The organism is Micromonospora sp. NPDC048887 (genome assembly GCF_040649715.1).
Classification (GTDB): domain Bacteria; phylum Actinomycetota; class Actinomycetes; order Mycobacteriales; family Micromonosporaceae; genus Micromonospora.
In genome coordinates, this window is sequence record NZ_JBEZGA010000001.1 from 509,304 (window position 1) to 564,502 (window position 55,199).

Consider the following 55,199-nt stretch of genomic DNA (forward strand, 5'->3'; position numbering starts at 1 on the left):
GAACGGCGTGCCGTGCACCGGTCGCCCGGCCCCCACCACGACCGCGCCGCCCACGACCGCGCCGCCCACCAGCCCGCCACCGACCAGCGCGCCGCCCACCAGCCCGCCGCCGGCCGGCGTGCTGGAGCAGACGCGCACGGTGGGGCGGGTGCGGACGGTCGGCACCGGCGTCCAGTACACCTGGCCGGGCATCTATTTCGAGGGCCGGTTCCGTGGCACCGGCGTCGGGATCGTCCTCGACGACGCCCAGAACGACTACGCCGTGCAGGTCGACGGGGCGACCGTCGCCACGCTCGTGACCCCCGGACAGACCACCTACTGGGTCCGCAACCTCGCCGACGCCGACCACACCGTCCGGCTCGTCAAGCGCACCGAGAGCCCGTGGGCCGCAGGCGAGTTCGGTGGTCTCGTAGCCGCTCCCGGTGGCGCGATCCTGGCCCGGCCCGCCGCCCGCAGCCGCCAGATCGAGTTCATCGGCGATTCGTGGACGGCCGGCTACGGCAACATGTCGACGACCCGCGACTGCACCGGCAACGGTGGCGTCACACGCAACTCCAACGCCGACGTCACGTTCGGCGCCCTGACCGCGCAGAGCCTGAACGCCGACTACCAGCTCATCGCCTGGTCCGGCCTGGGCATGGTCCGCAACTACAACGGCCAGGGCACGGACACCTTCCGCACCTACTACGAGACGGACCTGCAGGCACTGTGGAACAGCACGGTGTGGCAGAACCCGGGCACCTGGAAACCGCAACTGGTAGTCGTCGGCCTCGGCATCAACGACTTCTCCACCGCGCTCAACGCCGGCGAACGGTGGACCACCGCCGAGCAACTCGCCGCCGACTTCCGGAACGCGTATCTGGGCTTCCTCGACAAGCTGCGGACCCGGTACGGCCCGGACACGTTCATCGTGCTCACCTACCCGGATCTCCCCGGCACCCTCCTCGCCGCCTCGGTCCAGCAGGTCGTCCGGACCCGCACGGAGGCGGGTGACACCCGCGTCCGCTCGCTCTACTACGACGACAACACCCTGGGCCTGGACAAGCTCGGCTGCGACTGGCACCCGTCCCGGCGGGACGACCAGCTGCTCGCCGGGGCGCTCACCCGGTTCCTCGGTACCCTGCCGCTGACCTGGTGAGGCCGAACCGGCGGACGGCCGGCCTCCGCGGGGTCCGTCGGAGGCCGGTCGGAGCCGTATGCTGCCGGTGATGGATGTCTTCGGCACGGTGGCCGACCTGTACGAGCGTGTGCGCCCCGGGTATCCGCCGCAGATCGCCGAGTCGATCCTCGCCTACCACGGCGGCACACCGGCGTCGGTGGCCGAAGTCGGCGCGGGCACCGGGAAGGGCACCGAGGTGCTGGCCCGCCTCGGTGCGCCGCTGACCTGCGTGGAGCCCGATCCGCGGATGGCGGCCCGGCTCGCCGAACGATTCCCGGACGCCCGCATCGAGGCGACGACCTTCGAGCGGTGGTCGCCGCCCGCCGGCGGCGTGGACGTGCTCGCCTGCGCGATGGCCTGGCACTGGCTGGACCCGGCCACCCGCAACGCACATGCCCGGCGCGCGTTGGCGCCGGGCGGCACCCTCGCCGTCTTCGGGCACCGCTTCGACTACGCCGACGCCGCCCAGCAGGCCGCCGTCCGGGCCGCGCTGCGATCCGTCGACCCTACCGTCCGGGAGCGGCCCGTCGACTGGTTCCACCGGGACGTCCTCGACAGCGGACGGTTCGACGACGTACGCCGGGAGGTGTTCCGCCGGGAGCTGCCGCTGGACAAGGAGCATTACCTGGCGCTGATGCGCACGTTCGGGCCGTACCTGTCGCGTACCCCGGAGCAACAGCGACGCGGTATCGCCGCGCTGGACCGGCTGGTGGACGAGTTCGGCGGCACCGTCGTGCTCGACCTGCGGACCACGCTGGTGCTCGGCCGGGCCGATGCTCGGTGACCGGTGGGGCGTGTCCGACGAGGAGACTCTGCGCCGCTACCCGTGCGACGACATCGTGCCCGCACCCACGTTGCGGGCGTGGCGCGGGGTGAGCGTGGACGCGTCACCGGCGGCCGTGTGGCAGTGGGTCGGCCAGATCCGCCTCGCGCCCTACTCGTACGACTGGATCGACAACCTCGGCCGCCGCTCACCGCGACGGTTGGTGGGCCTTCCCGAGCCGGTGGTGGGCGAGCCGTTCACCACGGCGGGTGGGCGGCGGCGCGGCCGGGTCCTCGCTGTCGAACCGGGGCGGCACTTCACCGGCGAGATCATGGGCGCGGTGCTGTCGTACGTCCTGGTGCCGGAAACCGAGGGCGGCACCCGCCTGCTGCTCAAGGTCGTGATGCGGACGAACCCGGTGATCGCCCTCGGCGGATGCCTCGGTGACCTGGTGATGGCCCGCCGGCAGTTGCTGAACCTCAAGCGGCTCGCCGAGTCCCGGTGACGGGCCGGCGCGGTGAGGGACCGCATTCGCGGACGGACCGGGACGGGTTCGCCACCTAGACTGCGGCGATGGCCTTCGGTCGATGGGTTCTCCTGGCCCTGATGGCGCTCCTCGGTCCGCTGCTGTGGTGGAGCGGCGTGGCGCTCACCACGTCCGCCGCCTACGCCGCTCTCCCGTCCGGCGATGCGCGCCTGCCGGATCTCGTGGCCGCGTACCGCAGCAGCGCGATCGTAGTCATGATTGTCTTCGTCCTGTTGAACCTGGCGCTGGTGCTGATCGTCGTGCCCTCCGAACGGGAGGTGCGGCAGGGCCAGGGCGGCACGATCGTCCGCGCGGTGGTGGGAACGGTGCTCGTCACCGCCCTGGTGTGGTTCGAGTACCGGTTCAGTCCGGCGGGCCACGACTGGAGCGGTGACCCCGACGCCCGGAGCGCGGTCCGGGATCACCTGCACCCCTGGCATCCGGCGGCCGGGGGCCTCTGGGTCGCGGTGCACTCTGCGGTGGCGGCCTCGATCGCCGTACGGGCCGGGCAGTACCGGCACCGCCGGCGGATTGTGGATGCCCTCAGGAGGAGGCTGCAGGCGCAGCGGGTGAACGCGGAACCGCACCCTTGACGGCGGCACGCTCGATCACGCCGGTCGTCGCTCGACCGGCGCGCTGCTCAGTACGCCGTCCGGCCGGACCTCCTGACGCAGGCGTGCCAGGTCGACGAACCGGTCACCCTCGGGCGGGACGGCGTCGAGCAGGCGCAGGACCACTGTGCAGTACTTGGCCATGGTGTTGCGGCCCGGCATGAAGATGGACAGCTCGTCGTGGGCTTCCAGCGTCCGCACGATCAGGTCGGCGGGCAGGGGCGGCAGCGTCTCCGGGGTGCCCTCCACCGCGACCTTGACCGTCCAGAACGGCCCGGCACCGTCGAGCACGCGCCGGTCCTGGCCCGGCGTCTCCAGCGCCAGCGTCCGCCACGGCTCGCCCGGGCAGGTGACGCCGGCCTGCCGCACGGTGGTGACCAGTCCGGCCGCCGCCGACGCGATGACCTCCTCGGCCCGGTCCCACTCCTGCGTGTCCCGGCCCAGCGGCGTGCCGGGCACGAGCCGCGCCACCACAGTCACCGCCGGTACGTGCCGCGACCGCGGTTCGGGCTGCGCCTCGAAGACCGCGCGGGCGGCGGCTATCGCGTCGGCCTGCGCCTGACGTTGCCGGGTGACCTCGTCGCTGTGCCGGTCGAGCAGCGCGAGGGCCTGATCCGGTTCGTCGAGGGCCCGCCGGACGAGCTTGACGCTCATCCCGGTGTCCCGCAGCAGGGTGATCAGCATCGCGCGTTCCACCTGGTCGAAGGCGTACGAGCGGTGGCCGGTCCGGCCGTCGACCTCGGCGGGCACGAGCAGTCCTTCGGCGTGGTAGAAGCGCAGCGCCTGCGGCGACAGGTGGCACATCTGGCTGAACTCGCTGATCGACAACATGACCAAAGACTGCCCCCTGCGGTAACCGCAAGGGCAAGTGACATCGCCTAACGCCTGTCGTCGTCGCACCCGGCCTGGGGCAGCCCGGCAGCCGCCGCGATGGCCTCGACCGCCTGTTCCAGCCCGGTGCTCTCCGGGAGGACGAGCTCGCCGGGCCAGCCCAGGACGTCGTGCGCGGCGTACCAGCCGCTCATCTGCTCGGCGGTGAAGTCACCGGCCTGTGGGCGGGTCAGGTGCCGGCGCAGCGTCTCGGCCAGCGACACGTCGAGGTAGCAGAACAGCGATCGCCCCCGGTGGCCGTCCCGCAGCGAGGTCAGCACGTCGCGGTAGCGGCCGGTGTACAGGATGCCCTCCAGGACCACGTGGTAGCCGTGGTCGAGGGCGAACCGGGTGGTCTGCTCGATCAGCGCGGGCGCGACGCCGCCGGGCTTGTCCCGTTCGAGCAGGACGACGCGGCGCAGATAGTCCTGTTCGACGAGGGCGCAGCCCCGGCCGTGCCGGCGTCGTAGCTCGCGGGCGATGCTGCTCTTGCCCGAACCCGAGTTGCCCCTGATACAGACGAGGATCGTGTCCGGGCTGCCGGCGGGTGCAGCGCGCACTGTCCCTCCCTGGCCGCGAGTATCCCGAAGGCGCCACCCGGCCGCACCTCGGTGGAACGCCATGGGTGCTTCGCACCGGTCATCGCCGACGCTGTGCGCCCTCCTGGACGCGGGTCGAGCTCACCATGGGTATCAGCGAACAGGCGGCGCAGAAGGGGTTCTCATCAAACCGGTCTCATCGGGAGTCGTCCCAATCCCCGGTCCGCATGAAACGCCTCAGGCGTAGCGTGGGCTCGGTGAGGTCCCAGCGCTTTCCGGCGACCCACTCGTCGTCGTAGTAGGAGCGACGGTACGGCTCGGCACCATCGGCGGCCACGATGACCACCGCCCCCGACTCGCCCGCCTGACTCATACGGTTCGCCAGGTGACAGGCGCCCCAGAGGCAGGCGCCGGTGGACGGCCCGGCCGCCACGCCGCCGGCCGTGGCGAGGACTCGCATGGCGGCCACGCTTGACGCGTCCGGCACCGGAATGACCAGGTCGACGACGTCGGGATTGAAGGCCGGCTCCAACCTCGGCCGCCCGATCCCCTCGATGCGCGACGGCATTCCGGTCGCGTAGTCCCGGCACTCGGTGGCCCAGCCGGGAAAATACGCCGAGTTCTCCGCGTCGACGACCGCCAGCCGGGTGGCGTGCCCGTGCCGGCGCAGGTAGCGGCCGATCGCGCGAGAGGTGGCCCCGGTGCCGGCGCCGGTGACGATCCACGCGGGCTCCGGTCGGCCCTGGGCCGCGAAGTCGCGCAGGATCTCGTCGGGCAGGCCGGGCATGCCGTCGTCGAGGTCCGCGTCGATGGCCGGACCGAGCGTGGCCAGGCAGTCCAGGTAGTACCCGTTCCACTTTCCGGCCAGCCGCTCGGCGTTCTCGTACACGGCCAACGGCGGGTCGACCCGGTAGGTGGCCCCACCCTGCTCGGAGATTCGGTCGATGCGGTCCGGCGACGACTTAGCGGGCACCACCGCGGTGAACGGCAGCCCCAGCACCCGGGCGAAGTACGCCTCCGCGACGGCCATGTTCCCGCTGGTCGCCTCCACCAGCCGCGTCTCCCGACGGATGACGCCGCGGGAGAGCGAGTGAAGAAACAGGCTGCGCGCGAAGCGGTATTTCACACTTCCGGTGGGGCGAGCCGACTCATCTTTCACGAAAATCGCCACAGACGATTCGCCGGGGAAGGGTAGACGAATCAGGGGCGTCGCTTTCTCGACGTTCCGATCGGCTTCCAGAACAGCCGTGGCTCGGCGACCCCAATCATCTCCCGAGAACTCCGGATGAAGTCCCGTCAATGCCATCCGAATCCCATCAGCCCTCGTAGGACAAGACTTCCGACAACTGCGTGAGGCGATCCCGGACCGAACTCACCAGGACGCCGCCGCTCGCCTCGTCCCGCCGCAGTTTGCCGCGCTTGACAAGATCATGGACGCCCTGCCGGGTGATGCCGAGCATCGCGCTCGCCACCGTCAGCGAGACCGCCTCGGCTGACGGATGGCCGAACCGGCGCGCCACGAGCGCCCCGAACGGCGTGCGCCACCACTCGAACGGCGGCGCGAAGACGTCGCCGGACTGGTAGATCTCGGCGGTCAGGCGCCGGACGGTCTCGGCGGCGAGCCGTTCGTCCGGGCCGAGCACCTGCGCCGCCCACACCTCGGCGGCGATCTCCAACTGCCGGCGAAGCGCCGAGGAACCGGGTGGATCGTCGCCGTCCGTCCCCAGCAGCCGGTCGAGCGGATCGAGCAGGCGTGCCCCGACGTCGCACACGAGCTGACGGACGATGGCCACATGAACCGCGGTCGACACCTCGCCCCAAGCGGGCCTGTCGTCCACGAGGCCATTGCTACCTGCCGGTTCGCCGTTCATCAGTGCACCTCCACGCTCGGCAGCAAGCCTAGCAGGCACTTGACACCGGCCGTAAAGTCTCTGGAAAGCTCCGCGCGATGATGATGCGATCGGCCGGGCGTCCGGCGCGGCGGCGGAGCAGGTCCGGGACGCGTTCGCGACCGGGCTCTCGTTCAGCCAGATCATCGGCGCACTGACCGTGCTCGGCGGTGGCGCGGCCGCCTCCACCCCGCCCTGGATGACCCGTTCCGCGGCGAGGAGGCCCGGCAGTTGCCGCGGCGGGCCCGACCTCCACCACGACGCACACGAAGCACGACGCATACGAAGAAGGCCCCGACCAGGTGTGAACCACCAGGTCGAAGCCTTGATCGTTGGTGCGCCGCCAGGGACTCGAACCCCGAACCCGCGGATTAAGAGTCCGCTGCTCTGCCAGTTGAGCTAGCGGCGCTCGCTGACAACGGGAAGAAGATTAGCACGCCCGCCGAGGCGGGTTCCAATCCGATACCGGGGTCCACCCTTCGGACGAGCTTAACCGGCGAAAGCGGCCAAAACGGCCATCCGATCCGGCTCGGGGGCGGGCACGGGAGCGTCGATACGGCACGATGTCCGCCAGGCATGCGAGGACAGGGGTGGGCATGGGCAGGTTCGCGCGGGCCGGGGCGACGGTGGGCGCCCTGGTCCTGACGGCGTCGCTGGCGCTGACCGGGTGCGGCGGCGACGACGAGGGGAAGGCGCCGGAGTTCGTGCCCGGCCAGCAGCAGGTCGGCGGCGTCTCGTCCGCCGCGCCCGCGGACCCGAGCGCCTCGCCGAGCGACAGTGCCGCCGCGCCGCCGCTGACGGTGAGCCCGGCCGACGGCGCGAACGCACGGCCGGTCAGCACCGAGATCAGCGCCCGCATCCCCGGCGGCGGCACCGTGTCGAAGGTGGTGCTCGCCACGGCCGACGGGACCGCCGTCGCCGGGCGGATGCGGCGCGACGGGTCGAGCTGGGTGCCGTCGGCCGCGCTCAAGTACGGCACCAAGTACACGGCCACCGTCACCGGCGCCGGCAAGGACGGCCAGACCTACCAGGGCACCAGCACGTTCACCACGATGGCCAAGCCCAAGTCGATGATCGGCTCCGGCCTCTACATGTTCAGCGGCAAGACCTACGGGGTGGCGATGCCGGTGGTCGCCGAGTTCTCCCCCGGCATCCCGAAGAAGGACCGGGCCGCGGTGCAGAAGCGCATGTTCGTGCAGACCGACCCGCCACAGCCCGGCGCCTGGCACTGGGTCGACAACGGCACCCAGGCGTACTACCGCGCCCCGGAGTACTGGAAGACCGGCACCACGATCACGGTCCGGCTGGCGCTCGCCGGGATCCCGCTGAGCAACGGCCGGTACGGCAACATCGACCGCGGCGCCACCGCCAAGATCGGACGCGCGTTCGAGATGACCGTGGACAACGCGACCAAGCAGATGACGGTCTCCGAGAACGGCACGGTGATCCGTACGCTGCCGGTGAGCCTGGGCAAGAAGAGCACCCCCTCCTCCAGCGGCACGATGGTGGTGATGGAGAAGAAGGAGTCCACCGTCTTCGACACCCGCAGCGAGCCGGACCCGGCCAACCGCTACGTCACGGAGATCGACTTCGCCCAGCGGATCACCTGGGGCGGCGAGTACATCCACGCGGCACCCTGGTCCGAGGGCGTGCAGGGGCGCCGCAACGTCTCGCACGGCTGCGTGAACGTGTCGATGGCGAACGGCCGGTGGCTGTTCGGCAAGACGATGGTGGGCGACCCGATCACGGTGAAGGGCACCGAGCGCCGCCTGGCCCCTGGTAACGGCTGGACCGCGTGGAGCATGAGCTGGTCGCAGTTCGTCGCGGGCAGCGCGCTGCCCGTTCCGCAGGGCGGGCAGCCGGCGCCGTTCTGACCGGCGTAACGTGGTCGGACACGCCACCTCCGACGAAGCGTCGGACGCTCATGGAATCGTTACACCCGCGTGGGGTGTTCCGGTTCACGTCCGGCAACGCGTACCCGCTCCCGCGCGTCTGACCAGAGACGACGGGGAACGGCATCACCTTGTGAGGGAGTCATGCGAGCTGGCCAGGACGAACCGATCCGGGGCGTGAGCGCCCGACGCGTCGGGCGCCGCCGTGCGCTGGCGGCCGGGCTGCTCGCCGCCGCGATGGCCCTGACCGCCTGCACCAGCGGTGGCGGCGACAAGCCGTCGAGCTGGCAGGGCGGCGGCGACAGCGACGGCGGCGAGAAGGCCCCGAAGGCGGCGGCCACCATCAGCGAGCCCGCCGCCGACGCCAAGGACGTGCCCGCGTCCACCGGCGTCACCTTCACCACGACCGAGGCGCAGGAGACCACTGTCGAGCTGAAGGACGCGGCCGGCAAGGTCGTCGACGGCACGCTCGCTTCGGACGGCAAGAGCTGGTTGCCGTCCTCGGCCCTGGAGTACGGGCAGACGTACACGGCGACCGTGACGGCGACCGGCGACGACGGCAAGCCCGCCACCGCCACCAGCACGTTCACCACGATGGCGAAGCCGGCCAAGCAGATCCGGGTCACCAGCTTCCTCGGCGACAACCAGGTCGTGGGCGTGGCCATGCCGCTGATCGTGAAGTTCGGCCGGGCCATCCCGGAGGACTACCGCGACGACATCCAGCGCCGGATGACAGTCACCGCGAAGCCGGCCCAGGAGGGCATCTGGCACTGGGTGAGCCCGACCGAGGTGCGTTACCGGCCCAAGACGTTCTGGAAGCCCAACAGCACCGTCAGCTACAAGGTGCAGGCGGGCGGCCTGCCGCTGGGCGGCGGCTGGTACGGCCGGTCCGACCTCAGCGTCGACCTGAAGATCGGCCCGTCGTTCGTGATGACTGTCGACAACCGCACCAAGCGGATGACAGTCACGCGTGACGGCAAGGTGGTCAAGACCATCCTGGTGAGCCTGGGCAAGAAGAGCACCCCCTCCTCCAGCGGCACCATGGTGGTGATGGAGAAGCTCCGGCACACGGTCTTCGACACCATGGAGGAGCTGGGCCCGGAGGAGGGCTACCGCACCGAGATCGACTACGCCCAGCGGCTCACCTGGGGCGGCGAGTTCATCCACGCCGCGCCCTGGTCCGAGGGCGTGCAGGGCCGATCGAACGTGTCGCACGGCTGCGTGAACGTCTCGATGAAGGACGGCAACTGGCTGTTCGCCAACACCCGCCTCGGCGACCCGATCACCGTCAAGGGCACCGAGCGCAAGCTCCAGAACGGCAACGGCTGGACCGACTGGAACATGAGCTGGGACGAGTACGTAAAGGGCAGCGCCCTGCCGTACGAGCCGCCGTCGGACGACACCACGCCGGACGCCGGCACTCCGAGCGTCGAGCCGACCCCCTGACCCCGCACACGACGAAGCCCCCTCCCGGAGGAGGGGGCTTCGTGTTTGGGGTGACTGATGGGAATTGAACCCACGACAACCGGGACCACAACCCGGTGCTCTGCCAACTGAGCTACAGCCACCATGCTCGCCGCTCCGGTCGCCCGGGGCGGTGCGCGGACTAATCATAGCCACACTCCGGCCAGCCCCGTCCACCGGGTTCGGCGCGGGCGTCAGAGCTGGGCGGCGATCGCCTTCGCGGCCTCGACGTCCGGGCCCGGGAGCGGCACGAACACGGTCCGCCGGTAGTACTCCAGCTCGCGGATGCTCTCCCGGATGTCGGCGAGGGCCCGGTGGGCCAGGCCCTTCTGCGGCTGCCCGAAGTACACCCGCGGGTACCAGCGCCGGCACAGCTCCTTGATCGAGGACACGTCGATCATCCGGTAGTGCAGGTGCGCGTCGAGCCGGGTCATGTCGCGGGCCAGGAAACCCCGGTCGGTGGCGATCGAGTTGCCGCACAGCGGCGCGGTGCGGGGGTCCTTCACGTAGCTGGTCACGTAGTCGAGCACCATGTCCTCGGCCTCGGCCAGCGTCACCGTGGAGCGGCGTACCTCCTCGGTGAGCCCGGACTTGGCGTGCATGGTGCGCACGATCTCCGGCATGCCGTCGAGCGCCTCGTCGTCGGCGTGGATCACCACGTCGACGCCGTCACCGAGCACGTTGAGGTCGGGATCGGTGACGAGCGCGGCGACCTCGATCAGGGCGTCGCGCCGCAGGTCGAGCCCGGTCATCTCACAGTCGATCCAGACGAGAAGATCAGCCACCGGGACAGACTACGCGCCGCCGACCCGCCCGCGCCTCGGCCCGGCGGCCGAGGTGGACCGCTAGGGTTTCCTGCGTGCCAGCCGAACCCGTCGCCTCACCCGCCGTCGCCCGTGACGGCGCGGGCGCGCGTACGGCCCGCCGGGTGCTGACGGTGCTGGCGCTCGTCGCGATCCTGCCGGCGCTCTACCTGCCCAACCTGCGGCACAACTTCTACGACCAGAAGATCTACATGTCGGCGATGGACTGGTGGACGTCCGGGCATCCGCTCTACGACTACGTCCAGCCGGACCGGGTGCAGGGCGCGCTCTACTTCACCTACCCGCCGTTCGCGGCGCTGCTGCTGGCCCCGTTCGGGTACCTGCGGCTCGGTGTGGCTGTCGCCGCGTTCGCGGTGCTGACCGTGGCCGCCGTGGTGGTGACCACCCGCTGGCTGGTGCTGCCGGTGCTGCGGCGCCACGACCTCCCGCGCGGGTTCGGCCTGACGGTCGCCGTGCTGCTGGTGCTGGCGGTGGAGAGCACCCGGGAGACGCTCACGCTCGGGCAGATCAACATGCTGCTCGTGGTGCTGATCCTCGGTGACCTGCTGTTCGCCGTACCGCAGGGTCGGCGCTGGGCCGGTGTGGGCGTGGGGCTGGCCGCGGCGCTCAAGCTCTTCCCGGGCATCTTCGTGCTCTACCTGCTCGCCGCCCGCAAGTGGCGGGCGGCGGCGGTGGCCACGGTGACCGCCGCGGTGGCCACGCTGCTGGCCGCGGCGCTCGCGCCGGGCGACTCGTGGCGGTTCTGGACCCACGAACTGTGGACCACCGACCGGGTCGGCCGCACCGACTACACCGGCAACCAGTCGCTGTTCGGACTGCTCAGCCGCCTGTCCCCGACGGCCGAGGCGGGCCGGCTGCCGTGGCTGATGCTCGCGCTGGCGGTGGCCGCGTTCGGCCTGTGGCGGGCGGCGCGCGCGGCCCGGGCGGGGGACGCGCTCGTGGGTCTCACCCTGACCGGCCTGGTGGGCGGGCTGGTCAGCCCGATCACCTGGATCCACCACCTGTACTGGTTCATCCCCGCCGTGGTGGTGCTCGTCGACGCGGCGTTGGACGCCGATCCGGCGACGCCCGCTGGGGCCCGCCGTCGCGGCGGCCTCTTCGCGCTGACGGCCGTCGTGGGCCTGCCGATCGTGTACGGCCTGGTGTCGTTCCAGGACTGGGGCACCGCCATCGTGCACACCGACGACCCTGTCGATTTCGTCGTCCGCAACCTGTACGTGCTGCTCAGCCTGCTGTTGCTGGCGGTGCTCCCGATCCGTCATCACCGGGACGCGTCGCCGACGACCCGGACTGAACGGACACATCTCGCAACAAATGGCGATAAGCGCTAATCTGGTCGCAACTACCTCAGTTTTCTCCCAGGTAGCACCGATCCCCCGGTGAGAACGGCCCTCCGCGTCGGCAGCGCGGAGGGCCGTTCGGGTTCTCCGCGTCAGTCCTCGTGGTCCTCGCACCGGCCGGGCGGTGCGGCGATCGCCGCGCGGCCCCGCCCGCCGCACCCGGAGCCCACTGCCACCAGGTGCCGCTCGGGGCGCGACGCCGGGCCCGGCTGCCGGCCCAGCCCGCTCAGCGAGGTGACGCCGAGGCGACCGGCCAGCACCGGCACCTGGTCCGGTTCGACCACGAAGACCACCTCACGGGGCCGCAACGGGCGCAGCAGCAGCACGACGGCGAGGACCACGAGCAGCGTCCCGCCGGCCGGCAGCGCCCACGCCAGCCCGGGGAACCATCCGGCCCGCAGCTCGGCACGCATCCGCAGGTCGAGGCCGGCCGCACCGTCCACGCGCAGCACGACCAGACTCAACGACCGGTCGGCCAGTTCCGCCGGGCTCCACTCCAGGGAGCCGACGCCCTGGCGTACCCAGAAGGGCTCTGTCATCGGCGCGACGTCGCCGGCACCGGCGGTGGCCGGGTCGAGGTCGACAGGTAGCGGGCCCCGGGTGACGGCGACGCGGCGCACGGTGCTGTGCGGGACGTCGGCCAGCCACTGTCGCACCTGGTCGGCCGGGGCCAGGCCGAGGAAGACCGGGCCGCCGTCGTCCCGCGCGGTCAGGCGCAGCCGGACCTGACCGGTGCGGGCGAGCGGCGCGTCGGCGCGCAGCAACGCGTCCACGTCGGTCACCAGCACCGCCCGGGCGGGCGTGCGGACCGGCTCGAACCGGGCGTCGAACCCGCCGTCCGGGCCGGCGTGCCGGGCGGCGAACCAGAGGCCGCCGCCCGCCAGCAGCGCCGGAACCCCAAGCGCCAGCAACACCATGCCGGCGATCGTGCGTACGAAACGCATTCGCGTCGTCCCTCTCGGTAGCCGAATACCCGGCCGACCTTACCGACGCGCGTCGGCCGACCGCCGGATATCGGCAGCACCGGCCCGGGACGGCAACCGGCCCGGCGGATCGGTCCGCCGGGCCGGTGCGTCGCTCACGTTCGCTACGACGTCGCGGCGGGCTCCCGCCGGGTACGCGCGAACGCCAGACCGCCCAGGGCCAGGCCGCCCAGTCCGGCGACCAGGCCCGCCACACCGAGGGCGGTGGCCACGCCGGAGTCCTCGTCGTCATCGTCGTCGTCAGCGGCGGCAGCGGCGGCAGCGGGCGCGCTCGCGCCCGGCGAGGCGGGCGCCGCCCCGGCCAGCTTCAGCACCGGCGCCGGGTTCTCCGGCTCCTCCGCGCCCGGCGTGGGCTCCTCGATCCACCGGGAGACGTTGCCGTCGGAGTACGTCTGGAGCACCTTGAACACCATCGTGTCGGCCTGCGGGAGCGGGCCCATCGACACCGGGAACTCCTGGAACTCGCCCGGCTTCACGCCGCCGCCGGGCGCGGCGGTGAAGGTCAGCTTGGAGACCGCCTCGGTGAGCTGGCTGCCGTGCACCTCGATCGGCGGGTCGACCTTGCGCTTCTCCACCGCCACCGTCCAGCCCGGCACCGGCATGGTGGAGACCGAGCCGACCGGGGCGTTCTCCGGCAGGTTCACCTCGACCTTGACTGTCGACGCCGTGTCGCTCTCGTTCGGCACCCGGAACGCGAACCGGCCGTAGCCGCCCTGTGTGCCCTCGGCCGGGTTGATCGTGACGTGCGCCGAGGCTTGCCCGGCCAGGCCGAGTACGGCCGTGGCGACGGCGGCGAGGGTCAACGCGGCGACTGTCGCGGGACGCCGGAGACGGATCATGGGGGGACCTTCCGTTACTTGATCGGCACGGTGGCGGTCACCGTGGCCTGGTCGATGTCGGTGGTACGGACGGTGATGCGCAACTGCCAGTCGCCTCGGGCCGGCAGGTTGACCTCGCCGGTGGCGTGGTTGTCGCTCAACGGCAGCAGCGGGACGGCGATCGGCTCGATCCCGGCCGACGGCAGCGCGGCGGTCACCTTCCACTCCTGCACCGGCTGCGGGCGGCTGTCCTTGGTGTAGGCGTACAGGTGCAGCGTGTTGTTCCCGGTCTCGGCCGGGTCGAACTGGACCTCCAGCGAGTAGATCGGGCTGCTCAGCGTGGCGGAGAAGTAGCCCTGCTCGGCCCCGGCGACATTCGCGGTCGCGGTGCGCGCCGGGGTGGTCTGCACGAGCGTCGCGGACACGCCAAGCACCACCGCCGTGATCACCAGCTCGGCCACCACGGCCCGCCGCATCGCGCCCGGCCGGCCGGCGGCCACCCGCCGCCGCACCAGCGCCCGGGAGTACGCGGCCACGCCGATCACCAACGCGAACAGCGCGATCTTGGCGAGCAGCAGCCGGCCGTACGTGGTGTCGAACAGCGCCCCCAGGCTGGCCACCTCGATGAGCCCCTGCACGGTGCCGGCCAGCAGCAGCGCGGCCACCGCGAGCGCGGCCCACCGGGACCAGATCGGCAGGATGGCGTCCAGCTCGCGCTCGTCGGCCCTGCGCAGCAGGAACACCGCGAGCATGACCAGACCGCCCAGCCAGACCGCCATGCCGCCCAGGTGCACCGCGTCCACCATCACGGAGACCGCCGGCGCGGGCGAGGCCGCGGCGTGCCCGGCCAGCGGCCAGGTGAACAGCGCCGCGCCGCCGAGGACGGCCAGGATGATCCCGTCGGTACGGCCGATCGGACCGGCGAACAGCGGCCGGAGCAGGAACGCGGCGGCGGCGAGCAGGCCCAGCCGGACCAGGTGCGTGGTGCCGTAGGCGCTGCCCAGCACGTCACCCAGGCCGGAGCCGGTCACGTCGAACAGGCCGCCGCCGTTGACGTACGGCACCTGGAGCCACACCTCGGCCACCGTCGCCACCGCCAGCAGGCCCAGCCCGGTCCAGGCCAGCCGCGCCGGCCCCCGGCGGGAGAGCCGGCCCGGCCAGAGCGCGGCCAGCACCAGCGCCGGACCGACGAGCAGCAGCAACCCGACGTAGCCGGCGTACTTCGCCACCTTCACCGCGGTCTCGGTCACCGGGTTCGCCCGGTTGTCCGAGCCGCTGTCGGTGGGCGGCTCGGACGGCGCCCCGACCGAGTAGGTGAACGCGCCGGAGACCGGGTGGCTGTCGGCCGAGATGACCCGGTAGCTCACCAGGTAGGTGCCGCGCCCCCCGGAGGGGTCCACCGGGATGGTGACCTCGGCGCCCCGGAAGGTCGGTTCGCCGCGGTCGGCGCGCGAGCCGTCGGGGGCGATCACCCGTACCTTCCCCGGCACCTTGCGGACGCCCTCACTGAACGTGATCACCACTTGCGCGGGCGCCTCGGGAACCACGGCGGAGGCGGCCGGGCTGCTGCTCACCAGGACCGCGTGTGCGGCGGCCGGGGTGGCCGGGACGAGGAGCAGGGCGACCAGCAGGAGCAGCAGCCCGGCGACGGCACCGGAGCGGGCGGCGACGACCCGGGACGGGCGGCGTACGGCAGCAGTCATGCCGCCATGGTTCCCGAACCGGGCCGGGTCCGGCGAGCCGGTCTCCGGTGGGCGTGGCCGGGCGCGCGGCCGCCTCGACGGCACGCGCCACGCCGGGCCTGCTCGGATGTCATGGGTGGGTAGTCGGACGGCGGCGGGAAAAAGTTCCCGGCGTGTGCGGGACCACGGAATGGGTCGAAGGACCCTGTCCCGTCCGGGTACGCCGCGTAACCTCGGGTGACGTGATCCCCGGCCCGCGCGACACCGCCGCCGACCGCCCCGACGCCGCTCGGGACGCGGCCACCGGCTGGGCGCTGGCCGCCCGCGACGGGGACCGCGACGCGCAGGCCGCCTTCGTCCGGGCCACCCAGGCCGAGGTGTGGCGCTTCGCCGCCGCGCTCGTCGACCCGGACAGCGCGGACGACCTGACGCAGGAGACGTACCTGCGGGCGTTCCGGGCGCTCTCCGGCTTCGAGGGCCGCTCCAGCGTGCGTACCTGGCTGCTCGGGATCGCCCGGCGGGCCTGCGCCGACCACCTGCGCACTGTGGTGCGCCGCCGCCGGCTCGACGCGCGGCTCGCCGCCCAGGCCGCCACCGACCGCCCCTACCCGGACCCGGCCGGCCAGCTCGGCGCCACCGACCTGGTCCGCCGGCTGCCCGCCGAGCGGCGCTCCGCGTTCGTGCTCACCCAGTTGCTCGGCCTGTCGTACGCCGAGGCCGCCGACGTGGAGGGGGTGCCGGTGGGCACCATCCGCTCCCGGGTGGCCCGGGCCCGCGACGAGCTGGTCGACGCCGTCGGCGACACGCTGGCCGGATAGCGGGAACCTTTCGTGACGCTCGGACGACGAATGACTGTGACCCCCTCCCCCTCCCCCCGGGCCGGCGGCTGGCACGCCCTGCGCCCCTGGCTCGGCGTCGCGGCCCGCCTCGGACTCGCCGCCGTGTGGCTGATCGCCGGCGGCACCAAGGTCGGCGACCTGGCTGCCTCCGGCCGGGCCGTGAACGCGTACCAGGTGATGCCGTACGACGTGGCCACCGTGATCGGCGCGGCGCTGCCGTTCGTCGAGCTGGCCCTGGGCGTACTGCTGCTCGTCGGGCTGGCCACCCGGGTCGGCGCGGGCGTCTCCGCGGCGCTGCTGGTGGTCTTCGTCGCCGGCATCGCCTCGGCCTGGGCCCGTGGCCTGGCCATCGACTGCGGGTGTTTCGGCAGCGGCGGCCAGCTCGCCGCCGGCCAGACCCCCAGCTACCTCCCGGAGATCCTCCGGGACATCGGGTTCCTGGCGCTCGCCGGGTTCCTGCTGATCTGGCCCCGCACCCCGTTCTCGGTGGACGGGTGGCTGGCGGGCGACGACACGGTGGAGGACGACGATGAGCAGTCGTAAGGGGCGCAGGGACGCGGCCCGGGTGGTACGCGAGCAGATCGCCCGGGAGAAGCGGCGCAAGCGGACGCTCTGGACCTCGATCGCCGCGGTGCTGGTGCTCGTCATCGCCGGTGGCATCGGCTGGGCCGCCTACTCCAGCCAGAAGTCCGACGAGTTCACCGCCCCGCCCGGGGCCAACGACGCCGGCACCGGCATCGTGCAGGGCACCGGACCGGTCACCATCGACCTGTACGAGGACTACCTCTGCCCGGCCTGCAAGCAGTTCCAGCAGATCAACGGCGAGACGCTCAACCAGCTCGTCACCGACGGCAAGGCGAAGCTGGTGTTCCACCCGGTCGCGTTCCTCAACCGCTTCTCCACCACCGAATACTCGACCCGCTCCTCGGCTGCCTCCGGCTGCGCCGCCAAGGGCGGCAAGTTCCGCGAGTTCACCGAGCAGCTCTTCGCCAAGCAGCCGCCGGAGGGCGGCGCCGGGCTCAGCAACGACGAACTCGTCGACATCGGCGCGGGCGTCGGGCTGAACCGGGACGAGTTCGCGTCCTGCGTCTCCGACGGCACGTACCGGTCGTGGACCGAGCACGTCACCGACGAGGCGAGCAAGTCCGGCGTGACCAGCACCCCGACCATCAAGGTCAACGGCAGCGAGCTCCAGGACCGCAGCCCCGAGGGGATCAAGGCAGCGGTGGAGGCGGCCGGCAAGTGATCGCACCCCTGCGCCGGGCCGCGCTGGTGCTCGCCGTCGCGGCCACCGCACTGCTCACACTCGCCGGCCCGGCCGCCGCACACGGCGCGGACGCGCCCGACGGCACCGACTACCGCGCCACGATCAGCGGCGTCGACCCGGACCGCCCCGGCCTCACCGCACGCATGGTGGAGGCCGGCGCGCGGCTGGAGCTGACGAACGACACCGCCGCCGACGTGACGGTGCTCGGCTACTCCGGTGAACCGTACCTGCGCATCGGCCCGGGCGGCGTGTACGAGAACACCCGCTCCCCCGCCACGTATCTGAACCGGACGCTGGCCGGCGAGACCCGGCTGCCGGCCGAGGCGAACCCGGCCGCCGCGCCGGACTGGCGCCGGATCGACGACGGACCGACAGCCCGCTGGCACGACCAGCGCACGCTGTGGCGCGACGACGCCCCGCCGGCCGCCGTCGCCGCCGACCCGGACCGGGAACACCGGGTACGCGACTGGACGGTGCCGTTGCGCGCCGGTGACACCACCGGAGCCGTACGCGGCACGCTGGACTGGGTGCCGCCACCCGACCCGTACCCCTGGTGGGTGGCCGCCACGCTGGGCTTCCTGCTGATCGGCGCGGCGGGGCTGGCTCCGGGCGGCACCGCCGCCGGAGTGCGGGCGCTGCGCGCGGTCGGCGCGCTGCTCGCCCTGGGCGGCGCCGCCACTGTGGCGCTCACCGTCGCCCGCGCGCTGGACACCGGCGCTCCCGGCGTCGGTGGGACGCTCGCCGAGCTGGTCACCGGGCAGATCTGGACGCTGCTCACCGGGCTCGGCGCGCTCGCCGCGGGCGGGTACGCGCTGGCCCGCCGCCCGGCCGCCGACTTCGTGCTGGCGCTCGCCGGCGCCTGCCTCACGCTGTTCGCCGGGGCGACGAACCTGGCCGCGCTGTCCCGCGCGATCCCACCGGCCGCCGGCCCGGCGGTGCTGGTCCGGGTGCTGGTGGTGGTCGGCCTGGCCACAGGCGCCGGCGCGGTGGCGGCAGGCCTGCTGCGCCTGCGCACCGCCGCAAGAGCAGCCCGCCCCACCCCGCACCCAGCCCCCGTGCCCTGACCCGAGCCGCCCCTCCCCCGGGTCTGGCCCCGCGATCTTGCAGTTGCTGCCCCTCGGGTGCGGCTTTCGCACTTTCTGCCCGGGCAGAAAGTGCAAGATCGCCGCAGACGGGGTGGGGCGGGGGGAGGGACGGCTCGGGTCAGGAGGGGCGGGGGGCGAAGCCGTAGGGGAGCTCCAGGCGGTGGGCGGCCAGCAGCGCCTCGTCGGACAGGAGTTCTGCGGTGGGGGCGTCGGCGACGATCCGGCCGCCGTCCAGGATCACCGAGCGGGGGCACAGCTCGGCCGCGTACGGCAGGTCGTGCGTGACCATGAGCAGCGTCACCGGCAGGGCGCGCAGGATCTCGGCAAGCTCCCGCCGGGCGGCCGGGTCGAGGTTCGACGACGGCTCGTCCAGCACCAGGATCTCCGGGCGCATGGCGAGCACCGTCGCCACCGCCACCCGGCGCCGCTGCCCGAACGACAGGTGGTGCGGCGCGCGGTCCCGGTGCTCGCTCATCCCCACCGCGGCGAGCGCCTCGTCGACCCGGGCGGTCAGCTCGGTGCCGCGCAGGCCCAGGTTGGCCGGGCCGAACGCGACGTCCTCGGCGACAGTGGGCAGGAAGAGCTGGTCGTCCGGGTCCTGGAAGACGATGCCGACACGGCGGCGCACCTCGGCCAGCGTGTCCCGGTCGCGGGTGACGGTCAGGCCGCCGACGCTCACCGTGCCCTCGGTGGGGGTGAGGATGCCGTTGAGGTGCAGCACGAGCGTCGTCTTGCCGGCACCGTTGGGCCCGAGCAGCGCCACCCGCTCGCCGCGCGACACGGTCAGGTCCACGCCGTGCAGGGCGACGTGACCGTCCGGGTACGCGTACCGGACGCCGTCGACGTTCAGGGAGGGTGGCTGCCGCACGTACCCGATCATTGCAGGACGAGCGCGACGGCGGCGATGGTGGCCGCGATCGCCGGCACCGTCGCGGCGGCCGCCCACTGGCCGGCGGTGGCCGCGCCGGCCCCCTGCCACACCGCCGGCATCCGGCCGGTGTAGCCGCGGGAGAGCATCGCCAGATAGACCCGCTCGCCGCGCTCGAACGCGCGCAGGAACAGCGTGCCGACCCCGGCCGCGAAGCCGCGCAACTGCCACAGGAAGCGTGGGTCGTCCCCGCGCGACACCCGGGCCACCCGCATGCGCCGGGCCTCGCCGACGAGCACCTCCAGATAGCGCAGCATGAACGTGGCGATCTGGGTGAGGATCTGCGGGCACCGCAGCCGGTCCAGGCCGAGCAGCAGGTCACGCGTCGTCGTGGTCGCCGCCAGCAGGAGCGACGCGAGTACGCCGAGCGTGCCCTTGGCGAGGATGTTGAACGCGCCGTGCAGCCCGTCGACGGACAGGGCGAGCCCGGCCACCTCGACCCGCTCCCCGGCGCCGAGGAACGGCAGCGCGAACGCGAACAGCACGAACGGCAGCTCGATGAGCGCCCGGCTGAGCAGCCAGCGCGGGCCGACCCGGGCCAGCGCGGCCACCACGGCGACCAGGAGCGCGTACCCGCCGAAGGCCCAGTATGCCTCCCGGGGCGTGGCCACCACCGCGATGGTGAACAGCACCATCGCGGCGATCTTCACCTCCGGCGGGAGGCGGTGCACCGGCGAGCCGGACTCGCGGTAAAGCACGTGCGCGTGCCCGGCACCCATGCTCAGCGGGTGCCGCTGGACGGGGTCGCGGCCCCGTCCGCCGCGTCGGCGCTCGCCGTGTTCGGGGAGGTAGTCGCGGCGGGCGCGGCGGGCGCGGCGGGCGTGGCGGGGCCGCGGCGGCGGGCCAGCCAGAACAGGCCGCCGCCGAACGCGAAGGTGAGCAGCACGCCGAGCACGCCGGACAGGCCGGTGGAGACGAAGTCATTGCCGATCCCGCGTACGCCGTAGTCGGCCAGCGGGCTGTCCGCCAGCTCGTGGTCCTTCGCCTGCTGGGCCGGGCAGCTGCCGCCGGTGATCTCGTCGTCGGCGTTCACCGTGCAGCCCTTGAGCAGCGACGAGTCGAGCCCGTCCGGGTGCGACGAGGCGTAGTTGCTCACCACGCCGGCAAGCACCAGTGCCACCAGCAGGCCGCCGAGCAGGAACGGCCAGTGACGCTTGTTCATCGGGCACCTCCGGCGACCGGGACGGCGGGAGCCGGCGTGGCCGGCTTGAGGGCGCGCAGCGCGTACACCAGATCGGGCCGGACCTTCGCGACGGTGACCACCGTGGTCGCGGTGATCAGGCCCTCGCCGATGCCGATGAGCAGGTGGGCGAAGGCCATGGTGCCGGCCAGGCCGGCGAGGTTGCCGCCGAGGTCGGTGGTGCCGCCCAGCCAGTACTGGAAGACGAATCCCTGGGACGCGACCACGACGCTGACGAGCGCGGAGACGAACGCGGTGACCGCCAGCCCGGCCGGGGTACGCGGCAGCACCCGCAGCAGCAGCGCGACCAGCAGGTACGCGGCGGCGGTGCCGAGCAGCGCCATGTTGGTGATGTTGAGGCCGAGCATCGCCACCCCGCCGTCACCGAAGACCAGCGCCTGCACGATCAGCACCACGGCGACGCAGAGCGCGCCGACCCAGGGCCCGACGAGCAGCGCGGCGAGCGCGCCGCCGAGCAGGTGTCCGCTGACCCCGGCGGTGAAGATCGGGAAGTTGAGCATCTGCACGGCGAAGATGAACGCCGCCACCAGACCGGCCATCGGGGCCAGCCGGTCGTCGAGGTCGGCTCGGCCCCGCAGCACGCAGAAGGCGAGCGCGGCGAGGGCGAGAGCCGCGAAGATCGCGGCGACCGGACCGTTGATGATCCCGTTGGAGATGTGCATCGCCAGGGTGTCCACGCGCTCAGCGTATTTCCAGGAAGGCGCTGTTGCCAATATCTTGCAACAACCTCATGATGGCCGTCACCGCGCCCGCGCGTCGCCGTCGGCCGGCCGTACCGGCCCGGCGGTATCGTCACCGCCATGACCGACCGCCTCAAGCCCGGCGACCCCGCCCCCGACTTCACCCTGCCCACCGACGACGGCGGCACGCTGTCCCTGGCCGGCCTGCGCGGCCGCAAGGTCATTCTGTACGCCTACCCGGCCGCCATGACGCCCGGCTGCACGAAGCAGGCGTGTGACTTCCGGGACTCCCTCGCCTCGCTCCAGGCCGCCGGATACGAGGTGGTGGGCGTCTCGCCGGACAAGCCGGCCAAGCTCGCCAAGTTCCGCGACCGGGACGCCATCACGTTCCCGCTGGTCTCCGACGAGGACAAGGCGGTGCTGACCGCGTACGGCGCGTTCGGCGAGAAGCAGATGTACGGCCGCACGGTCACCGGCGTGATCCGTTCGACGTTCGTGGTGGACGAGGACGGCAAGATCGAGCACGCGTTCTACAACGTGCGGGCCACCGGCCACGTCGCCAAGCTGCGCCGGGATCTCGGCCTCGACTGAGCCGTACGCGCGGGCGGGCCGGCCTCGGTGGCTCCGGATGTGGTCTACGATCCGGAGGCTGTGACACCGACCGGCTTCCGCCCGGCTTCCGATCGCGGGCGCCCGCCGCGTCGGCCGCAACGGCCGTGGAGGACTACGGTGTTCACCATGGAGGGGCCGTAGCCCAACGGCAGAGGCATGCGGTTTAGGTCCGCACCAGTGCGGGTTCGAATCCCGCCGGCCCTACCATTCGTCCACCGGCGACTGTCACGAAGGTCACGAACGCGGGTCCCGGCCGCACTGCCGCGCGCAGGATTACGGGCGTGGACCTGCGCTTCGTACTCGACCCCGACCTGACCCCTGAGCTGCGCGAACAGATCGTCGCGCTCTGGGTGGACGTGACGAACGCCGGCGGCGCCGTCGGCTTCGTCGCCCCGGTGACGGCCGACGACGTGCGCCCGCTCGCCACCTCGACGCTCGACGAGATCGCGGACGGGCCGGACCGGCTGCTCGCCGGCTACGAGGGCGGCCGACTGGTGGCGGTCCTGATCATCGCCGACAACCGGTTCCACCTCAAGACGCACTGGCGGGTGCTCAAGCGCGTCATGGTGCACCCCGGCACGCAGGGGCGCGGCCACGGCGCGGCGCTGATGCGCGAGGCCGAGCGGATCGCCCGAGGGCTCGGCCTGGCGGCGCTGCACGTGACGGTCCGCGACGGCCTCGGCCTGGACGGCTTCTACAAGCGCCTCGGCTACCGCGAGGTCGGCCGCCTCCCCGCCGCGCTGCGCCTGTCCCCCACCGACGCCCGCGACGAGATCCTCATGTGGCTCCCCCTCCCCTGACCCCGCCGCCCCCCCACCCACCCCACCTCGTCGATCTTGCACTTTCCGCCCCCGCAAAAGCCACATCCAGGGCAGAACAAGGGCCGCAAGTGCAAGATCAACGCGAGGCGAGGGTGGGGCGGGGTCAGGAGCAGGGGGCGGGGGCTGCCTGCACGAGGGGGGCCGTGCCGGCTGGGGCGGGGCTGGAGGACGAAGGCGTCGTCGTCAGGGAAGGGGTGGGGGTCCGGCTGGGGGTGGGTGTGGGGCTCGGCTTCTTCGGGGCGGGGGTACGGGCTGCGGGTTTCGCGCCGTACATGCGGGCCGTGCCGCGCTGCACCTGACCGGGGAGCATCCGGATGCCGGCGGCTGTCGCGCGGTGGCCGTACACGTCGGTGACCCGGATCTCGTACGGGCCGGGTCCGGCCCCCGATTCGATCAGCCAGTAGTTGTAGTCCTGCCGCTGCGCCGTACGCCACGAGCCGTTCTGCCGCACCTCGACCGAGCGCAGTGGATTGCCGTGGTCGCCGACCAGGACGGCGAACCACCACTGCGAGGAGCCCTCCTTCATCCGGAAGGTGAGCGGCCCGGGCAGCGACGGGTTCACCACCGCGCGGTAGGTGACCTTCACCACGCCCCGCACCGGATCGGCGATCCGGGCGAACGCCTCGGCGGAGAGGTCGAGGTGACCCGGCGCGCACTCGGGGCACTGGTCCATCACCAGCACCCGGACCGTGCCACGCGGGCCGGTGACGTCGAGGAACCCGCCGCAGGAGGCGCCGGAGGCGTACTCGCCCGGGCCGAGCGCGACGTACATCCGGTCGGTGGGCGCCGCGGGCCGGGAGCAGTTGCCGCCGGCGCCCTCGGAGTCGTAGAAGGTGGCCTTGCCGCTGTGCGTCGCGCCGCCGACGGGCGGAGCGGCGGCCACCGGCAGGGCGGCGCCGGGCGGGAGAGCGGCCACTGGTGCCATTGCGGCGCGCGGAGGCGGTGCGGCGCAGGCGGGGGCGGCGCCACCGCGTACCGCGAGGGTCACCGCGACCGCGGCGGCGACGGCGACGAGACCGGCGGCGGCGAGCCGGTGGCGGCCGGTGGCGGTGCGGCGCCGGCCGTCCGGGGCCGCGGATCCGGGCGCGTCGCCGGTGGTCGGCGGGTGGGGTGGGGTGCCGTCGGTCACGCCGGTCGATGCTGCCGGACCGGCGAGCCGCCGGACAAGCGAGCTAAGCGAAAGCTAATCCGGGCGCGGCGCGCAGGCGGGGGCGACACGCTCCCGCGCGGGTCCACACGGTACGACGCGACTCAGTAGCATCGCGGCATGTCCGATCGCCACCAGCTCACCGACCCCGACGCGCGTTCGCAGGGCTCCGACGTGGAGCCGGGCGCGCCGGCGGAGGAGAAGGCGCCCCGGCGCCGCCGGGGCCGGCGGATCGCCCTGATCGTGCTGCTCGTCGCGGTGCTGCTCACCGGCGGCACCGCAGTGGCCGGTGGCCTCTACTACCGCTCGGTCGACAAGTCCATCGAGCGGGTCGACGCCTTCGAGGGCGTACCGGAGGAGTCGCGGCCACAGGTCGAGGCCAAGGGCGCGATGAACATCATGATTCTGGGCAGCGACTCCCGCGACCCGGAGAGCACCGGCGGCTCGCGCAGCGACACGATCATCCTGGCCCACCTGCCGAAGGACCGGGCGAGCGCCCAGCTCATCTCGATCCCCCGGGACACCTGGACGGCGATCCCGAAGTCGAAGGAGGGCCGCGGCGGCCGCGACGCGAAGATCAACGCCGCGTACGCCTGGGGCGGCGTGCCACTGATGGTGCAGACGGTGGAGAAGTTCAGCGGCGTACGTGTGGACAACGTGACGATGGTCGACTTCGCCGGATTCAAGGAGATCATCGACGCGCTCGGCGGTGTCGAGATCGACGTGGAGAAAGGCTTCACCACGAAGTACTCGCTGATCGGCACGCGGACGTTCAAGCAGGGCCGGCAGACCATGGACGGCGCCGCCGCGCTGGACTACGCGCGGGAGCGGCACGCCTTCCCCGACGGCGACTTCGCGCGCATCCGCCACCAGCAGCAGGTGATCAAGGCGATCCTGGACAAGGCCGCGTCGGGTGGCGTGCTGACCAACCCGGCCAAGCTCAACTCGTTCGTCCGCGCCACGTCCGACTCCGTGGCCGTCGACAAGTCACTGTCGCTTGTGGATCTCGCGATGGAGATGCGCGGCCTGCGCGGCGGCAACCTGACGTTCTTCACCTGCCCGGTGAAGGGGACGGGCCGGGTCGGCAGCGAGAGTGTCGTGTTCCCCGATCCGGCGCGCTCGAAGACGCTGTTCGACGCCGTCCGCCGCGACTCGGTCCCCGAGATCCTCGCCGTCAGCGGAAAGTAGGACGTCGATCTGCCATGCCGGTGCTGGCGGCGGGGCGGGGCCGCTCGTATCCTGCGATCGCCGTCGGTCTCTGTATCCGGGCCGGGGGCGTCACGGGGAAGGATCGACAATGCCACGCCTGCCGGCGTACGAGCATCCGCCCGCACCGCCGTCCAGCACGGCCATGAACGCGCCGATGGACAGCGGCATGGACACCACGACGGTGCTGCCGTACGCGGGGTCGCGGGCGTCGACGCGTACCCGATGGTTGCGGGCCTGGATGGTGACCGCGCCCATCGACGTCGCGGCGCTGCTCACCCCGTTGCTGCTGACTCAGGACTACTGGCGTGGCACGTTGTTCAACGCCGCGCTGACCCTGGGCCTGTTCGCCGCGGGCGGGCTCTACCGGCCGCGGCGGCACATCAGCATCCTCGACGAACTACCGAGCCTCGGCGGCCGGCTGCTGGCCTCCGGCGCGGTGGGGGCGATCATCGCGGCGCTGCGGCACGACTCGGTGCCACACGTCAGCGGGTTCATGCGCGGCGTCGCGCTCTCCGCCGGCCTGGTGATCGTCGGCCGGGCGCTGAACAGCCGGCTCATCCTGCTGGCCCGCAGGCGCCGGTGGGTGGAGCACAACGCGATAGTCATCGGCGGCGGGCCGATCGGCGGCGAGCTGGCCCGGCTGTTGCGCCGCTACCCGCAGTACGGGCTGCGGTTCGTCGGCGCTGTCGACGCCCGGTCACGGGCGCGGATCGGCTCGCTTCCGCTCATCGGCACCATCGACGAGCTGGAGAAGCTCGTCGACATGCTGGAGTGCGAGGTCCTGGTGATCGCGGACCCGGACTGTCCCGAGGCCGACCTGATGGAGGCGCTGCTGCGCCCGGCCAGTTCCCGCTGTGACCTGTGGGCGGTGCCGCGCCTGTGGGGGTCGCGGTCGCAGGGCGGCTACCCGGACCACATCGGCGCCATCCCGATCATCAAGATCGGCGACACCACGCTCACCGGTCCCCGGTGGCGGCTCAAGCGCGCCTCCGACGTGGTGTTCGCGGTGACCGCCCTGGTGGCGCTGAGCCCGCTGCTGCTGCTCTGCGCCGTCGCCACGTTCCTCGACGGCGGCCGGGGCGTGTTCTTCCGCCAGGAGCGCATCGGGCGGTACGGCAAGCCGTTCCACGTGGTCAAGTTCCGGTCCATGCGCCCGTCCGACGAGCACGAGTCGCAGACCACCTGGTCCATCGCGCACGACGAGCGGGTCGGGCCGATCGGGCGGTTCATGCGGCGCACCTCGCTGGACGAGCTGCCGCAGCTGTGGAACATCCTGCGCGGTGAGATGAGCGTGGTGGGGCCCCGGCCGGAACGGCCGTACTTCGTGGAGAAGTTCACAGTGGAGTACCCGAGGTACGCGATGCGGCACCGCGTCCCGGTGGGGCTCACCGGGCTGGCGCAGGTCAGCGGCCTGCGCGGGGACACGCCGATCTCGGACCGGGCGCGGTTCGACAACTACTACATCGAGAACTGGTCGCTCTGGCTCGACATCAAGATCGTGCTGCGTACCGTGACCGAGGTCTTCCGGGGCGGCGGCCGCTAGCCGCAGTCGCCGGCCAGCGCCCGCGCCAGATCCGCGCGCCAGTCCTCCGGCGGCGGCAGCTTCGCGGCGGCCCACCGGCCGTGCGCCAGCACGCTGTAGTGGGGGCGCGGCGCCGGGCGCGGGAAGCGGTCGGTAGTGGTCGGCCGGATCCGCTCCGGGTCGAGGCCGCGCAGGGCGAAGACGGCGCGGGCCAGGCCGTACCAGGTGGTCTCACCCGCGGCGGTGCCGTGGTACGTCCCGGGTGCCGCGTCGCCGGCGAGCGCCGCGTCGGCGAGCGCCACGAGGCGCTCCGCGAGCCGGTACGACCAGGTGGGCTGGCCGCGCTGGTCGTCCACCACGTCGAGCCGGTCGCGTTCAGCTGCCAGCCGCAGCATCGTGGTGACGAAGTTGCGCCCGTGGGGGGCGTAGAGCCAGGCGGCACGGACGACGTACCCGGTCTCGGGCAGCAGCCGGGCCACCGCCTGTTCCCCGGCGAGCTTGCTGCGCCCGTACGCGTTGACCGGGCCGGTCGGCGCGTCCTCCGGGTAGGGCTCGGTGGCGTCCCCGGCGAACACGTAGTCGGTGGAGACGTGCACCAGGCGCGTGCCGGACCCGGCACACGCGCGGGCCAGGTGGGCGACCGCGTCGCCGTTCACGGCTGTGGCGTCCCGCTCGCGTGTCTCGGCGCCGTCCACATCGGTCCACGCGGCGGCGTTGAGCACCACGTCGTGCCCGCTCACCGCGTCCCGGACGGCATGGGCGTCGGTGACGTCGAGGTCGGCGCGGGCGGCGGCGGTGACCGACAGGTCCGGCCGGGTCCGCAGCACGGCGAGCAGGTCCCGCCCGAGCATCCCGCCCGAGCCGGTGACCAGCACCCGGGTCACCGGTGGCCGGTCGCGTCGCCGCCGGTGACGCCCGGCAGCATCCACACGTGCTCCGACCCGATGAAGCCGGCGCCGCCGGTGACGAGGATCCTCACGGGACGTGGAGTCTACGCCGCACCGACGGCGCGGCGTGGCACGTCGACGGGCCACGGGGGCGGCTGCGGCGCGGGTAGTCTCCCGCGGGTGCGTGGAATCCTTCTCGCCGGCGGCACCGGTTCCCGGCTCTGGCCGATCACCCGGGCCGTCTCGAAGCAACTGATGCCGGTGTTCGACAAGCCGATGGTCTACTACCCGCTCTCCACTCTGGTGATGGCCGGGGTACGGGAGATCCTGGTGGTGACCACGCCGGAGGACCGCGCCCAGTTCGAGCGGCTGCTGGACGACGGCAGCCAGTGGGGGCTGAGCCTGGCGTACGCCGAGCAGCCCCGGCCGGAGGGCATCGCGCAGGCGTTCCTGCTCGGCGCGGACTTCATCGGCGCCGAGTCGGTGGCGCTGATCCTCGGCGACAACATCTTCCACGGCGCCGGGCTCGGCCGGCAGCTCGCCGATCACGGCGATCCGGCCGGCGGCCGGGTCTTCGCGTATCCGGTCGCCAATCCGCAGGACTACGGCGTGGTCGAGTTCGACGAAGCCGGCCGGGTGCTGTCGATCGAGGAGAAGCCGGCCCGCCCCCGCTCCCGGTACGCGGTGCCGGGCCTCTACTTCTACGACAACCGGGTGGTCGACATCGCCCGCAAGCTGACCCCGAGCGCCAGGGGCGAGCTGGAGATCACCGCGATCAACGAGACGTACCGGGCGTGGGGCGAGCTGACGGTGACGGTGCTCGACCGGGGCACCGCGTGGCTGGACACCGGCACCTTCACGTCGATGATGCAGGCCGCCGAGTTCGTCCGGGTGATCGAGGAACGCCAGGGCATGAAGATCGGCTGTGTCGAGGAGGTCGCCTGGCGGTCCGGGCTGATCGACGACGGGCGGTTGCGGATGCTGGCCCACCCGCTGACCCGCAGCGGTTACGGTGACTACCTGCTGGGCCTGCTGGCCGAGCGGTCCGGTTCGGGGAGCGCGTCGTGAAGATCCGTCCGTTGAGCATCGAGGGCGCCTGGGAGGTGACCCCGCAGCAGCACGGCGACCCGCGCGGCCTGTTCCTGGAGTGGTACCGCTTCGACCGGCTCGCCGAGGCGGTCGGCCACCCGCTGCGGCTGGCGCAGGGCAACGTCTCCGTCTCCGCCCGGAACGTGGTGCGCGGCATCCACTTCGCCGACGTACCACCCGGCCAGGCCAAGTACGTCACCTGCGTACGCGGGGCGGTGCTGGACGTGGTGGTGGACGTGCGGGTCGGCTCGCCGACGTACGGCCGGTGGGAGGCAGTACGCCTCGACGACACCGACCGGCGGGCCGTCTACCTGGCCGAAGGGCTGGGGCACGGGTTCTGCGCGCTCACCGACGACGCGACGATCAGCTATCTCTGTTCGGCCACCTACAACCCGGCGGCCGAGCACACGGTGCACCCGCTGGACCCGGTCCTCGGCATCGACTGGCCGGCGACGACGCCGCTGCTGTCCGAGCGGGACGCGGCGGCCCCCCGCCTGGCCGAGGCACGCGCGGCGGGCCGGCTGCCCGGCTACGACGCCTGCCGCTCCTTCACGGCAGCGCTGGACACCCGGCCGTTCGCCTGATCCGGCGCCGCCGCGCCGGCCGGGCGGCGGCGCACGACTGTCGTCCAGAACGTCCGCACGTCCGCGCCCACCGGGGTGCCGGCCCGGCGGTAGCCGAGCACGAGTGCGACACCGACCCCGGCAGCCAGGCCGCCGAGCGCGCCACCGGCGGCGTGCCACTGCCACCGCACCGGCTCGGGACGCCCCGGCGGGGTGGCGGCCCGGACCACGGCGACGTGGGCCTTGAGCCCGAGCCCGGCGGGCGGCAGGTCGCGCTCGGCGATCCGTTGCAGCTCGGCGGCGAGCGCCGCGGCTATCGCCGCGGCGGTGCCGGCTGACCGGTCGGTTACTGCCACGTCGATCGCCAGTGAGTCGACAGTGGAGGACGCGACGACGCGGCCGGCCAGGTCGTCGGTGGTGTACGGCAGCCCGAGCGAGTCGATCACCGGGCGCGTCAGCCGGGGCGTGTTCATCATGGTGGCGTACGTCTTCACCCGCCGCTGCATCAGCCGGCCCGCCTCGTCGGCCGGTGGGCGGGGCTGCGGCGTGGCGGACTTCTCGGCGGCGAACGTGACGACCATCTGGGTCTCGGCCCGGTAGGCCGGCGGCCGGCGTTCGGCGAGGACCCCGGTGAGCGCGCCGCACAGCAGCGTCAGCGCCAGCACGATCGGCCACCGCCTGCCGATCGTGTCGCGGAAGTGGGCCAGGTCCACGACGCGACACCCTACCGGCGAGCTGCCGCAGTGGGCGCACCCGTCCGCCGGTCATTGCGCTGCGCAGCCCCGGTCGGGTAGAACAGGCCCGCACACATCCGCGCATCTTGGGGGAAGACGAGTGGATTACGCGTGGCCGGCTCGCGGCCGACACCGGCGCCTGGGCGCCGGGTGTTAGGCCGGGTCCGGCGGATCGTCTCCCCCGAGCGTCTCTATCTGGTCGCCCTGGGCCTGACCGGCCTCGCCGCGCTGGTGTCGGTCACGCTGCCGGCGGCGGAACGCGGCGAACTCGCGGCGAACATGGTCAGCGCCACTGTGGGCGCGGCACTCGGCGGCCTGTCCGTCGACACGTTCCTGCTGTCCCGGCCGGCCGGGTGGATCATGTCGCGGGGCCGGGTGTGGATCGCCGGCATCCTCGCCGTCTCGCTCGGTCTCACCGCGCTGGCCGCGGCGCTGCTGACCACGCTGGCCGGGCTGGGCAGCCATCCGGTGGGCATCGGGGCGGGCTGCGCGCTCACCGTGTTCAACACTGCGGCCTCGCTCGGCCTGCGCCTCAAGCGGTTCTGGTTCGTCTACACCATGCGGGCGCTCGGCGGCGCGGTGCTGGTGGCCGGGTACGGGCTGCTCTGGCTGGGTCACCGGCTCGACGGTGGCCTGTGGAGCGTGCTGTGGCTGGGCGTGCAGGTCGCCACCGCGACAGTGCTCGGGGTGGCGGTGCTGGGCTGGGCGCGGCGGTTCGGGCCGGGGCCGGCGGCGACGGCGGGACGCACCGAGTACCGCGCCGACCTGCTCGCGGTGGGTCGGCTGCACGTCGGGGTGTGCGCGCAGATGCTGACGTACCGGCTGAGCCAGGTCCTGGTGGCCCGCTTCGCCGGCGCGGGCGCGCTCGGCGTGTTCGCGCTGGCGGTGGCGGCGCTGGAGTTCGCGCAGTCCGGCGCCGTGGTACGGGCACAGCGGATCCTGGCCGAACGCGACCCGGACGCGATCCGCGACCACGGCCGCGACGTGGTGAAGTCGGCGCTGCCGATCGCCGCGCTCGCGGTGATCGGCCTGGCGGTGCTCGGCGTGCTGGCGACCGACTACCGCGACGCCTGGATCTTCGGGCTGCTCCTGCTGCCCGGCACGCTGGCGTTGTCGGCCGGCAAGACGTGGAGCGCGGCGCTGCTCAAGCGCGCGGGCGAGCAGGCCACCACAGCAGTGGCCCTGGTCACCATGTCGGTGTCGGTGGTGCTGTACGTTCTGCTCATCCCGTGGGCCGGCGCGCTCGGCGCCGCGGTCGCGTCGTCTGTCGCCTACGGCGTCTACGCGTTGCGCACCCGGCAGCGACTCCAGCGGTCCACGCACCTCCTCGTCAATCGGATGGCCTAGCGGTGGACGTCTCAATCGTCGTGTTGACCTGGGAAGACTTCGAGCGCACCGACGGCTGCGTCCGCTCGCTCCCCGAGGGTGTGGAAACCGTCGTGGTGGACAACGGCAGCGCCTCCGAGATCAGCGACAGGCTGCGGGCGATGTGCGCCGAGACGGGCGCCCGGTACGTGCGCTCGGAGACGAACCTCGGCTACGCCAAGGGCATGAACCTCGGTGTGCGGCACAGCACCCGGTCCCGGGTGGTGCTGTCGAACAACGACATTCTCGTCCGGCCGGGCGCGATCGAGCGGCTGGCGGCCGAACTGGACGAATCCACTGTGGGTGCCGCGTTCCCCAAGGTGCTCGACGCGGCCGGCCGGGACCAGACCGCCGCCGGCCGCTTCCTGACGGTGGGCACCGGCGTCGCGCACGCCACCGGGCTCAGCCTGCTGTTCCCGAGGCTGCGGATCGTCGCGCCGCCGGAGCGGGGCGACTGGCTCTCCGGGCCGTTCGTGGCGATCCGGCGGGAGACGCTGGACCGGATCGGCGGCGTGGACGAGTCGTCGTTCTTCTACTCGGAGGACCTGCGGCTGTGCTGGGCGGTGCGCCGGCTCGGGCTGCGCCTGGCGTACCTGCCGGACGCCGTGGTCACGCACGAGGACGACGCGAGCGCGAAGCGCCGGTGGGCGGCCGAGGAGATCTCGCGCCGGCAGACCCGCGAGTTCATCCGGGCCAGCCGTGAGCTGGCCGGGTGGCGGGGCACAGTGGCCTGTTCCGCGTACACCCTGGGGGTGCTCGCCCGGGCGGCGGTGGGCGGCGGGACAGCGCGGCGGGCTATCGCCCGCGGCGCCCTGGAAGGCATGGGCGTCCGATGAGGGTGCTGTTCGTCTGCACCACCGGCGGGTCGGGGCGGCGGCAGCTCGGCGGGGCCGAGCGCTTCCTGATCGAGATGCTGCCGGCGCTCGCGGCCCGCGGCGTCGACGTGGTCGCCGCCACCCCTGACGACGAGGTCGCGGCGGCGTTGCGGGACGCGGGCGCGCCGTGGCGTCCGCTGGGCGCGGCCAAGCGGGTGGACCTCGGGTACGCGCGCGGCATCCGCACGCTCGTCGAAGAGCTGCGGCCGGACGTGGTCAGCGCGCACCTGCTCTCCGCCGCGATGCACGCCCGCGCCGGACTGGGCGTTCGGGGCCGCCGCACGCCGCTGGTGGTGACGCTGCACAACAGCCTCTGGCAGTACCGCGACACGGCCGAGACGTGGCGCGCCAAGGCCGCGGTGCAGGCAAACATCAGCACCGACCTGATGTTCCGGCGGCTGCGGCCGCACGCGACGGTGGCGGTCTCCGACTTCGAGGCCCACGAGCTCCGGGTACGCGGGCGGATCCGCGACGTGCGGGTGATCCCGAACCCGCTGCCCGCCATCTGGCCGCAGGTGGCCGACACCGGCCGCCTCGCACCGGACGGCCCGGTGCGGGTCGGCTTCCTCGGCCGGCTGGAACGGGAGAAGGGCGCCGACCTGCTGGCGGACGTGGCAGCGGCGCTGCCCGACGTGGAGTTCCTGGTCGCCGGCGCCGGCGCCGTCGAGGTCGCGGAGCGGCCGAACCTGCACCTGGTCGGGCGGGTCGACGCCGCGCCGTTCCTGCAACGGCTGCACTGCCTGCTGGTGCCGTCCCGGGTGGAGGCGTTCGGGCGCAGCGCGCTGGAGGCGATGTCGCTGGGGGTGCCGGTGGTGCACTCCGGCGCGGGCGGCCTGACCGAGGTGACAGCCGCCGGTGACGGCGTGCTCGCGTACCGGGCGGAGCTGACGCCGCAGGCGCTGGCCGCCGCCGTCCGGACGGCCACCGACCCGGCCGCGTGGGACGGGCGGCGGCGCGAGCTGGCCCGGCGGTACGCGGACCGGCACTCGTTCGACGGGTGCGTGGACGCCTGGCACGACCTGTACCGGACGGTCGCCAGTGACAGCCGCTGAGCGACGCCTCTGGTCGGTCGGGATCCCGTTCGCGCTCGGTGCGGCGCTGCTGCTGGCGACGCACGACGCCGGGATCGCCGTCGCGCTCGCGCTGGCCGTCGGCACGCTGCTCGCCGCGCGCCTGCGGATGTGGGCGCTCGCCGCCTGCGCCGCCGTCTGGACGGCCGCGCTGCTCGCCGTGCGGGTGCTACCCGGCCCGTACGACTCCTGGGCGGGTCGTGGGGTGCTGCCGGTGCTCGCCGGATACGTGACGGTCTTCCTGCTGGCCTGGGCGGTCGGGCGGCGGCTGATCGACAGGAGGGACGAGGACGGCGACCGCACCCGACCGGCGCTGTCCTGGCCGTCCGAGCGCCGCCTGCTGACGTACTTGTTCGTGCTGCTCGGTATCGCTGTGGTGACCTCGGCGATCCGGTTCCGGGGCACCGTGCCGCCGCTGCTCGCCGACAACCCGGACGCTGCCCGGCAGGTGCTGCGCGAGCAGGCGAACCTGGTCGTCGGGCTGCTGTCCGAGGCGTGGACGCTCGGCATGGCGGTGTCGCTGCTGCGCGCGTTGTCCGCGCGCGGCCGGGTGCTGCCGCTCTACTACGCGCTGGCCGCGCTCTTCACCGTCGGGGCGGCGCTGGGCGCGAGCAAGAACTCGGTGCTCGTGGGCGTCGCGCCCGCGCTGATCGCGGCGCTGTCGGTCCGGCGTACCCGGGGACGGGCCGCGTCGTTCCTGGCCGCGCGCACGCCTGTGGTGCTGCTGATCGGCGCGGTGGCGCTCGGCGCGGCGGTGTTCCTCGGCGGGCAGCGCACCATGGCCGGCACCGGCGCGTTCGAGACCGAGTTCCGGGCCCGCTACGGCAGCAACGCGCTGACCAGCAGCGCCGGATCGCTTGACCTGTCGCTGAGTTCGTCCACCGAGACGTTCGGGCGGGTCTGGTCGCAACGGGAGCACCTGGAACCCCGGTACGGCACGTACTCGCTGACGTTCCTCGGCTCCCGGGTCGAGCCGATCGTCGGCAAGGCGGACCTGTACGGGCTGACGTCCCAGCTCAGCCAGCCGTACCTGATGAACACGGCGACGTTCGTGGCCATCCCGCTGCTCGACTACGGCCCGCTGGGCGCGGTGTTCTTCCTGGCCGCGCTGGGGCTGGCGGTGGGCGCGACCGAGCGGTGGTTCGAGTTCTCCCGGGCGCCGGCCGGGCAGCTGGCGCGGGCGTTCGTCGTCTACTTCGCACTGTTCGGCGTCTACGAGCTGTATCCGCTGATCTATCCGACCTGGCTGAGCCTGGTGCCCGGCCTCTGTGTGCTGCACCGGCTGGGCAGGAGCGCGGCATGACGTTCGACGGGCTCACCGTGGTCACCGTCCTCTACCGGTCCGCCGGCATGCTCGCCGAGACGCTGCCGACCTGGGTACGCAGCGCCGGTGACATGCCGGTCCGGTTCGTCTTCGCGGACAACTGGCCCTCCGACGGGTGCGCCGAGGTGATCGCCGGGCACCTGCCCGCCGACCGGTACGCCTACCTGCCCGACGCCACGAACCCGGGCTTCGCGGCCGGCTGCAACCGGGCGGTGGCGACGGTGACCACGAGCCACCTGCTGCTGCTGAACCCGGACGTGTGGCTGCCGGACGACGCGCTGGCCCGGATCTGCGCCGCCGTCGCCGCCGAGCCGGACGCCCCGCTCGCTGTCGGCCTGGCCATGCACGGCGGCGAGTACGTGGGCATCGACCTCAACCCGGTGTCGCTGTTCATCGACAGGCGGGCCACTGCCGGCCGTACGCCGCTCGGACCGTCCGGGGGCGCGGCGGTCTTCCCGGCCGCGCTGTACCGGCGCTTCGGCGGCTTCGACGAGCACCTGTTCGCCTGGGGCGAGGACGCCGACCTGGCGTTCCGGCTCTACGCCTCCGGGCTGCGCACCCGGGGGCTGGACGTGGTGCTGCCGCACGCCGGCGGGCACAGCGTGGACGGCGACGACCGGTTGCAGGGGTTCCGGGCGTTCCTGCTGGCCCGCAACCGGCTGCTGGTCGCCGCCCGCACGTTCACCTGGCCGCTGCTGCTCGTGGCGGTGCCGGTGCTCGCGCTGGCGCACCTCGCGCTCGCCGCCCGGCGGGCCCGGCAGGGCCTGCTGCGCCCGTTCCTGCGCGGCATCGGACGCGGGCTGGCCGAAGGACCGGCGGCCCGCCGCCGCTGGACCGGTCCCCGCTTCGGGTTCGCGTCCCTGCTCGGCTACCTGACCGCTCGGAGGGCGTGATGACGGCACAGCCGTGGACCGTGGTGACAGTCACCTACCACTCGGCGGACACGCTGCGCCGCTGCTGGCGCGGCCCGAAACCGTACGAGTGGCTGGTGGTCGACAACGCCTCCACAGACGACTCGGCGGCGGTCGCCGAGAAGCTGGGCGCGAGGGTGATCCGGCTGCCGGAGAACGTCGGCTTCTCCCGCGCCAACAACGTCGCGCTGCACCAGGCGACCGGCCGGTACGTGCTGTTCGCCAACCCGGACCTTGAGGTGCGCCCGGACGGGCTGGGCGCGCTGGCCCGGCACCTGGACACACACGGTGGGCTGGTCGCGCCGCAACTGCTGGCCACCGACGGCACACCACAGGCGAACGGGCGCGGCTTCCCGTACGCGACGGCGAAGCTCGGCAACCGCAAGGTGTGGCCGCTGTCCCGGCTGCACACCTCGTACCGGCTGGTGGCCGCGCCCGGCGAGACACGCCACGTCGCCTGGGTGATGGGCGCGGCGGTCGCCGGCCGGACCGCCGACGTCACCGCGCTGGGCGGGTGGAACGAGCGGTTCTTCCTCTACTACGAGGACCACGAGCTGGGGCTGCGCGCCTGGCGGCACGGGTTGCCGGTGGCGGTGCTCGGTGACGTGCGGTGGACCCACCACTGGGCCCGCGCGACCAACTCGGTGCGCTGGTCCCGGGCGCACACGCTGGAGCTGCGCAGCGCCCGGACGTTCTTCGGCATGTTCCCGGAGTTCCTGGTCGGCCTGCCACGGCCGGCCCGCCGGCACCGTCTGGCCGCCGGATCGGTGGGTACTGCGGTGCCGCCGGTCCCGTCCGTTCCGGGCCATGCCGGGGAGTGATCGAGGCCGGTCGCGGGGCCGCTGACGTGAATGAGGCTTTGATACCGTCTCGCCGTGTCCGTGACACGCCCGGCCTTCTCCCCCTCGACGGCGCCCGCGTCGGCGACGCCGGTGGCGTCGCGGCCGGGCACGCCCGCCGAGGTCGTCGCCGTCGCGTGGGACCGGCTGAGCCGGTCCCCGTACTGGGCCGTCGCGGGCCTGCTTGTCACGCTCGGCGCGGTGCTGCGGATCCGGCAGTGGGCGTACGCGCGCAGCTTCTGGAGCGACGAGCTCTACATCGCGCACAACATCCGGGAGCGCGGCTACCTGGACCTGTTACGGCCGTTGGCGTTCAGCCAGTCGGCGCCGCCCGGCTGGCTGTGGCTGGAACGGTTCGCGTTCGCGCAGTTCGGCGACGGTGAGCGGGCGCTGCGGCTGGTGCCGCTGCTGTTCGGGCTGGCGCTGCTGCCGCTCGTGGCGTGGCTCGGCCGGCGACTCCTGCCGCCGCTCGCCGCGCTGGCGGCGCTGCTGCTGGTCGCCGTCGCGCCGTTCCTGATCGGCTACTCCAACGAGCTGAAGCAGTACAGCGCCGAGGCGTTCGCCGTCACGCTCGTGGTCGGGCTGGCGCTGCTGCTCGTCCGGAACGGTCCGACCTGGGCCGGGTCGGCGGTGTTCTGGTCGGTCGCGGCGGTCGCGGCGTTCGTCAGCACGTTGTCCATTCCGGTCACCGGCGCGCTCGGCGTGCTGATCGGCGGGTACGCGTTGTCCCGCCGGGACCGGCAGTGGACGAGCAGGTGGCGTGACCTGGGCCGGTTCCTCGCCCCGGCGCCGGCCTGGGCCGTGGTGGCGCTCGTGGTGTACGTGCTGTTCCTCGCGCCGGGGCTCGCCGATCAGCAGCTCGCCGCGTACTGGCGGGGAAAGTCGATCTACCCGGCCCACTCGCTGACCGACCTGCCCGCCACTGTGGAATGGCTCGCGGCGACGTACCGGAGTCTCGCCACCGTGCCGTTCGTGGCCTGGTCGGCATGGGTCGTCGTACCGCTGCTGGTGCTGGGCACGGCGGCCGGGCTGCGCCGGCTGTCGACCGTCGCGGTGCTGGTGCTGCTCACACCGCTGGCAGCAGGGCTGGCCGGCGCGGCGGTGTCGGTCTACCCGTTCAACGGCCGGCTGGCGCTGTACGCGGTGCCGGCCTGCCTGTTGCTCGCCGCGCTCGCCGTGGCGCCGCCACCACAGCGCGCCGGCCTGCCCGCCCGGGTCAGGTGGGCGGTGGGGGTGGTGCTGCTGCTCGCGCTCGCCGTGCCGCAACTGGCCACCGCCGTCGTGGCGACTGTGCATCCGGCGCGGGCCTTCGCCCAGGGCGGCGGCGCCAACGCGGTCGACTACCGGGGCGCGCTGCGCCACCTGGACGACAAACGCCGCCCGGGTGACCTGGTGCTGGCCACCACCGTCTCGTGGAACGCCCAGGCGTGGTACGGCCCACCGGCCGACGCGTACGTGGTCGCGGCCGGGCCGGGCGGCTGCCCGGGGCGGACCGTGTCGACGCTGCTGCCCGGCCGGTCCCGGGTCTGGCTGTTCCAGGCCACCGACTGGGCCGACGCCGCGAACCGGGACGTCATCGTCCGGCTCGGCGGCAGTGGCGTGGCGGTCACCGAGCGGCAGTTCGGCGGTGCGCGTGTGGTCCGCTTCGACCTCGCAGCGGGCGTCACCAAGGGCGGCGACGTCTGCCTGGTGCCACCGCCCAACGGGGCGGCTGTCCGCTAGCTGTGGCGCTGCCAGAGGTCGCGCAGCGCGTCCCAGTTGCCGCCGAGCCCGGCCCCGCACGGCGTCTCCATGTAGATCGCGCTGGTGTCGTTGTCCCGGCCCCACCAGATGCCGCAGACCGGGCGGCCGTCCTGGCCGTTGCCGGCGTACTCGACGTAGCTGCCCTGCGCCCCGCTGACACCGCCGGTGGCCGGCCCGGCCTCCCGCATGCCCGGCGCGAGCGCACGGCCGATGATGCCCATCTGCTGGCGGAAGGCGCGAGCCGCCTCCTTCTTCTCGGCCGACTCGTACTCGGCGAAGTGCAGCGACACGCCCAGGTAGCGGCAGAAGACATGCTGCTTCTCGCCCGCGGCGAGCCCGGGGCCGCTCTTCTCGGTGTTGATCGCGCAGCCGCCCACCCCGTCGAGCCACGGCTCGGCGATCGGCATGAGCGTGGCGTCGAACTTCGCCTTGTTCAGCGACTGCTGGGTGGCCTCGTAGAGCGCCGGCGAGGTGCTGGCCACCGGAGTGGACGGTTCGCCTCCGTCGGCGAGCGAGCGCCCGGCCAGCAGCCCGGCGCCACCGGCCAGCACCGCCGCCATGACCACGCCGCCGATCCACAGGCCGGTACGGCTCTTGGGCGGACGGGCGACCGGTGCGATCCGGGGCCCTCCGGTGGCCACGAGCGGGTCCGAGGCGCCGGCCTGGGCCGGGATCGCCCGCACCGGCATGCCCGGCGACACCGGCATACCTGGTGACACCGGAGCGCCTGCGGAGACGGGCGCACCGGCGGACACGGGTGCGCCGGAGACCGGCTGCTGCGGCGCCATCGCCCACGGCTGCGGGCTCCACGGCAACTGCGGCGGCGACGAGACCTGCCGCGGCGGCGCGGACACCGGCGGGGGCGGCGGGAGGATCTCGGCGGTGGCGGTGCGCTGGTAGTCCATGCCCAGGCTGCGGAACAGCCGCTCGGCCGCGCCGTCCTCTTCGGAGGGGTACGCCACCCAGGGCTGGCCGGCGGCGAAGTCGGAGTTGACGTACCGGTGGCCGCCGGGCGTCTGGGCCAGCACGTTCGCCGCGTTGGTGAACGCCTCGCGCCAACGCTGGTCCCCGGCTGCGGCGCCGTCCAGCACCGCGACGGTCAGCGCGCGGTCCTGCCCGTCGAGTGCGGCCCAGGCCCTGCCGACCTGGCACTCCCCCAGCACCTCGGTGAACCTGTACGGACCTTCCGGCTGCATGCCCCACTCCTCTGCTCACCCGCCGTGCGGATAGTACAGAGAGCACGCTCATCAGATCTCTTTGCGGTCGCGCCGCCCTTGCGTACTGAAAGTTTTCATGCATAGAGTCGCAGTGTGAATGAAAGCGGTGCGGCCACCCCCGACCGCCTGCTCGACCTGTTCCACGGCGTGCGGCTCACCCCGACCCAGCGCCGCATCGCCCACTGCCTGGTGCGGCACGCGGGCGCGGCGGCGTACCTGTCCGCCGCCGAAGTGGCCGAGCTGGCCGGCGTCAGCCAGCCGTCGGTGACCCGGTTCGCCATGGCGCTCGGGCACGACGGCTACCCGGCACTGCGCCGCCGCCTGCGGGAACTCACGGTCACCGAGCCGGCCGCACCGACCGCCGGGAACGCGCTGCAACGGGCGGTGCACGCCGAGCGGGACAACCTGGACCGGCTCGCCGCGCAGCTCGCCGACGCCGACCGGGTCGCCGAGGTGGGGAGGTTGCTGGCGGTCAGCCGTCCGCTGCCGGTGCTCGGGCTGCGCGCCGCCGCGCCGCTGGCCGCATACTTCGCGTATTTCGCCGCGAAGGTGCACCCGGACGTGCGGGTGCTCGACGACGGCGGCAGCATGCTCGTCGACCGCCTGGACCAGGCCGTCGCGGCCGGCGCGACGGCGCTGCTCGCGTTCGTGCTGCCCCGCTACCCCCGGGAGACCCTGGACGCGCTGCGCGAGGCCCGCGACGCCGGCCTGACCGTCGTGGCGATCACCGACTCGCCGGTGAGCCCGGCCACCGAGTACGCCCAGGTGGTGCTGCCCGCCGCCGTCGGCGCCGACCTGGTCTTCGACCTGCACACCGCCCCGATGACGCTGGCCATGGTGGTGCTCCAGGCGATCTGCGACGCCGCACCGGCCGAGACCCAGAACCGGCTCGAGGCGTTCGAGTCGTCCGCCGCCCGCCGCCAGTTGTTCCTCGGCTGAGAGGAGTACGAGATGCACCAGCCCGTCCGCGCCGCTCGCGGCACCGCACGCACCGCGAAGGGGTGGCCGCAGGAGGCCGCCCTGCGGATGCTGATGAACAATCTCGACCCGGAGGTGGCCGAGCGTCCCGAGGACCTGGTGGTCTACGGGGGCACCGGAAAGGCCGCCCGGGACTGGCCGTCCTATCACGCGCTGGTGCGCACGCTGACCGACCTGCGCGACGACGAGACGATGCTCGTGCAGTCCGGCCGCCCGGTCGGGGTCATGCGCACCCACGAGTGGGCGCCGCGCGTGCTGCTCGCCAACTCCAACCTGGTCGGCGACTGGGCCACCTGGCCGGAGTTCCGCCGCCTGGAGTCGCTGGGCCTGACCATGTACGGGCAGATGACCGCCGGCTCCTGGATCTACATCGGCACCCAGGGCATCCTTCAGGGCACGTACGAGACGTTCGCCGCGGTGGCCGAGAAGCGGTTCGGCGGCACGCTCGCCGGCACGCTGACGCTCACCGCCGGATGCGGCGGGATGGGCGGGGCGCAGCCGCTCGCGGTCACCATGAACGGCGGTGTCTGCCTGGTCGTGGACGTGGACCGGTCCCGGCTGGAGCGGCGGGCGCACGACCGCTACCTCGACGAGATCGCCGGCTCGCTGGACGACGCGGTCGAGCGGGCGCTCGCCGCGAAGCGGGACCGGCGCGCCCTGAGCGTCGGGGTGGTCGGCAACGCCGCCACCGTCTTCCCCGAGCTGCTGCGCCGGGGCGTGGCCATCGACATCGTGACCGACCAGACCAGCGCGCACGACCCGCTGTCGTACGTGCCGGAGGGCGTGGACCTCGGCGACGCCCGGGACTACGCGGCGGCCAAGCCGGCCGAGTTCACCGACCGGGCCCGGGCGTCGATGGCGAAGCACGTCGAGGCGATGGTCGGCTTCCTGGACGCGGGCGCGGAGGTCTTCGACTACGGCAACTCGATCCGGGGCGAGGCCAAGCTCGGCGGATACGAGCGGGCGTTCGACTTCCCCGGGTTCGTGCCCGCGTACATCAGGCCGTTGTTCTGCGAGGGCAAGGGCCCGTTCCGCTGGGCCGCGCTCTCCGGCGACCCGCGCGACATCGCGGCCACCGACCGGGCGATCCTCGACCTGTTCCCGGAGAACGAGTCGCTGGCCCGGTGGATCCGGATGGCCGGCGAGCGGGTCGCGTTCCAGGGCCTGCCGGCGCGGATCTGCTGGCTCGGCTACGGCGAGCGGGACCGCGCCGGGGTGCGGTTCAACGAGATGGTCGCGTCCGGCGAGCTGAGCGCGCCGGTGGTGATCGGCCGGGACCACCTGGACTGCGGCAGCGTGGCCAGCCCCTACCGGGAGACCGAGGCGATGGCCGACGGCTCCGACGCGATCGCCGACTGGCCGCTGCTGAACGCGCTCGTCAACACCGCCAGCGGCGCGTCCTGGGTGTCCATCCACCACGGCGGCGGCGTCGGCATCGGCCGGTCCATCCACGCCGGCCAGGTCTGCGTGGCCGACGGCAGTGAGCTGGCCGGGCAGAAGATCGAGCGCGTGCTCACAAACGACCCGGCGATGGGCGTGATCCGGCACGTCGACGCCGGCTACGACGACGCCCGCGCGGTAGCCGAGCGCACCGGCGTGCGCGTCCCCATGGCCGAGTAAGGAAGGGCCCCTTGTTAACGCATTCTGCATGTGAAGGGTCCCTTCCTAACAGATTCCGGAAGCTGTGGGACGAGGTCGCGCCGATCGGGCGCGACGAGGGCAGCAGCGGCTACCTGCGCTACGCGCTCACCGAACCGGAGTTGCGGCTGCGGGAGTGGTTCCACAACCAGGCCGACGCCCGCGGGATGCCGGTTCAGCAGGACGGCAACGGCAACCTGTTCGCCTGGTGGGGCGACCCGGAGACCGGGGGCGCGGTGCTCACCGGCAGCCACTTCGACTCGGTGCCGCACGGCGGCGCGTACGACGGTCCGCTCGGCATCGTCAGCGCGCTCCTCGCCGTGGACGAGCTGCGGGCCGCGGGCGTCACCCCGGACCGGCCGGTGGTGGTGGCCGCGTTCGTGGAGGAGGAGGGCGCGCGGTTCGGCGTACCCTGCCTGGGGTCGAGGCTGCTCACCGGCGAGATCGACGTCGACCGCGCGGCCGGGCTGCGCGACCAGGCCGGGACGACCTTCGCCGAGGCGCTGGGCGAGCGGCCGGCGGGCGCCGGCCCGGCGCTGCTCGGCCGCTTCGCGGCCTTCGTGGAGCTGCACGTCGAGCAGGGCCGCGCGCTGGTCGACCGGGACGCGCCGGTCGCGGTGGCCTCCGCGATCTGGCCGCACGGCCGGTGGCGGTTCGACTTCACCGGCGAGGGCAACCACGCGGGTACGACAAGGATGGCCGACCGCCGCGACCCGATGCTCACCTACGCGTTCACGGTGCTGGCGGCGAACAAGGAGGCCCGGCTGCGCGACGCGCACGCCACTGTGGGCCGGGTGTCGGTCGAGCCGAACGCCACGAACGCGATCCCGTCCCGGGTCACCGGCTGGCTGGACGCGCGGGCGGCCGAGGCGGAGACGCTGTACGGTCTGGTCGAGGCGGTACGCACCAAGGCCGCCGACCGGGCCGGCCGCGACGGGACGGCGCTGACCTGCACGCAGGAGTCGGCGACCCCGCTCGTCGCGTTCGACCGTGGGCTGGCCGACCGGCTGGCCGCGCTGCTCGACGCGCCGGTGCTGCCCACCGGCGCCGGGCACGACGCGGGCGTGCTGGCGGCGCACCTGCCCACCGCGATGCTGTTCGTGCGCAACCCGACCGGGGTGTCGCACTCCCCCGCCGAGGCGGCCACCGACGCCGACTGCGCCGCCGGGGTGGCCGCCCTGGCCCGGGTGCTGGAGGAACTGGCATGCCGCTGACCCGCTGGCTGGCCGAGTACGCCTGGCTGCCCGACCGTGCCGAACCCACCCGGGACGTGCTGATCGAGGCCGTCGACGGGCGGTTCACAGCGGTCACCCCGCTGGGCCGCGACAGCCCGCCGACCGCCGGCGTGGAGGTGCTCGGCGACGCGGTCCCGCTGCCTGGGCTGACCGTGCCCGGCCTGGCGAACGCCCACTCGCACGCGTTCCACAGGGCGCTGCGCGGGCGCACCCACGACGGGCGCGGCGACTTCTGGTCCTGGCGCAGCCTCATGTACGCGATCGCGACCCGCCTCGACCCGGACACCTACCTGGCACTGGCCCGCGCCGTGTACGCGGAGATGGCGCTGGCCGGGATCACCTGCGTGGGCGAGTTCCACTACCTGCACCACGGTCCCGGCGGCACGCCGTACGACGACCCGAACGCCATGTCCGCCGCGCTGGTGGAGGCCGCCGCGCACGCCGGAATCCGGCTCACGCTGCTGGACACCGCGTACCTGGCCGGGGGCGTGGACGGCACGCCGCTGTCCGGGCCGCAACGCCGCTTCGGTGACGGCGACGCCCTGCGCTGGGCGGCGCGGGTGGACGCGTTCCGCCCGTCCGACGAGCACGTCCGGCTCGGCGCGGCCATCCACTCGGTACGCGCCGTCCCGGCCGAGCAGCTCGCCACGGTGGCCGGCTGGGCCGACCGCAACGGGCTGCCGCTGCACGTGCACCTGTCCGAGCAACCGGCCGAGAACGACGCCTGCCGGGCGGCGCACGGGTGCACCCCGGCACGGCTGCTGGCCGACCACGGGGTGCTCGGCCCGCACACCACGGCCGTGCACGCCACCCACCCGACCGCCGCCGACGTGGCGCTGCTCGGCGACAGCCGTACCCGCGTCTGCCTGTGCCCCACCACCGAACGCGACCTGGCCGACGGGATCGGCCCGGCCCGCCGGATGGCCGACGCGGGCAGCCCGCTCAGCCTCGGCAGCGACAGCCACGCCGTGGTGGACCTGTTCGAGGAGGCTCGCGCGGTCGAGCTGGACGAGCGGCTGCGTACCCGCAGGCGGGGGCACTTCACGCCGGCCGAGCTGGTCGGCGCCGCCACCGTCGGCGGGCACGCCGCGCTGGGCTGGGGCGACGCCGGCCGGCTCGCCGTCGGGCAGCGCGCCGACCTGGTCACGGTACGGCTGGACAGCGCCCGCACCGCCGGGGTGCCGCCGGTCGGCGCGTTCTTCGCCGCCACCGCCGCCGACGTGACGAGCGTCGTGGTGGACGGCCGGCCCGTGGTGGCCGGTGGCCGCCACCTGACCGTCGACGTGCCCACCGAGCTGCGGGACTCGATCGCGGCGGTGACCGCGAAGGAGGATTCGTGATGCGCGGCAGCCTGCTCGTCGACCACATCGGCGAGCTGGTCACCAACGAGGGCCGGCCCGACGACCCGCTGGGCATCCGGCGCGACGCCGCGCTGCTGGTCGAGGACGGCCAGGTGGCCTGGATCGGGTCGGCCCGCTACGCGCCCGCCGCCGACCGGCGGATCGACGCCGCTGGCGCGGCCGTGCTGCCCGGCTTCGTGGACAGCCACGCGCACCTGGTCTTCGCCGGGGACCGGGCCGCCGAGTTCGCCGCCCGGATGGCCGGCGAGCGCTACACCGGCGGCGGCATCCGCACCACAGTCGGCGCCACCCGCGCGGCCTCCGACGACGACCTGCGCGCCACAGTGGGCCGGCTGCGCGCCGAGATGCTGCGGCAGGGCACCACCACCGTCGAGATCAAGAGCGGGTACGGCCTCACCGTCGCCGACGAGGCCCGCTCGCTGCGGATCGCCGCCGAGTTCACAGCGGACACCACGTTCCTCGGCGCGCACGTGGTCCCCGCCGAGTACGCCGACCGCCCGGACGACTACGTCGGCATGGTCTGCGGCCCGATGCTGGCCGCCGCCGCGCCGTACGCCCGCTGGATCGACGTGTTCTGCGAGCGGGGCGCGTTCGACGCCGACCACGCGCGGGCGATCCTCGCCTGCGGGCAGGCCGCCGGTCTGGGCGTACGGCTGCACGCCAACCAGCTCGGCCCCGGGCCGGGCGTGCGGCTCGGCGTGGAGCTGGGGGCGGCCAGCGTCGACCACTGCACCCACCTGACCGACGCCGACGTCGACGCGCTGGCCGGCTCGGAGACGGTCGCCACGCTGCTGCCGGGCGCGGAGTTCTCCACCCGGTCGCCGTACCCGGACGCCCGGCGGCTGCTCGACGCGGGCGTCACAGTCGCGCTGGCCACCGACTGCAACCCCGGCTCGTCGTACACCTCGTCGATGCCGTTCTGCGTCGCTCTCGCCGTACGCGAGATGCGGATGACCCCGGCGGAGGCGGTGTGGGCCGCGACCGCCGGCGGGGCGGCTGCGCTGCGCCGCACCGACGTGGGGCGGCTGACCCCCGGGGCACGGGCCGACCTGGTCGTCCTCGACGCCCCGTCCCACCTGCACCTGGCCTACCGGCCGGGGGTGCCACTGATCCGCCAGGTTCTGCACAACGGAGTGCCGCGATGACCACAGTGACCATCCTGTCCACCGGGATCACCCCCGCCGACGTGCTCGCGGTGGCCCGTGGCACCGCCAAGGTCGTGCTCGACCCGGCCGCCACCGAGGCGATGGCGACCAGCCGGTCCATCGTGGACGGCATCGAGGCGGCCGGGCGGCCGGTGTACGGCGTCTCCACCGGCTTCGGCGCGCTCGCGAACACGTTCGTCGCACCGGAACGCCGGGCCGAGCTTCAGCACGCGCTGATCCGCTCGCACGCCGCCGGGGTGGGCGCGCCGATGCCGCGCGAGGTGGTACGCGCGATGATGCTGCTGCGGGTCCGCTCGCTGGCGCTCGGCCGCTCCGGGGTCCGCCCGCTCGTCGCCGAGGCGCTCGTCGACCTGCTCAACCACGAGGTCACGCCGTGGGTGCCCGAGCACGGCTCACTCGGCGCGTCCGGTGACCTGGCGCCGCTGGCGCACTGCGCGCTGGTGCTGCTCGGCGAGGGCTGGGTGCTCGGCCCGGGCGGTGACCGCATCCCGGCCGCCGACGCGCTGCGCCGGGTCGGGCTCAAGCCGGTGTCGCTCGCCGCCAAGGAAGGGCTGGCGCTGATCAACGGCACCGACGGCATGCTCGGCATGCTGCTGCTCGCCGTCTCCGACGCCCGGCACCTGTTCGCCATGGCGGACGTGACGGCGGCGCTGGCCATCGAGGCGATGCTCGGCTCGGAGCGGCCGTTCCTGCCCGAGTTGCACGCGATCCGCCCGCACCCGGGTCAGGCCGCGTCGGCGGCGAACATCCACCGGCTGTTGCAGGGCTCGGCGGTGATGGACTCGCACCGCGACGACCTGGCGCACGCGGTGCAGGACGCGTACTCGATGCGCTGCGCCCCGCAGGTGGCCGGCGCGGCCCGGGACACGCTCGACTTCGTCGAGGTGGTGGCCGGGCGGGAACTGCTGTCGGTGGTGGACAACCCGGTGGTGCTGCCGGACGGGCGCGTCGAGTCGACTGGGAACTTCCACGGGGCGCCGCTCGGCTTCGCCGCCGACTACCTGGCCATCGCCGCCGCCGAGGTGGGCGCGATCGCCGAGCGCCGGGTGGACCGGCTGCTGGACGTCACCCGCTCCCGGGACCTGCCCGCCTTCCTGTCCCCCGACGCCGGGGTGAACTCCGGGCTGATGATCGCCCAGTACACGGCCGCCGGGATCGTGGCGGAGAACCGCCGGCTCGCCGCGCCCGCCTCGATCGACTCGCTGCCCACCAGCGGGATGCAGGAGGACCACGTCTCGATGGGCTGGGCGGCCACCAAGAAGCTGCGCACCGTGCTGGACAACCTGACCAGCCTGCTCGCGGTGGAGTTGCTGGCGGCCGTACGCGGGCTTCAGCTCCGCGCGCCGCTGACACCGTCGCCCGCCGGACGGGCCGCCGTCGCGGCGCTCGGCGAGGTCATCGGCGAGCCGGGGCCGGACGTATTCCTCGCGCCGCTGATGGAGGCCGCCCGAGCGGTCGTCGGCGGACCCGAGCTGCGGGCCGCGATCGAACGGGAGGTCGGACCGCTGGCCTGAGCGATGACGTCGCCGGCCCGGCGGCCCTGACCGGGTCAGGGGCCGGCGCATGCATCACCGTCGCCGTGGGCCTCGGCTCAGTGATAGGCGGGAGCATGGCTCAGCAACGCGACAGCATCCGCGTCCGGGGTGCCGGGGTCGGCCTGGAAGGCGACGAACCGCTGCCCGTCGGGGGCGGTGAGGACCTCGGAGGTCAGCTCCAGCCGCCCCACTCCGGGGTGCTGGAAGGTGCGACGCGAACCGCTCTTCACCCGTACGTCGTAGTGCCGCCACAGCGCCGCGAACTCCTCGCCGACCCCGGACATCTCACTGACCAACCGGGCCAGTTCGGGTGAGTCGGGGTCGACGGCGGCGACGGTACGCAGGTGCGCCACGCAGTCCTCGGCCATCCGCCGCCACGGGGTGAACAGCGTGCGGGCGGCGGGATGGCCGAAGACGTACCGGATCAGGTTGCGCCGCTCCGCCGGCCACTGCTCGATCCCGGCCAGCAGCCGGTAGCCCTCCGGATTGGCGGCGAGGACGTCGCTGGTGGGGCTCAGCACGTACGCCGGGGTGGGTCGGACGCTCGCCAGCAACAGCCGCAGTCCCGGCCGCACGCCGGTGGCCGGGCGGGGTCGGCGCGCACGCCGACCGGCCGCGTTGCCGGCCAGCGCGTGCAGGTGGGCGCGCTCGTCGCCGGTGAGGCGTAGCGCCGAGGCGAGCGCGTCGAGGACCGCGGGTCCCGGGTTGGTGTCCCGGCCGCGTTCCAGCCGGATGTAGTAGTCGACGCTCACCCCGGCCAGGGTCGCCAACTCCTCCCGGCGCAGGCCAGGCGTCTGCCGCCGCCCGGTGCCCGGCGGCAGCCCCACGTCGGCCGGGGCGATCCGGCCCCGCCGGTTGCGCAGGAACTCGCCCAGGGCGGCACGGTCGACCATCCGCCAAGTCTCGCAGCCCCGGATCGGGCCCGGGTGGCCCTGTCAGGGCCTGTCCCCGCGCGGTCTCCCGCCCGGGCCGACCGGCCGGGAACCTGGGTGGCATGACACGATCTCGGATCCTCATCGTCGGCGGCGGCTCGGGCATGGGGCTGGCGCTGGCGGAACTGCTGCTGCGCGGCGACGCGGAGGTGACCATCGCCGGCCGCTCCGCCGACCGGCTGGCCGCCGCGGCCCGGCGCCTGGACGCCCCGGACCGGCTGCGCACCCACCCGGTCGACGTCACCGACGAGGCGCAGGTACGACGGCTGGCAGGCGAGTGCGGACAACTCGACCACGTGGTGGTCACCGCCGCCGACGCGGCCGGAGCGTACGCGCCGCTGGCGGAGTTCGACCTCGACGCGGCGCGATCGGTCCTGGGCACCAAGGTGCTCGGCCCGTGGCTGGTCGCCAAGCACGTCGCGGTGGCCCCGACCGGCTCGCTCACCTTCACCTCGGGCATCGCCGCCTACCGGCCCGCCCCGGGCGGCTCGATGATGGCGACGGCCAACGGGGCGTTGGAGTCACTGGTGCGGGCGTTGGCGCTGGAGCTCGCCCCGGTCCGGGTCAACGCGGTCTCACCGGGCTGGGTGGACACCCCGATCTGGGAGACCCTCGCCGGCGAGGCCAGGCAGGCGCGGTTGGCGGCCATGGCGCAGCGGCTGCCGGGCGGCCGGGTGGGTGATCCGGCCGACATCGCCCGGGCTTTCGTGGCGGTGCTGGAGAACAGCTTCATCACGGGGACGGTGCTGCACGTCGACGGGGGGCACCGGCTGGTCTGACGGACGGTCTTCTCGCCGTCCGCGTCGAGCGGACGGCGAGGACGGCCCGGTCAGACGGCCGGCGGGAGCACCTTGGCGACCAGCTTGGCCAGCTCCCGCAGCGCCTTGCCCCGGTGGCTGACCGCGTCCTTCTCCTCGGGGGTCAGCTCCGCGTTGGTCCGCTCCTGCCCGTCGCCCAGGAAAATCGGGTCGTAACCGAAGCCGCCCTCGCCGCGCGGCGCGCGCAGCAGCCGGCCGGACTGGCGGCCGTCGACCAGGTGCTCCTTGCCGCCCGGCAGCACCAGCGCGACGGTGCAGACGAACGCGGCTCCCCGGTGCTCGTCCGGCACGTCGCCGACCTGGTCGAGCACGAGCTGGAGGTTGGCCCGGTCGTCGCCGTGCCGGCCGGACCAGCGGGCGCTGAACACACCCGGCATGCCGTTGAGGGCGTCCACGGCCAGGCCGGAGTCGTCGGCGATGGTCGGCAGGCCGGTGCGCCGGCAGCCCTCCCGCGCCTTGATCAGCGCGTTCTCGCCGAACGTGAGGCCGGTCTCCGGCAGCTCCGGGTACTCCTCGACGTCGTCGAGCCCGAGCAGGGCGATCCGGTGCGCGCCGAGTGCGCCGTCCAGGATGCGCTGGAGTTCGACGAGCTTCTTCCGGTTCCGGGTGGCGAGCAGGACCTTGTTCATGACGAGAGCGCCTTCCGCTGCGCGTCGGCCAGTTCCAGACAGCCCGCCACGCCCAGGTCGAGCAGCGCGTCGAGCTGGTCGCGGGCGAAGACGCCCGCCTCACCGGTGCCCTGCACCTCGACGAAGTCGCCCGTGCCGGTGCAGACCACGTTCATGTCGACCTCGGCGGTGACGTCCTCGGCGTAGCAGAGGTCGAGCATCGGCTCGCCGCCGATCACCCCGACGCTCACCGCGGCCACCGACCGGTGCATCACCTTCTCCACCTTGCCGGCCAGCGCCTTGCGCTCGGCCAGCCAGGTCACCGCGTCGTGCAGCGCGACGTACGCGCCGGTGATCGCGGCGGTACGGGTGCCGCCGTCGGCCTGGAGCACGTCGCAGTCCAGCACGATCGAGTTCTCGCCGAGCGCCTTGAGGTCGACGCACGCGCGCAGGCTGCGGCCGATCAGCCGGGAGATCTCGTGGGTCCGCCCGCCGACCTTGCCGCGGACGCTCTCCCGGTCGGAGCGGGTGTTCGTGGCCCGGGGCAGCATCGCGTACTCGGCCGTCACCCAGCCCAGCCCGGAACCCTTGCGCCAGCGGGGCACGCCCTCGGTGACGCTGGCCGTGCAGAGGACCCGGGTCGCGCCGAACTCGACGAGCACCGAGCCCTCCGGGTGGGTGCTCCAGCCCCGGGTCAGGGTCACCGGTCGGAGTTGGTCGGGCTGCCGCCCGTCAGGTCGCGCCATGCCTGCACCCTATGCGGTGCGGTGAGCGCACCGCCCGCGGGTGCCCGCCGAGGAGGACCGGCCGCCGCCGGTCTCAGACGTCGTAGCAGGCGCCGGGCCGGACCACGTCCAGCGGCCCGGCGTACGCCCCGGCCGCCGCCTCCACCGTCTGCGACTCGCTGCCCCAGGCGGATACGAGATGGGTGAGCAGGAGCCGCCCCACCCCCGCCTTGGTGGCCGCCTCGCCGGCCTCCCGGCCGGTCAGGTGCAGGTCCGGCGGGTTCTCCACGCCGTCCATGTAGCTCGCCTCGCACAGGAACACGTCGGCGTCCTGGGCCAGGCGCAGCAACGCGTCGCAGGGCGCGGTGTCGGCGGAGTAGCAGAACACCCGGCCGCCGTGCTCCAGCCGCACCCCGTACGTCTCGACCGGGTGGTTCATCCGGTCGACGGTGACGGTGAACGGGCCGATCGGGAACGTGCCCGGCTGGAGGCCGTAGAACTGGTAGACGTCCTCCACCGAGCCCTCCTCCTGCCCGTACGCGCTGGCCAGCCGGTCCGGCGCACCGGAGGGGGCGTACATCGGCAGGGGCGGGTACGGGCCGTCCGGTGCGTACCGGCGCACCACGACGTAGTTGACGGCGTCGAACATGTGATCGCAGTGCAGGTGGGTGAGCAGGATGGCGTCGGGGGCGTGCAGCCCCACGTAGCGCTGGAGCGTGGAGAGCGAGCCCGCCCCGAAGTCGATCAGGAGCCGGAAGCCCTCGGCTTCCAGCAGGTAGGCCGAACACGGAGATTCGGGACCCGGGAAGCTGCCCGCGCAGCCAAGGACGGTCAGTCTCATCCGGTGGCCTCGATCTCACCATGCGTAGTCGACGCGCCAGCGGCGGCGCCGCCGATGATCTCTACCGACGCGCTCGCCACGCTGCGCAGCCTACGCGTCGCCCGGTCGAGCAAGAATCATCTGCCGGAAGTTGTCATCAACGTGACACCGACACGCGTCCGTGACGGGCGAGACCGGCGGTCCGGCCGGCGGGCGAACCACCGACCGGACCGGCCATCGGCCCGTCAGGCCCAGAGCTGACCCTCCAGGGCCTCCTCCGCGTCGGCGAGGGTGCCGCCGTACGCGCCGGTCGAGAGGTATTTCCAGCCTCCGTCGCAGACCACGAACGCCACGTCGGCACGGCGGCCGTCGCGGACCGCCTCGTGCGCCACCGCGAGCGCGGCGTGCAGGATCGCGCCGGTGGAGAACCCGGCGAAGATGCCCTCCACCTCGACGAGCTGCCGGGTCCGCAGCACGGCGTCCCGGGTGCCCACGGAGAAGCGGCGGGACAGCACGCCGGCGTCGTACAGCTCGGGCACGTAGCCCTCGTCGATGTTGCGCAGGCCGTAGACCAGCTCGCCGTAGCGCGGCTCGGCCGCCACGATCTGGATGCCCTCGACCTTCTCCCGCAGGTAACGCCCGGTGCCCATGAGCGTGCCGGTGGTGCCCAGCCCGGCGACGAAATGGGTGATGCCCGGCAGGTCCTGCAACAGCTCCGGCCCGGTCGTCTCGTAGTGCGCCCGGGCGTTCGCCTCGTTGCCGTACTGGTAGAGCATCACCCAGTCCGGGTGCTCGGCGGAGATCTGCTTGGCGGTCGCGACCGCCTGGTTCGAGCCGCCCGCCGCCGGCGAGAAGATGATCTCCGCGCCGTACATGCGGAGCAGTTGCACCCGCTCGGTGGAGACGTTCTCCGGCATCACACAGACCAGGCGGTAGCCGCGCAGCTTCGCCACCATGGCCAGCGAGATGCCGGTGTTGCCGCTGGTCGGCTCCAGGATGGTGTCACCCGGACGCAGCCGGCCGGCCTCCTCTGCCGCGCGGACCATGAACAGCGCCGCGCGGTCCTTGATGCTGCCGGTCGGGTTCCGGTCCTCCAGCTTGGCCCAGAGCCGCACCGGCGGCGCCCCCTCGGGCACCGTCGGCGAGAGCCGGGGCAGGCCGACCAGCGGCGTGCCGCCGCAGGCGTCGAGCAGGCTGTCGTACCGCGTCATCGCGGCCCCCTCAGCGGGCGGCGCGCGAGGAGACCGCGTGCGAGGCGATCGCCGCGGCGGCCGCGAAGCCGAACGCGCCACCGGCCACGGCCGGCAGGATGGTCACGCTGTCGCCGTCGTTGAGCTTGGCGTCGAGCGCGCCGAGGAAGCGGACGTCCTCGTCGTTGACGTAGACGTTGACGAACCGGTGCAGCGCGCCCGCGTCGGTGACCAGGCGTGCCTTCAGGCCGCCGTGCCGGGAGTCCAGGTCGGTGAGCAGGTCGGCGAGCGTGTCGCCGCTGCCCTCGACGACCTTCGCGCCGCCGGTGTAGCTGCGCAGGATGGTGGGGATGCGAACCTCGATGGCCATGATGTCTCGTGCTCCTCGTTCGGGATCGTGCCAGGTGACGGGAAAAGGAAGGTGCCGGCGCTGAAGGTCAGCGGTCGGAACACTCGTAGTCGACCGTCGCCGGGCTCTGCCCGAACATGTAGGACTGGACGGCGTTCGGGTCCACGCCCGCATCCACGATCTTCACCGGCTCCTCGGTGATCACGCCGTCGACGATCCGGAAGGAGCGGATCTCCTCGGTGTCGGGCTCGCGGGTCGAGACGAGCAGGTAGTGCGCGCCCGGCTCGCCGGCGAAGGAGACGTCGGTACGCGACGGGTAGGCCTCCGTCGCGGTGTGCGAGTGGTAGATGACGACCGGTTCCTCGTCACGGTCGTCCATCTCCCGCCACACCCGCAGCTGCTCCATCGAGTCGAACTCGTAGAACGTCATGGAGCGGGCGGCGTTGTCCATCGGGATGTGCCGGGTCGGGGTGTCACTGCCGACGGGGCCGGCGACCACGCCGCACGCCTCGTCCGGGTGGTCCCGACGCGCGTGGGCGACGATCGCGTCGATGATCGACCGGTCGATGCTCAGCACGCCTGCCAGCCTAGCCCCTGGTCACCCCGGGCGGCGAGGTGGCGACCGTCACCACTCAGTCGATGAGCGCGTTGAGCAGGGACTCCTGGAGATAACCGAGATAGCGGTAGACCGACAGTTGGAACACCCGGGACGAACCCGGGTCATCGGCCACCGCGTCGTCGAGTTCCTCGTCCAGGTCGGTGCCGTCCTTGATCTCCAGGCGTACGCCCATCGCCAGCCGGGCGTCGTTGAGCGCGCGCAGCCAGGCCTCGGCCGCCTCCGCGTCCAGCCGTACCTCGCCACCGGCGTCGCCGTCGGGCAGCGCGGCGAGGATCGCGCCCGCCTGGTCGATCTTGGCGGTCTTCAGGTCGCCCTCGGTGTAGCGGCGGAACTCGGCGGTGCCGGCGTCGTCGTCCGGGTAGACGTCGGGAAAGAGCCGCCCGACCACCGGGTCGGTGTGGTCGAAGCCTTCGGTCAGCAGGCCGACCACCTCGCCTGCGACCTTGCGCAGTACGCGGACCTCGTCGACCGCGAACGTGGCCACGTAGTGGTCGCCCCGGCGGCGGAACATGCTCATGACCTCTCCACCGTCGCCCAGAGCCCGTACGCGTGCAGCTGCGCCGCGTCGTGCTCCATCCGCTCCCGGGCGCCGCTGGAGACCACGGCCTTGCCCTTGTGGTGCACGTCCAGCATGAGCCGCTCCGCCTTCTCCCGGCTGTACCCGAAGAGCTTCTGGAACACCCAGGTCACATACGTCATCAGGTTGACCGGATCGTCCCAGACGATGGTCACCCACGGCCGGTCGGAGACCGGCACCTCTTCGGTGTCCGGCGTCTCGACCGGCGCAACCTGTGGAGCCGCCATGCCCCCCATCGTGCCACCGGATCCCGGGAACCGATGAACCGGAACGGCGCGCCGGTCGTCGTCACCCGCCCGGGCCGCGTACGCGAGCCCGGGTCGCCGCCGGCCGGCGGCCCCGTCAGGCCAGCAGGATGCCGTGGTCGACAGCATCGGCGAGCACCGTGCCCAGCGAGAGCCGGATCACCTCGAAACGTCGGGACACCTCGCGGGACAGTTCGAGCTCGACCTCGCGCAGCGTGCGCTGGGCCCAGGAGCGGGCGGCGTTCGGATCGTCGTTGCCGGGCGCCCGCCAGTGCTGCCAGCAGCCGCCGTTGAGGGCGACGCCGACCGGCGGGAGGACCTCGTCGCGCGACGCGCCGGGCAGTCCGGCCAGCGCGTCCAGGGCACCGGGACCGGTCAGCCCGGCGACGCCCGCCGTGCTGGTCACCAGGAGCACCCGGTCCAGCTCGGCGGCGTCCGGGTGGTCGGCCACACCTCGCCGCAGCGCATGGATGATCCGCCGGCGTACGCCCTCGGCCGGCGGCTCGCCGAAGACCCGGGCCGCGGCCTCGTCGACCAGGTCCCGCACGGCCTCGTCGCACTGTGCGGTGGCGAGCTGCGACAGCGCTTCCAGCTCCCGGTCGAGCAGCGGAGGAAGGCCGGCGCAACCGGCCCCGAAGACGATCTCCTGCACCACCCGCAGGTGGATGTTCGCCAGCTCCAGGGCGAGGTGCTGCCGGATCCGGTGGGCGCAGGCGCGGGCCTGGCGGTCGATCCGGTCGGCCAGCTCGCCCGGCTCGACGCCGGCCGGCACCGGCACCCGGCCGGGCGCGCCGTCCGGTGCCGGCGGGCCGGCGGTGCGGCGCCGCACCTCGTCGGCCCAGCCCACCAGCGCGCGGCGCAGGCGCGGCAGCTCGGCCCGCCGGGCCGGGAACCACCGGGCCCGGTCGAGCGCCGGGACCGCGGCCAGCAACGTCGCGCGGTGCGCCTCGGTGGAGACCGACACCGGGTCGAGCCGGCCGGTGGACCCGGACCGGCCGGGCGACGGCACCGCAGCCACCCGGCCCGGTGCCTGCCCGCCGTCGCCCGGCGGGCCGGTCACGCCGGGCGTGACGGCGAAGAACACCTCGACCCGGGTACGCGCCACCTCGGCCAGC

General features: G+C 73.4%; 57 protein-coding genes and 3 tRNA genes (2 of these 60 cut by a window edge). 32 read left to right on the plus strand and 28 right to left on the minus strand.

All coding sequences use genetic code 11. The features are described from left to right. The 4 genes from AB0C17_RS02395 to AB0C17_RS02410 all read left to right on the plus strand — a co-directional run. Positions 1–1,138: the 3' portion of a cellulose binding domain-containing protein gene (locus AB0C17_RS02395; RefSeq protein WP_357476294.1), read on the plus strand. 398 nt of this gene lie to the left of the window's left edge; only the last 1,138 of its 1,536 coding nucleotides appear in the window; the start codon falls outside the window, past its left edge; the stop codon is at positions 1,136–1,138. A gap of 70 nt (positions 1,139–1,208) precedes the next feature. Beyond that, complete coding sequence (locus tag AB0C17_RS02400; protein WP_357476296.1) at positions 1,209–1,943, plus strand: class I SAM-dependent methyltransferase; 735 nt, start codon at positions 1,209–1,211, stop codon at positions 1,941–1,943. A 10-nt stretch (positions 1,944–1,953) separates the two neighbouring features. Then, positions 1,954–2,427, plus strand: a complete 474-nt coding sequence (locus AB0C17_RS02405) for a polyketide cyclase (protein ID WP_357476298.1) — start codon at positions 1,954–1,956, stop codon at positions 2,425–2,427. Between the two features lie 68 nt (positions 2,428–2,495). Continuing rightward, positions 2,496–3,041 (plus strand): hypothetical protein, encoded by a 546-nt coding sequence (locus AB0C17_RS02410; RefSeq protein ID WP_357476300.1) that lies wholly within the window; start codon positions 2,496–2,498, stop codon positions 3,039–3,041. Between the two features lie 15 nt (positions 3,042–3,056). On the opposite strand, the gene AB0C17_RS02415 is transcribed toward AB0C17_RS02410, so the two are convergent. From AB0C17_RS02415 to AB0C17_RS02435, 5 genes are all read right to left on the minus strand, one after another. Continuing rightward, complete coding sequence (locus tag AB0C17_RS02415; protein WP_357476302.1) at positions 3,057–3,890, minus strand: MerR family transcriptional regulator; 834 nt, start codon at positions 3,888–3,890, stop codon at positions 3,057–3,059. 47 nt (positions 3,891–3,937) lie between these two features. After that, positions 3,938–4,489, minus strand: a complete 552-nt coding sequence (locus AB0C17_RS02420) for a kinase (RefSeq protein WP_357476304.1) — start codon at positions 4,487–4,489, stop codon at positions 3,938–3,940. A gap of 175 nt (positions 4,490–4,664) precedes the next feature. Further along, entirely contained in the window at positions 4,665–5,774 is a 1,110-nt protein-coding gene (locus AB0C17_RS02425; protein WP_357476306.1) for a pyridoxal-phosphate dependent enzyme, read from the minus strand. A 10-nt stretch (positions 5,775–5,784) separates the two neighbouring features. Beyond that, a complete protein-coding gene (locus AB0C17_RS02430; RefSeq protein ID WP_357476308.1) occupies positions 5,785–6,339 on the minus strand; it encodes a hypothetical protein in 555 nt (184 codons plus the stop codon). A gap of 351 nt (positions 6,340–6,690) precedes the next feature. Continuing rightward, positions 6,691–6,766, minus strand: a tRNA-Lys gene (locus AB0C17_RS02435). Between the two features lie 187 nt (positions 6,767–6,953). On the opposite strand from AB0C17_RS02435, the gene AB0C17_RS02440 reads away from it, so the two are divergent. Together AB0C17_RS02440 and AB0C17_RS02445 are read left to right on the plus strand one after the other, a co-directional pair. Next, entirely contained in the window at positions 6,954–8,231 is a 1,278-nt protein-coding gene (locus tag AB0C17_RS02440) for an Ig-like domain-containing protein (protein WP_357385887.1), read from the plus strand. Positions 8,232–8,393: 162 nt separating this feature from the next. Continuing rightward, positions 8,394–9,695, plus strand: coding sequence for an Ig-like domain-containing protein (locus AB0C17_RS02445; RefSeq protein WP_357385889.1), 1,302 nt, complete (start codon positions 8,394–8,396; stop codon positions 9,693–9,695). 46 nt (positions 9,696–9,741) lie between these two features. On the opposite strand, the gene AB0C17_RS02450 is transcribed toward AB0C17_RS02445, so the two are convergent. After that, positions 9,742–9,817: transfer RNA gene (locus AB0C17_RS02450), tRNA-His, on the minus strand. Between the two features lie 90 nt (positions 9,818–9,907). Beyond that, the gene (gene orn, locus AB0C17_RS02455) at positions 9,908–10,498 is read right to left on the minus strand and encodes an oligoribonuclease (RefSeq protein ID WP_013474266.1); all 591 of its coding nucleotides are present in this window, start codon (positions 10,496–10,498) and stop codon (positions 9,908–9,910) included. Between the two features lie 74 nt (positions 10,499–10,572). On the opposite strand from orn, the gene AB0C17_RS02460 reads away from it, so the two are divergent. After that, on the plus strand, positions 10,573–11,868 hold the full coding sequence (locus AB0C17_RS02460) for a glycosyltransferase 87 family protein (RefSeq protein WP_357385892.1): 1,296 nt from the start codon (positions 10,573–10,575) through the stop codon (positions 11,866–11,868). A gap of 101 nt (positions 11,869–11,969) precedes the next feature. On the opposite strand, the gene AB0C17_RS02465 is transcribed toward AB0C17_RS02460, so the two are convergent. From AB0C17_RS02465 to AB0C17_RS02475, 3 genes are all read right to left on the minus strand, one after another. Continuing rightward, complete coding sequence (locus tag AB0C17_RS02465; RefSeq protein ID WP_357385894.1) at positions 11,970–12,821, minus strand: hypothetical protein; 852 nt, start codon at positions 12,819–12,821, stop codon at positions 11,970–11,972. A 143-nt stretch (positions 12,822–12,964) separates the two neighbouring features. Further along, positions 12,965–13,699, minus strand: a complete 735-nt coding sequence (locus AB0C17_RS02470) for a YcnI family protein (RefSeq protein WP_357476310.1) — start codon at positions 13,697–13,699, stop codon at positions 12,965–12,967. Between the two features lie 14 nt (positions 13,700–13,713). After that, complete coding sequence (locus tag AB0C17_RS02475) at positions 13,714–15,381, minus strand: copper resistance protein CopC (protein ID WP_357385898.1); 1,668 nt, start codon at positions 15,379–15,381, stop codon at positions 13,714–13,716. A gap of 221 nt (positions 15,382–15,602) precedes the next feature. Between AB0C17_RS02475 and AB0C17_RS02480 the strand changes: the two genes are divergently transcribed. From AB0C17_RS02480 to AB0C17_RS02495, 4 genes are read left to right on the plus strand one after another with little or no spacing between them, the layout of a single operon-like run. Further along, positions 15,603–16,178 (plus strand): sigma-70 family RNA polymerase sigma factor, encoded by a 576-nt coding sequence (locus tag AB0C17_RS02480; protein ID WP_357476312.1) that lies wholly within the window; start codon positions 15,603–15,605, stop codon positions 16,176–16,178. Positions 16,179–16,208: 30 nt separating this feature from the next. Then, a complete protein-coding gene (locus tag AB0C17_RS02485) occupies positions 16,209–16,742 on the plus strand; it encodes a MauE/DoxX family redox-associated membrane protein (protein WP_357476314.1) in 534 nt (177 codons plus the stop codon). After that, complete coding sequence (locus AB0C17_RS02490; protein ID WP_357476316.1) at positions 16,729–17,445, plus strand: thioredoxin domain-containing protein; 717 nt, start codon at positions 16,729–16,731, stop codon at positions 17,443–17,445. Before AB0C17_RS02485 ends, AB0C17_RS02490 begins: the two co-directional genes overlap by 14 nt. Next, entirely contained in the window at positions 17,442–18,530 is a 1,089-nt protein-coding gene (locus AB0C17_RS02495) for a hypothetical protein (protein ID WP_357476318.1), read from the plus strand. Before AB0C17_RS02490 ends, AB0C17_RS02495 begins: the two co-directional genes overlap by 4 nt. A gap of 139 nt (positions 18,531–18,669) precedes the next feature. Here AB0C17_RS02495 and AB0C17_RS02500 read toward each other — a convergent pair whose 3' ends face one another. From AB0C17_RS02500 to AB0C17_RS02515, 4 genes are read right to left on the minus strand one after another with little or no spacing between them, the layout of a single operon-like run. Continuing rightward, positions 18,670–19,431: an ABC transporter ATP-binding protein gene (locus AB0C17_RS02500; RefSeq protein WP_357476320.1), complete on the minus strand. Its 762-nt coding sequence runs from the start codon at positions 19,429–19,431 to the stop codon at positions 18,670–18,672. Beyond that, on the minus strand, positions 19,428–20,198 hold the full coding sequence (cbiQ, locus tag AB0C17_RS02505; RefSeq protein WP_357385909.1) for a cobalt ECF transporter T component CbiQ: 771 nt from the start codon (positions 20,196–20,198) through the stop codon (positions 19,428–19,430). Before cbiQ ends, AB0C17_RS02500 begins: the two co-directional genes overlap by 4 nt. A gap of 2 nt (positions 20,199–20,200) precedes the next feature. Then, a complete protein-coding gene (locus AB0C17_RS02510; RefSeq protein WP_357476322.1) occupies positions 20,201–20,641 on the minus strand; it encodes a PDGLE domain-containing protein in 441 nt (146 codons plus the stop codon). After that, positions 20,638–21,357, minus strand: a complete 720-nt coding sequence (locus AB0C17_RS02515; protein WP_357385913.1) for an energy-coupling factor ABC transporter permease — start codon at positions 21,355–21,357, stop codon at positions 20,638–20,640. The genes AB0C17_RS02510 and AB0C17_RS02515 overlap by 4 nt, the downstream gene beginning before the upstream one ends. Before the next feature lie 123 nt (positions 21,358–21,480). On the opposite strand from AB0C17_RS02515, the gene bcp reads away from it, so the two are divergent. The 3 genes from bcp to AB0C17_RS02530 all read left to right on the plus strand — a co-directional run bounded on the left by bcp (position 21,481) and on the right by AB0C17_RS02530 (position 22,772). Then, complete coding sequence (gene bcp, locus AB0C17_RS02520) at positions 21,481–21,951, plus strand: thioredoxin-dependent thiol peroxidase (protein WP_357385915.1); 471 nt, start codon at positions 21,481–21,483, stop codon at positions 21,949–21,951. A gap of 152 nt (positions 21,952–22,103) precedes the next feature. Further along, positions 22,104–22,179: transfer RNA gene (locus AB0C17_RS02525), tRNA-Leu, on the plus strand. Positions 22,180–22,253: 74 nt separating this feature from the next. After that, a complete protein-coding gene (locus tag AB0C17_RS02530) occupies positions 22,254–22,772 on the plus strand; it encodes a GNAT family N-acetyltransferase (RefSeq protein ID WP_357466981.1) in 519 nt (172 codons plus the stop codon). A 124-nt stretch (positions 22,773–22,896) separates the two neighbouring features. Here the strand turns inward: AB0C17_RS02530 and AB0C17_RS02535 are convergent, their stop codons facing one another. Beyond that, the gene (locus AB0C17_RS02535; RefSeq protein WP_357385919.1) at positions 22,897–23,922 is read right to left on the minus strand and encodes an expansin EXLX1 family cellulose-binding protein; all 1,026 of its coding nucleotides are present in this window, start codon (positions 23,920–23,922) and stop codon (positions 22,897–22,899) included. 138 nt (positions 23,923–24,060) lie between these two features. On the opposite strand from AB0C17_RS02535, the gene AB0C17_RS02540 reads away from it, so the two are divergent. Together AB0C17_RS02540 and AB0C17_RS02545 are read left to right on the plus strand one after the other, a co-directional pair. After that, entirely contained in the window at positions 24,061–25,128 is a 1,068-nt protein-coding gene (locus AB0C17_RS02540) for an LCP family protein (protein ID WP_357466973.1), read from the plus strand. A gap of 109 nt (positions 25,129–25,237) precedes the next feature. After that, positions 25,238–26,692, plus strand: a complete 1,455-nt coding sequence (locus tag AB0C17_RS02545; protein ID WP_357385923.1) for a sugar transferase — start codon at positions 25,238–25,240, stop codon at positions 26,690–26,692. Here AB0C17_RS02545 and rfbD read toward each other — a convergent pair. Further along, positions 26,689–27,555, minus strand: a complete 867-nt coding sequence (rfbD, locus tag AB0C17_RS02550) for a dTDP-4-dehydrorhamnose reductase (protein ID WP_357385925.1) — start codon at positions 27,553–27,555, stop codon at positions 26,689–26,691. The two genes, AB0C17_RS02545 and rfbD, sit on opposite strands and share 4 nt — an antisense overlap. A 183-nt stretch (positions 27,556–27,738) precedes the next feature. Here rfbD and rfbA point away from each other — a divergent pair, with 183 nt between their 5' ends. Further along, positions 27,739–28,626 carry a glucose-1-phosphate thymidylyltransferase RfbA gene (gene rfbA / locus AB0C17_RS02555; protein WP_357385926.1) on the plus strand — a complete coding sequence of 296 codons (888 nt, stop codon included), beginning with the start codon at positions 27,739–27,741 and terminating at the stop codon, positions 28,624–28,626. Beyond that, positions 28,623–29,231, plus strand: a complete 609-nt coding sequence (rfbC, locus tag AB0C17_RS02560) for a dTDP-4-dehydrorhamnose 3,5-epimerase (RefSeq protein WP_357466968.1) — start codon at positions 28,623–28,625, stop codon at positions 29,229–29,231. Before rfbA ends, rfbC begins: the two co-directional genes overlap by 4 nt. Here the strand turns inward: rfbC and AB0C17_RS02565 are convergent. Next, the gene (locus AB0C17_RS02565; protein ID WP_357466965.1) at positions 29,177–29,923 is read right to left on the minus strand and encodes a lipopolysaccharide biosynthesis protein; all 747 of its coding nucleotides are present in this window, start codon (positions 29,921–29,923) and stop codon (positions 29,177–29,179) included. The genes rfbC and AB0C17_RS02565 overlap by 55 nt on opposite strands. A 171-nt stretch (positions 29,924–30,094) precedes the next feature. On the opposite strand from AB0C17_RS02565, the gene AB0C17_RS02570 reads away from it, so the two are divergent. The 7 genes from AB0C17_RS02570 to AB0C17_RS02600 are packed head-to-tail and all read left to right on the plus strand — an operon-like array spanning position 30,095 to position 38,050. After that, complete coding sequence (locus AB0C17_RS02570) at positions 30,095–31,291, plus strand: hypothetical protein (RefSeq protein WP_357385930.1); 1,197 nt, start codon at positions 30,095–30,097, stop codon at positions 31,289–31,291. A 2-nt stretch (positions 31,292–31,293) separates the two neighbouring features. Continuing rightward, positions 31,294–32,145, plus strand: coding sequence for a glycosyltransferase family 2 protein (locus tag AB0C17_RS02575; protein ID WP_357385932.1), 852 nt, complete (start codon positions 31,294–31,296; stop codon positions 32,143–32,145). Further along, the gene (locus tag AB0C17_RS02580; protein WP_357385934.1) at positions 32,142–33,236 is read left to right on the plus strand and encodes a glycosyltransferase family 4 protein; all 1,095 of its coding nucleotides are present in this window, start codon (positions 32,142–32,144) and stop codon (positions 33,234–33,236) included. Before AB0C17_RS02575 ends, AB0C17_RS02580 begins: the two co-directional genes overlap by 4 nt. Beyond that, entirely contained in the window at positions 33,223–34,557 is a 1,335-nt protein-coding gene (locus AB0C17_RS02585) for a hypothetical protein (RefSeq protein WP_357476324.1), read from the plus strand. The genes AB0C17_RS02580 and AB0C17_RS02585 overlap by 14 nt, the downstream gene beginning before the upstream one ends. Continuing rightward, on the plus strand, positions 34,554–35,471 hold the full coding sequence (locus AB0C17_RS02590) for a glycosyltransferase (RefSeq protein WP_357476326.1): 918 nt from the start codon (positions 34,554–34,556) through the stop codon (positions 35,469–35,471). Before AB0C17_RS02585 ends, AB0C17_RS02590 begins: the two co-directional genes overlap by 4 nt. Next, positions 35,471–36,310 (plus strand): glycosyltransferase family 2 protein, encoded by an 840-nt coding sequence (locus AB0C17_RS02595; protein ID WP_357385940.1) that lies wholly within the window; start codon positions 35,471–35,473, stop codon positions 36,308–36,310. Before AB0C17_RS02590 ends, AB0C17_RS02595 begins: the two co-directional genes overlap by 1 nt. Positions 36,311–36,364: 54 nt before the next feature. After that, positions 36,365–38,050 carry a glycosyltransferase family 39 protein gene (locus AB0C17_RS02600; protein WP_357466956.1) on the plus strand — a complete coding sequence of 562 codons (1,686 nt, stop codon included), beginning with the start codon at positions 36,365–36,367 and terminating at the stop codon, positions 38,048–38,050. On the opposite strand, the gene AB0C17_RS02605 is transcribed toward AB0C17_RS02600, so the two are convergent. Beyond that, complete coding sequence (locus tag AB0C17_RS02605) at positions 38,047–39,267, minus strand: hypothetical protein (RefSeq protein WP_357476329.1); 1,221 nt, start codon at positions 39,265–39,267, stop codon at positions 38,047–38,049. The two genes, AB0C17_RS02600 and AB0C17_RS02605, sit on opposite strands and share 4 nt — an antisense overlap. Positions 39,268–39,381: 114 nt before the next feature. Here AB0C17_RS02605 and AB0C17_RS02610 point away from each other — a divergent pair, with 114 nt between their 5' ends. Genes AB0C17_RS02610 through hutH form a run of 6 tightly spaced genes read left to right on the plus strand, consistent with a single transcriptional unit; the run spans position 39,382 to position 47,180 of the window. Then, entirely contained in the window at positions 39,382–40,227 is an 846-nt protein-coding gene (locus tag AB0C17_RS02610) for a MurR/RpiR family transcriptional regulator (protein ID WP_357476331.1), read from the plus strand. 12 nt (positions 40,228–40,239) lie between these two features. Continuing rightward, entirely contained in the window at positions 40,240–41,886 is a 1,647-nt protein-coding gene (gene hutU, locus AB0C17_RS02615) for a urocanate hydratase (protein WP_357476333.1), read from the plus strand. Positions 41,887–41,897: 11 nt separating this feature from the next. After that, the gene (locus tag AB0C17_RS02620) at positions 41,898–43,118 is read left to right on the plus strand and encodes an allantoate amidohydrolase (RefSeq protein ID WP_357385950.1); all 1,221 of its coding nucleotides are present in this window, start codon (positions 41,898–41,900) and stop codon (positions 43,116–43,118) included. Beyond that, the gene (locus tag AB0C17_RS02625; RefSeq protein ID WP_357386135.1) at positions 43,115–44,479 is read left to right on the plus strand and encodes a formimidoylglutamate deiminase; all 1,365 of its coding nucleotides are present in this window, start codon (positions 43,115–43,117) and stop codon (positions 44,477–44,479) included. The genes AB0C17_RS02620 and AB0C17_RS02625 overlap by 4 nt, the downstream gene beginning before the upstream one ends. Further along, positions 44,479–45,645: an imidazolonepropionase gene (hutI, locus tag AB0C17_RS02630; protein ID WP_357476336.1), complete on the plus strand. Its 1,167-nt coding sequence runs from the start codon at positions 44,479–44,481 to the stop codon at positions 45,643–45,645. The genes AB0C17_RS02625 and hutI overlap by 1 nt, the downstream gene beginning before the upstream one ends. Further along, positions 45,642–47,180: a histidine ammonia-lyase gene (hutH, locus tag AB0C17_RS02635; protein WP_357466940.1), complete on the plus strand. Its 1,539-nt coding sequence runs from the start codon at positions 45,642–45,644 to the stop codon at positions 47,178–47,180. The genes hutI and hutH overlap by 4 nt, the downstream gene beginning before the upstream one ends. Positions 47,181–47,257: 77 nt before the next feature. On the opposite strand, the gene AB0C17_RS02640 is transcribed toward hutH, so the two are convergent. Continuing rightward, positions 47,258–48,094, minus strand: a complete 837-nt coding sequence (locus tag AB0C17_RS02640; protein ID WP_357466937.1) for a helix-turn-helix transcriptional regulator — start codon at positions 48,092–48,094, stop codon at positions 47,258–47,260. Positions 48,095–48,195: 101 nt separating this feature from the next. Between AB0C17_RS02640 and AB0C17_RS02645 the strand changes: the two genes are divergently transcribed. Next, positions 48,196–48,912, plus strand: a complete 717-nt coding sequence (locus AB0C17_RS02645; protein ID WP_357476337.1) for an SDR family oxidoreductase — start codon at positions 48,196–48,198, stop codon at positions 48,910–48,912. A 50-nt stretch (positions 48,913–48,962) separates the two neighbouring features. Here the strand turns inward: AB0C17_RS02645 and rdgB are convergent, their stop codons facing one another. From rdgB to AB0C17_RS02690, 9 genes are all read right to left on the minus strand, one after another. Beyond that, positions 48,963–49,580, minus strand: a complete 618-nt coding sequence (rdgB, locus tag AB0C17_RS02650) for an RdgB/HAM1 family non-canonical purine NTP pyrophosphatase (RefSeq protein ID WP_357466929.1) — start codon at positions 49,578–49,580, stop codon at positions 48,963–48,965. Continuing rightward, complete coding sequence (gene rph / locus AB0C17_RS02655; protein ID WP_013284361.1) at positions 49,577–50,305, minus strand: ribonuclease PH; 729 nt, start codon at positions 50,303–50,305, stop codon at positions 49,577–49,579. The genes rdgB and rph overlap by 4 nt, the downstream gene beginning before the upstream one ends. 73 nt (positions 50,306–50,378) lie before the next feature. Then, entirely contained in the window at positions 50,379–51,125 is a 747-nt protein-coding gene (locus tag AB0C17_RS02660) for an MBL fold metallo-hydrolase (RefSeq protein ID WP_357466925.1), read from the minus strand. 224 nt (positions 51,126–51,349) lie between these two features. Further along, positions 51,350–52,315: a cysteine synthase gene (locus AB0C17_RS02665; protein ID WP_354873450.1), complete on the minus strand. Its 966-nt coding sequence runs from the start codon at positions 52,313–52,315 to the stop codon at positions 51,350–51,352. A gap of 10 nt (positions 52,316–52,325) precedes the next feature. Then, the gene (locus AB0C17_RS02670) at positions 52,326–52,664 is read right to left on the minus strand and encodes a MoaD family protein (RefSeq protein ID WP_357385958.1); all 339 of its coding nucleotides are present in this window, start codon (positions 52,662–52,664) and stop codon (positions 52,326–52,328) included. A 67-nt stretch (positions 52,665–52,731) separates the two neighbouring features. Then, positions 52,732–53,220, minus strand: a complete 489-nt coding sequence (locus AB0C17_RS02675) for a M67 family metallopeptidase (RefSeq protein ID WP_357385960.1) — start codon at positions 53,218–53,220, stop codon at positions 52,732–52,734. Positions 53,221–53,275: 55 nt separating this feature from the next. After that, positions 53,276–53,779: a DUF2017 domain-containing protein gene (locus AB0C17_RS02680; RefSeq protein ID WP_357385962.1), complete on the minus strand. Its 504-nt coding sequence runs from the start codon at positions 53,777–53,779 to the stop codon at positions 53,276–53,278. Next, positions 53,776–54,066 carry an ATP-dependent Clp protease adapter ClpS gene (gene clpS, locus AB0C17_RS02685; protein ID WP_181571954.1) on the minus strand — a complete coding sequence of 97 codons (291 nt, stop codon included), beginning with the start codon at positions 54,064–54,066 and terminating at the stop codon, positions 53,776–53,778. The genes AB0C17_RS02680 and clpS overlap by 4 nt, the downstream gene beginning before the upstream one ends. Before the next feature lie 115 nt (positions 54,067–54,181). Next, positions 54,182–55,199, minus strand: the 3' portion of a protein-coding gene (locus AB0C17_RS02690) for a hypothetical protein (RefSeq protein ID WP_357466922.1). Its footprint extends 518 nt past the window's final position; only the last 1,018 of its 1,536 coding nucleotides appear in the window; the start codon falls outside the window, past its right edge; it ends in the stop codon at positions 54,182–54,184.

Bases quoted from the DNA above. Each gene is read 5' to 3' on its own strand.
- AB0C17_RS02400 (WP_357476296.1), top strand. From the start codon at position 1,209: ATGGATGTCTTCGGCACGGTGGCCGACCTGTACGAGCGTGTGCGCCCC.
- AB0C17_RS02410 (WP_357476300.1), top strand. From the start codon at position 2,496: ATGGCCTTCGGTCGATGGGTTCTCCTGGCCCTGATGGCGCTCCTCGGT.
- AB0C17_RS02415 (WP_357476302.1), bottom strand. From the start codon at position 3,890: ATGTTGTCGATCAGCGAGTTCAGCCAGATGTGCCACCTGTCGCCGCAG.
- AB0C17_RS02425 (WP_357476306.1), bottom strand. From the start codon at position 5,774: ATGGCATTGACGGGACTTCATCCGGAGTTCTCGGGAGATGATTGGGGT.
- AB0C17_RS02430 (WP_357476308.1), bottom strand. From the start codon at position 6,339: ATGAACGGCGAACCGGCAGGTAGCAATGGCCTCGTGGACGACAGGCCC.
- AB0C17_RS02440 (WP_357385887.1), top strand. From the start codon at position 6,954: ATGGGCAGGTTCGCGCGGGCCGGGGCGACGGTGGGCGCCCTGGTCCTG.
- AB0C17_RS02445 (WP_357385889.1), top strand. From the start codon at position 8,394: ATGCGAGCTGGCCAGGACGAACCGATCCGGGGCGTGAGCGCCCGACGC.
- AB0C17_RS02465 (WP_357385894.1), bottom strand. From the start codon at position 12,821: ATGCGTTTCGTACGCACGATCGCCGGCATGGTGTTGCTGGCGCTTGGG.
- AB0C17_RS02470 (WP_357476310.1), bottom strand. From the start codon at position 13,699: ATGATCCGTCTCCGGCGTCCCGCGACAGTCGCCGCGTTGACCCTCGCC.
- AB0C17_RS02475 (WP_357385898.1), bottom strand. From the start codon at position 15,381: ATGACTGCTGCCGTACGCCGCCCGTCCCGGGTCGTCGCCGCCCGCTCC.
- AB0C17_RS02485 (WP_357476314.1), top strand. From the start codon at position 16,209: ATGACTGTGACCCCCTCCCCCTCCCCCCGGGCCGGCGGCTGGCACGCC.
- AB0C17_RS02490 (WP_357476316.1), top strand. From the start codon at position 16,729: ATGAGCAGTCGTAAGGGGCGCAGGGACGCGGCCCGGGTGGTACGCGAG.
- AB0C17_RS02500 (WP_357476320.1), bottom strand. From the start codon at position 19,431: ATGATCGGGTACGTGCGGCAGCCACCCTCCCTGAACGTCGACGGCGTC.
- cbiQ (WP_357385909.1), bottom strand. From the start codon at position 20,198: ATGGGTGCCGGGCACGCGCACGTGCTTTACCGCGAGTCCGGCTCGCCG.
- AB0C17_RS02510 (WP_357476322.1), bottom strand. From the start codon at position 20,641: ATGAACAAGCGTCACTGGCCGTTCCTGCTCGGCGGCCTGCTGGTGGCA.
- bcp (WP_357385915.1), top strand. From the start codon at position 21,481: ATGACCGACCGCCTCAAGCCCGGCGACCCCGCCCCCGACTTCACCCTG.
- AB0C17_RS02540 (WP_357466973.1), top strand. From the start codon at position 24,061: ATGTCCGATCGCCACCAGCTCACCGACCCCGACGCGCGTTCGCAGGGC.
- AB0C17_RS02545 (WP_357385923.1), top strand. From the start codon at position 25,238: ATGCCACGCCTGCCGGCGTACGAGCATCCGCCCGCACCGCCGTCCAGC.
- AB0C17_RS02580 (WP_357385934.1), top strand. From the start codon at position 32,142: ATGAGGGTGCTGTTCGTCTGCACCACCGGCGGGTCGGGGCGGCGGCAG.
- AB0C17_RS02590 (WP_357476326.1), top strand. From the start codon at position 34,554: ATGACGTTCGACGGGCTCACCGTGGTCACCGTCCTCTACCGGTCCGCC.
- AB0C17_RS02595 (WP_357385940.1), top strand. From the start codon at position 35,471: ATGACGGCACAGCCGTGGACCGTGGTGACAGTCACCTACCACTCGGCG.
- AB0C17_RS02605 (WP_357476329.1), bottom strand. From the start codon at position 39,267: ATGCAGCCGGAAGGTCCGTACAGGTTCACCGAGGTGCTGGGGGAGTGC.
- hutU (WP_357476333.1), top strand. From the start codon at position 40,240: ATGCACCAGCCCGTCCGCGCCGCTCGCGGCACCGCACGCACCGCGAAG.
- hutI (WP_357476336.1), top strand. From the start codon at position 44,479: ATGCGCGGCAGCCTGCTCGTCGACCACATCGGCGAGCTGGTCACCAAC.
- hutH (WP_357466940.1), top strand. From the start codon at position 45,642: ATGACCACAGTGACCATCCTGTCCACCGGGATCACCCCCGCCGACGTG.
- AB0C17_RS02640 (WP_357466937.1), bottom strand. From the start codon at position 48,094: ATGGTCGACCGTGCCGCCCTGGGCGAGTTCCTGCGCAACCGGCGGGGC.
- AB0C17_RS02645 (WP_357476337.1), top strand. From the start codon at position 48,196: ATGACACGATCTCGGATCCTCATCGTCGGCGGCGGCTCGGGCATGGGG.
- rdgB (WP_357466929.1), bottom strand. From the start codon at position 49,580: ATGAACAAGGTCCTGCTCGCCACCCGGAACCGGAAGAAGCTCGTCGAA.
- rph (WP_013284361.1), bottom strand. From the start codon at position 50,305: ATGGCGCGACCTGACGGGCGGCAGCCCGACCAACTCCGACCGGTGACC.
- AB0C17_RS02660 (WP_357466925.1), bottom strand. From the start codon at position 51,125: ATGAGACTGACCGTCCTTGGCTGCGCGGGCAGCTTCCCGGGTCCCGAA.
- AB0C17_RS02665 (WP_354873450.1), bottom strand. From the start codon at position 52,315: ATGACGCGGTACGACAGCCTGCTCGACGCCTGCGGCGGCACGCCGCTG.
- AB0C17_RS02670 (WP_357385958.1), bottom strand. From the start codon at position 52,664: ATGGCCATCGAGGTTCGCATCCCCACCATCCTGCGCAGCTACACCGGC.
- AB0C17_RS02680 (WP_357385962.1), bottom strand. From the start codon at position 53,779: ATGAGCATGTTCCGCCGCCGGGGCGACCACTACGTGGCCACGTTCGCG.
- clpS (WP_181571954.1), bottom strand. From the start codon at position 54,066: ATGGCGGCTCCACAGGTTGCGCCGGTCGAGACGCCGGACACCGAAGAG.